Source organism: Pseudomonas sp. EL_65y_Pfl2_R95 (assembly GCF_963971045.1).
In the GTDB taxonomy this organism is placed as follows: domain Bacteria; phylum Pseudomonadota; class Gammaproteobacteria; order Pseudomonadales; family Pseudomonadaceae; genus Aquipseudomonas.
In genome coordinates, this window is record NZ_CAXAOV010000005.1 from 403701 (window position 1) to 461371 (window position 57671).

Consider the following 57671-nt stretch of genomic DNA (forward strand, 5'->3'; position numbering starts at 1 on the left):
GCACGCTTCAAGCTAGCCCACAGCGGCTTTACCTTGAATGTTGACCTGCAGCTACCCGGAAAAGGCGTGAGCGGTTTGTTTGGCCATTCAGGGTCTGGAAAAACCAGTTGCCTGCGCTGCTTCGCTGGGCTGGAGAAGCCTGAAGAGGGTTACCTCAAGGTCAATGGTGAAGTCTGGCAGGACAGCCACAATGGCATCTTTATCGCCCCGCATAAGCGTGCCATTGGCTATGTGTTTCAAGAGGCCAATTTGTTCCCGCATCTGAGTGTGCTCGACAATCTGCAATATGGCTTGAAGCGCATTACGCGCTCACTACGTCGAGTGCCGTTGCCGCAAGCTGTCGAGCTGCTCGGTATCGATCACTTGCTGCAGCGCATGCCCGACAAGCTTTCAGGTGGCGAGCGCCAACGCGTGGCAATCGCCCGTGCGCTGTTATGTAGCCCTGAACTGCTGCTGATGGATGAACCCTTGGCCGCCCTTGATCCCAAACGCAAATCTGAAGTGCTGCCGTATTTGGAGCGCTTGCATGCAGAACTGCAAATTCCGATTATCTACGTCAGCCATAGTGCAGATGAAATTGGCCGCCTGGCCGATCACTTGGTTGTGCTCGAAGAAGGCCAGGTGCAAGCCACTGGCCCCTTGAAGCAAACACTGATCCGTGACGATTTGCCCTTTATTTTTGAAGCTGACGCCGAGGCGGTGGTTGACGGTCACGTCAGTGATTACGACGATGAATACAAGCTGCTGAGCATTCGCTTGAGTGGCTGCGATAGCGCGCTTAAGCTTCCCCATTCTGTGCTTGGCGTTGGCCAACCCGTGCGGGTCAAGATCAAGGCGCGAGATGTCAGTATCAACCTGCACAAAGCGCATGACAGCAGCATTCTCAACCTGATCCCAGCACAGATCGTCAGCACCATTGCGGTGGCGGATCAAGCCCAGGTGCTGGTGCATGCCGTCGTGGGCGATGAGCAAATCGTCGCGCGGATTACCCGCTATTCATTCGACACCCTGAAGCTATTGCCGCAACAGCAGGTTTGGCTGCAAATTAAATCAGTTTCGCTGCTCAGCACCGGGTAAATGACCAGCGAACGCGCACAGGAAACACCGCCATAGCGCCGGGATATCACCCAGCATCAGAGAACGGTTTGCAATTGACCAACAAGCAGGAATCACTTCGGATACAGCTTGTTTTATTCCTGTGCCTGTAGCACCTTTGCCTACTTACATCGTTTATCTGTGAACCACGTCTCTTTGGCAGGCATTTTCGGTCAACGCCCTGCCTCTATAATTACCTATCAATTGCCATACACAACACATTACAGAGAATACGCAGGGCCTCGTCGCCCGCGTAGCTAAAGGGCACAGCGTATGGCTGTAAAATGGGGATTACGGGGAAAGTCTGCGCTCGCGGTATTGCTTGCGTGTGCAATCGCATTAGTGCCAGCCGTGCTGTTCGGCTGGCGTGCACTTGGCGACATTCGCGGCCATTTCGGCGAAGCCTACGCGCGTAATTTCACCCTCCTCCATCGCCAGCAGATAGCCGCCCCCCTGAGCCGTGAGCTGGCATTGTCAAAGCGCCTGGCTAACTCCCTCGGCACGCGTCAGTGGCTGCAAGATGAAAGCAGCTCGCTGCACAGAACCCGTTTTTTTGATGAGGCGGAAGGGTTTCGTAGCGACTTTCTGGATAAGTCCTACTTCATCATCGCCGATTCATCACTGCATCTTTATCGCAATGATGAAGGCAGCCCCGTCAGTCAGATTCGTCGTTACACCCTCAGCGAAAGTGATCCCAAAGATGCATGGTACTTTGCCCTGCGCGATGACCCCACCGACTACAGCTTAAGTATCGAAGTCGACGAACAAAACAATGCCAGCAAGATCCGCTTCAATGTCCGGGTGCGCAATGCGCAAAATAAGCTTCTCGGCGTCACCGGCAGCGAACTGAGCCTTAAACCCTTTATTGATGAGTTGTTCGCCAGAGCAGAGCCGGGCGTCACGCCGATGTTGTTTAATCACGACGGCATTATTCAGGCACAACCCACGCAAGGTCATGCCATAAACGGCACCGATATATTCGAATACCTGAGCAACCGCGACGACCGGCAATTACTAAGACAAATCATGCTGCAGGCGCAAACCGAGCCAAACCGGGTTAAAACCATGGATGCCATGGTTAACGGCAAGCCACGGTTGTTGGCCCTAGCCTACATCGAGCCGTTGAAGTGGTATGTGATGACTTCGGTTGATCTGCAGGCTGCCAATGTGGTCGATAGCCGCTGGCTGTCGCTGTTGCTGATCAGCTTTGTTGCGCTGCTTGGCGTACTGTTGCTGGGCTTTGCCTATGCCGTTGAAAGCCTGGTGGTAAGGCCAATCAAAGGGCTACGGCGCTCCGCTTTGGCAATTGCTGCTGGCCACTATGAGGAGCCGCTACCCGAGGCGCGTAATGATGAAATTGGCGAGCTGACACAGGCTTTTTCGAGCATGGCCGATCAAGTTCGTCAACATACCCGTCAGTTGGAAGGCAAAGTACAAGAGCGCACCCAAGCACTTGAGCAGGCAAACCGCGAGATGATCGCAGCGCACAAGAAAATTGATGATTCCATCGACTATGCCAGCCTGATTCAGCGAGCAATCCTGCCTGACCGGCAACTCAGCGCAACACTCGGCCAGCAGCAATTTGTACTCTGGCAGCCACGCGATACAGTCGGTGGCGACTTTTATGTCTACCGCGAACATCCTGAAGGTTATTTGCTCGGCGTCTTCGACTGCGCGGGTCACGGGGTGCCGGGCGCATTGATGACCATGCTCGCCCGTGCCGCTATCGACCATGCCATTGGGGTTGCCGGCGCAGATGATCCCGCCGCTATTCTGCGCGAAACCGACCTCGCGCTGCGCGGCATGCTCGGTGACGCGCAGCTCTCGCGGGCACTGGCCACCAACACCGACGCAGGTTTGGTCTGGGTTTGCCCAGGCCACAACAAGCTTCTTTTCGCTGGCGCCAAAATTGGCCTATTTGCAACGGATGGCGAAGCTATACAAGAGTTGCACGGCGGTCGCAGAGCCCTGGGTGACAAGCGTAAAGGCGAATACCAGAACGTCGAGCTGACATTAATGCCCGACTGGACCTACTACATGTGCACCGACGGATTTCTCGACCAAGCGGGCGGCGACCATGGATTCGGCTTTGGCAATAAGCGTTTCACAGCTATGCTGCAAAAGCATGCGAAATTGCCATTAGCTGAGCAGGCCGAGCTTTTTGCGGCAAAACTGGCGGAGTATCAAGGCGAGTTTCCACAACGGGATGACATCACCGTGCTGTCCTTTCGCGTCGATCGGACCCGCCAAACGCAAAATTGAAATACCGGGTAGAAAGGGGTGGGTCAATAAGCGCCCCTTGTGTTCACAAGAACAGACAATAACAAGGGCGCTTATGGAATCGTTAGACCTACTTGCAATGCGGGAAATCTACAATCGCCAGCGGGTGATGCTGTGCTTCAATGGCCCGATATCACGCAGCCTGATCGAAGAAATTGGCAACGCGCTGCGTAACTATATGCAAGCAGAGCAAGCCAAGCCTTCGGCGGCGATGGATGTATTTGCGGTTTACATCGAGATGACGCAAAACATCAGGCATTATGCAACCCAGAAGGGCTTTAGTGACCAGGACGCCTCTGCTACCGTAGCCATTTCGCGCGACGAAGACGGCCGCTATGTAGTATCGGCAGGCAATCTGGTGGCCTTGGAAGATGGTCGAGAGTTAGTCGACTTTGTCGCCCGGTTATCTACGCTAGACAAAGCTCAGCTCAAAGTCGCCTATAAAGAACAACTACGCAAACCGCGTGAAGAAGGTGCCAGCAGTGGCGCTGGCCTTGGGCTGCTGGATATTGCCCGTAAATCTAGCGCACCAATGCGTACCAGCTTGCGAGAGCAAGAAGATGGTAGAGCCTTTTTCAGCCTGAGTGCGGTCATTTAAATAAGGACATTGAGAGTACAACCATGAGCGAACTTAATATCGCTAGCACGCAATCTACACCCGCTATCCAAGGTGATTGGCAAGCGGGCGTGCTGGCAATGCAAGGCGATTCCTATCCTGAGAACTCGTTTGAGCTTTACGATCAAGTCATTCAATGGGTTGAGCGTTTTCTTGAAAAAGAACCGCGCCCACTGGCGCTGCAACTCAAGCTCTTGTACCTCAATACCAGCTCGATAAAAGCCATGATGGACATCTTCGACCTGCTTGAAGATGCGCATAATCAAGGCCGGGAAGTCAGTGTTACCTGGCTTTACGACAGCCGCAACGAGCGGGTTGCAGAACTCGCTGAAGAGTTTCGGGAAGACTGCACATTTGCGTTCACTATCAGCACTTTCGATGAGTAAGATATGAACCGCGAGCGCGACCTGGACACACTGATAGAAGGCTTGCTGGCTGACCCGGCGTATACCGATCATCCACTCAGAGAAGCCCTGCAGCGTCTGCATCAGCAAAATATTGAACACCTAGGTCGCATCGAACGCATTGCGCGAATCTCTGATGGCTATCAATCCCTCGCCCGCGAGCAAAATCTTTCGCTGTCCGAGCGCTATCACAAGCAACTGCGCAAGCTCGAAAAAGTCGCACGCATTTCTGACCGCTATCAACAGATGATGCGTGACCTGAACCTCGCCCTTAAAGAAGCCTCCAACCGCGACCCTCTGACCTCCCTCGCCAACCGGCGGATGTTAATTGAGCGGCTCAAAGAAGAAGTTTCGCGGGCCACCCGCCAAAACAAGACATTTGTCTTGGCAATGGTGGACGTTGACCACTTCAAACAGATCAATGACACCTGGGGACATGACATCGGTGACCGCATGCTCGAAGAGATCGCCCGGGTATTGCAGGCCGAAGTTCGCAGCTACGACCTTTGCGGTCGCTGGGGCGGCGAGGAATTTCTGATTTTACTGCCTGACACCGACCTGAGCGCAGCAGAGCAAGTCATCGAGCGCGTGCGCATCGGTCTACGCTCATTAGCCGTTCGAGTCAGCACTGAATTGCTGAGTGTGTCTGCCAGCTTCGGTGTCGCAGAGCACCGAACAGATGAAAGCTACTCACAAACCCTTAATCGAGCGGATGCAGCACTGCTACAGGCCAAGCGCGATGGCCGCGACCGCTGCATATACGCCACGGACGAGCCAATCAGCAACGCCGAGCCTAAGGCTCTGCCGTAACAGCTCGCGCTGAAGCTGTTAACTACAATGGCTGAAGGATTGACGCCAAATTATCGATGAAATCACTCTTTCGGTTAATTTCATAACGCCATCAGAAAAGTAATCTATACATAGCGTATTGCTACGCAAAGTCTTATCCGCATTGCTCACAACAATAATAAGGAGCACCCCGGAATGCGTTCTAAATCTATGATTAATAATGCGTTTATTTTTCTGATTGGGCTTATGGCGAGCCTTCCTGCCACCACTTTTGCCACGGCGCTCAGCCCGGCAGAACAAGCCCAGGTGTTTGCCTGCCGGGCAACCAGCAGCCTGCTGCTGTTACGCGGCGAAGGCTTCCAGAAAGCCCATCAACAGCGATTGGAAAGTGACCTACAGGCTCTAAATGGCGCAATTCAGGCAATTCCCCAGCCCAGTGAAGGCCTCATCGGCACACGCACTGAACTTGTTACCCAGTTGCGCAACGGTGTTTCGTATGGCCCCAGCGAAGACAACGTGCCATGGCGTTACCCTCAGGAACTGAGCAAAGCGTTGCGCGAATTTCTGCATGAGGCACGGCAAATGCCTCAAGGCAGTGACAATGAACTGCCTGCCGAGGTCGAATACCTGGCAGTGCAGTACCTGAGCCGCTCATACATGGGCACCTTCGAAATTGCCCGCGAGCAGCCCGACACCTACCTTGGCCAAGATGAACGTATCCTGCTGCCAAATATTGATCAGCAGCTTAAAGCGCTAGACTCAGCCGATGACCCAAGCCTGGACAAACTCAGGTCACGCTGGGAATACCTGAAAAGCGCACTCGCCGACATGAATAGCAAGAGCAACACCCTGCAGAGCGTTTCGGGCAGACCCTTCGCACCGATCACCGTCGATAGGCACTCACGCACCCTGACGCAAAACTGGATGGACCGCCAATTGGACAGCACGGCAGTTGCCGTGCAGCAGTAGAGTTAGGCTGTGGCAACGCGAAGCCGTCCAGCCAGACACAGCCAATAACCCGAATATCCATGCCGTATAAGGTGGGTAATAAAAGCGTTAGCCACCGCGTGCTGGGTCAAAAGCACTTAAATCGGTTGATGGCCGCCGCGGTGCCTTACCGGCCCTGCGCGTTCAACGACTTGCTGTTCGACTTCAGTGCGCATGCCGAGCAAGAACGCCGCTTCGGCCACTACAAACAGCGGCCCAATGGCCAAGCCCATGACATCGTCAACGAATGCCGGCTTGCGCCCTTCGAAATAATGCCCGATGAACTGAATCAACCAACCCAGCACGAACAGGCCGACTCCTGAACTCAACCAGAGCGCGGTAGTTTGCTGCGCCAACACCGCGCCAGCCCAGACGCACAGCAGCAAGCCGATGCTCATGGCGAGACCAAAGCGCAGGTCGAGGCGTAAATAAAACAGCGCGGCAACCAGGCTCACCAGAGCGGCACCGGACCACCACAGACCGAGCCATTCGACACCCGGCCGCGACAGCAACACCGCCACGGCCAGCACGATCATAGGGATACCCACAAAGTGGCTGACTATATTGCGCTGATCACGGTGGTAAGCCGCATATTGCGCCAGATGATCGACCAGGGTTTTCATTATTATTCTCCACTGAAAATGCAGTTTCAGCGCAGATCATAACCGCTTAGCGCAGCTTCTCAAGTAGTTGGTAGTACCACATGCCGACGGCCAGCATCGGGTTACCCAATACGTCGCCCAGCGGCACTTTAATGTGTGAACAGCCGGCAAAGGTGTCGAACTTCTCTAAACTGCCGGTCAGCGCATTGGCCATGACCTCGCCCATGATGTGGGTCGTGGCAATGCCGTGCCCAGAGTAACCCTGGCAATACCAAACATTGTCTGAAAGTTTACCCAGCTGTGGGATGCGGTTAATGACGATGCCCATGGCACAGCTCCACTGGAAGTCGATATCAACGCCTTTCAATTTCGGGAATGTACGCTCAACGCCTGGCCGTAGTTCTGCTGCAATATCGCGCGAATCGCGGCCTGAGTAATTGGCGCCGCCACCAAACAGCAGGCGCTTATCGGCTGTAAGTCGGAAGTAATCCAGCACGAAACGGCAGTCGTATACAGCGAGGTCCTGCGGATTGATCTGTTCAGCCAACTCGCCGAGCGGCTCTGTGGTGACAATCCCGCCCATGGCCGGAAAAATCATGCCCTTGAGCTTTTTCGGTTCCAGCTTGTGATACACATCGCCCGCCAGCAACACCTGTTTGGCGTCGATACGACCCTGCGCGGTTACCACCGCAGGTTTATCGCCGTGGATGATTTCCAGCACTTCTGAGTGCTCAAAAATAAGAGCGCCCAGGCTTTCAGCTGCCTTGGCCTCGCCAATACACAGGTTCAACGGATGCAGGTGCATGTTGCGCAGGTTCTTGATCGCGCCATGGTACAAGTCGCTGTCGAGGTGACTGCGCATGCCATTGCGATCCAACAGCGTCAGCTCGTCGCCCATGCCGCGCTGCACGGCCTCGTCATAATCTCGCTTCAAGTCATCCATGTGGCTCGGCTTGTAGGCCGCATGCAGGTGACCATGCTTGAGATCACATTCAATCGCATACTTGTCGACACGCTGCTTGATGATCTCGTGACCGCGCCAGCGCAGGCCCCAGATGAAATCATCCACCTCAGCGCCGAGCTTGTTGCGCATTTGTTTGCGCATGGCGCCATCGCCAGACAGGCTGCCGGTGACTTGACCGCCATTGCGGCCCGTTGCGCCCCAACCAATCTTCTTGGCCTCGACAATCGCGACCTTAAGCCCGCGCTCAGCCAGTTCAACCGCGCTGGCGACACCGGTAAAGCCGCCGCCGATAATCACCACATCAACGCTTACATGACCTTGCAGCGTCGGATAATGGGTTTCTTGATTAAGGGTGGCCGAGTAATACGATTTGCAGCGCTCAGCTGCCGGTGTCACAACATCTACTTGAGCATTCATACAAAATCCTTACTAAAGCTGTCAGGTGCCGCTCAGGCTGGCGTGCGACTGCGCGCAGTGGCCGGAAAATCAGGCGTTGCTGAGATACCAACGCCAATCCTGCTCACCCACTTCAGCCATAAACTGCCGGTATTCTTCGCGCTTGACTGCGAGGTACACATCGAGAAATTCGCCGCTCAACGCCTCTCGTGCCCAGCTTGAGTTTTCCAGCGCCCGCAGCGAGGTAAGCCAGTCGGTAGGCAACAGTTCGGTGGCCTGCGCATAACCATTGCCGGTAACCGGCGCCCCCGGATCAAGCTCTTGACGAATGCCGTGGTGAATCGCCGCGAGAATTGCAGCGGCAGCCAGGTACGGATTGGCATCAGCACCGCAGATACGGTGCTCAACATGCCGAGTGTTGGCTGGGCCGCCCGGTACGCGCATGCTCACGGTGCGGTTATCCACACCCCAGGTTGGCGCTAAAGGCGCATAGCTATTGGCTTGGAAGCGACGGTAGGAATTCGCGTTGGGACAAAACAACAGCAGCGAGTCGAGTAAACCATGGAGCATGCCCGCCACCGACATGGACAACAGTGGCGTACCTGCCGGGTTTTCGCTGGCATAGAGGTTATTGCCTTGTGCATCGGCCAGGCTGACATGCATGTGCATGCCGGTGCCAGCCAAATGGTCGTAAGGCTTGGCCATAAAACAAGCTTGCATACCATGCTTGTGAGCGACGCCTTTGACAATGCGTTTATAGCGAACCGCCTGGTCCATGGCCTCCAGTGCATCGCCATGTTCAAGGGTGATTTCAACTTGCCCCGGTGCATATTCGGAGATCGCCGTGCGTGCCGGAATACCTTGGGTTTTGCAGGCGCTGTAGAGGTCTGCCAGAAACGGCTCAATCTGCTCCAACTCGCGTAAGCCATAGACCTGTGTGCTGCGCGGGCGGCTGCCGTCAGCGTCCAGCGCGGGCTGCGGGCGGCCTTGGGCATCGCGCTTCTGATCGAGCAAATAAAATTCCAGCTCACAGGCCATGACCGGGTAATAGCCGTCTGCCTTGAGGCGCTCAATTACCTGCACCAGCAAATGCCGTGGGTCGGCCACGGTGGCGGGCAGGCCTTCAGTCGGGTGCATGCTGACCTGTACGGCAGCCGTGGGAATCTGCCGCCAAGGCATGCGCGTCAAACTGCCGGACAGCGGATAAGCGCGGCAATCGATATCACCCACTTCCCAGACCAAGCCTGAGTCCTCAACGTCATCACCATTCATGGTCAGGCCAAGAATGGTGCTCGGCAGCGGCCGTCCGCTGTTGTAGACAGCGAGCAATTCATCACGGTGCAGCAGTTTGCCGCGCGGCACACCATTGGCGTCGAGAATGAAGAGCTCGAACATCTCGATATCTGGGTTTTCCGCTAGGAATTTTTCAGCTTCTTGCACGGGAGCGAATTGCATGGGATCTCGATAGCGCAGCAGTGCGCATAAGTCGGTTGCCAATGGGCAAGCGGGATAAGCAATCAGGCAGCAGCACAGGGGTACCACTGAGAAGGAACAACCGGCGGGTGCACGGAATGCGCACAGCGGTTAGCAGATCGCGGAAAAAGTCCGGTCTGGAGGGCGCGCATGTCGGCAATGCCAAAGCGCCCAGAAGGCTAGGATTTTTGGGAAGAGAGGGTTGACCCGGTTTGCAGCAAAGCTCAGCCGCTCCCGTGATAACGGAATAAATACAGGCTGGCTGGGAAGAAGTGCTGGCAAACTCATAGAGCTGAAGACTGGCACAGGGCACAATGTTTGTTAAAGCATATTTTTTACATGTTCAGATTATTTTCGACTAAACAATCAATTCGCAACTGACCGCCGCGACATCTGCGCTTCTCAGGGGTGTAAAGCCCAGCGACCAGTGAGAAGTCGGTTCAGGCGTTTTTGATGCGCCACGCCGGAACAGACAAGCTTCGCGTTGTCTCACCCGACAAATCGATGACGACGAATAAAACTCTGGTCGAGATAATCTTTCCAGCGACCGTAAATCTGTCCGCTCGCACTAAGCCCGCGCCACGCTAACAGCGCGCCACCATCGCCCGTGGCCAACAGCGCCAGGCTGTGCTTTTGCGGACGGTAGTTTTTAAGTGGCTGATCCTTCAGGGCAGCCATTAGGTTATTGGCCAGTACAGGAGCCTGACGCACTGAATAAACACCGCTTTTAAGGGCGCCGGGCAGGCTTGCGCAATCACCCGCAGCAAAGATCTGTCGATGTGAGTCGCTCTGCAAGGTCGGCATTATCTGCACAAAGCCACGCGCATCACAGCGCAGGCCGCTTTGCCCGAGCCAGGGCAACGCCTGCGCCCCCGTTGCCAGCAATACCCGCTCGCCGCGCCAGACCAGATCGTCTTCACTAAAAAGCTGATCGCCCTCAATGCGGCTCACTGGACTGTACTCGCGCAGCCGCACTCGTCGTTGACGCAGCGCGCCTATCGCTCGTAAATGCAACCCCGGATTATGCCCAGCGAGCAACTTACCCGCACAAAACAGTGACAACTGCGGCACTTTTTCCGCCAGCGCCAATGCCAGCTCAACGCCGGCGGCACCACCCCCGATAATGGCCAAGGGTTTAGGCGCCTGCTGCCATGTCTGCCAATGCGTCAGGAACTGCGCAAAGGGCTTAACCGCCAAGCAGTGCATGGCATCGCCTTGTTGCGGCAATGGACTCACCTGACCGCCGACGTTAAGCGACAACCACTTTGCGTTTAACTGACGACCGTCGCGCAGCTGTACTTGGCGTTGTTCTGCCGAAATTGAAATAACCTCGTCGATGATCAAGTCGACCTTGGCGGCGCGGCACATCGGTTGCAGTTCGACGGAGCAATCTTCAGCCGAAAAGCGACCGGCGAGCAACCCCGGAAGCATGCCCGAATACCATGCATGGTGATCAGCACTGACCAAGGCGATCCGCCCCGGCGGACGCTCAAGCATGGCCCAGCGCCGTAACACGCCAAGGTGTGCATGACCGGCACCGACCAGAATCAAATCGTAGTCATTCATAACGTTTTGCGCTCATCCTTGAGAGTTTCCCGGTATTGGCTAGGGCTCTGCCCAGTCCAGCGTTTGAAGGCTCGACTAAAACTACTGACATCTGAAAAACCGAGCAAATAGGCCATTTCACTGATGGTGCACCTGGCCTCACGCATGTATTGCAGCGCCAGGGCTTGGCGCGTTTCAGCCAGCACCCTTTCATAACTTGTGCCTTCCTCAGCCAAGTGCCGCTGCAAGCTGCGCAGACTCAGGTGCAAGGCCTGTGCGATGCGTTCTGCAGAAGGCTCGCCATCGGGTAATTGGGTTTGCAGACGGGCGCGTACTTTGCGCAGCCAACTCGGGGCCTGCAATTGCTCAAGGTTGAGTTTGAGCACCGCCTCGTTATGCTCAGCCAGTTCAGGATTACCATCGTCCAACTGCTGTTCAAACACTGGCTTGGCAAAGCGCAGCAAGTTCTCGGGCGCCGAAAAAACCAACGGTGCGCGAAAGACTGCATGCCAGGGCTGTGGGTCTGCCGGTTCCGGGCGCTGCAAGTAAACCGCCATGGGCGCAAAGTCGCGACCCAGTCGATTTCGGCAACTGCGCACGTAGATTGCCGCAAATGCATCCAGCGCCTCGGGGGCAGGCAGCAACTTGCCGGGAGAATTGCGAAAGCGAAACTCATAGCAGTCCGCACATTCGCGCAATTCAAGCTCCATGGCATCGCTGACCACTTGGTGATAACGGACTGTGCGCTCAAATACCTCACGCAGGCTGCAACTGGCAGCTAGGGCATAACCCAGCGCATGAAAGGTCGTCGGACTGACAAACTGGGAGGTCTTGAGGCCCAACGCCGGGTCCCCACTGGCCGCAACTGCCAACTGCCAAAGCCGGGTGGTGACCGACAACGGGCAACGCCCATTGGGATCGTCCAATGCGCCTGGCTCGAGTCCGGCCTGCGCGCACAGCTGCTCGCCATCAAGGCCAAGTGCATCAAGCTGCTTACGCAGTGCGCGGGTCCAGCTGGCTAGGGTAGTTGCTTCATTGGTCATGCAGGTTGGCGTATCCAGTCAACAGGTTGGCGTACTCGGTTGGGCGTACAGACAATAAATGGCGCAAGGTTGAAACCATCAAAAATGCTGCCGGCAAATAACGCTGAATTCACCATAAGTCATTTTGCCGCTGATGAATAAGAGGATGGGGTGATGTCGAACGATTCTGCAAGTGCTGCACCGCTAAATGATCACCAGCGATCAGCGTATATTCGCCAAAAAGTGATGGCCCATGGCACTGAACTGCGCCAGCGTTTTCCGATCTTGCTGCACCAGGATGCTTTAGGCGCAGGGATTCTGACCTTCGCCCTGCTCGGAATGTTCGGCTCAGCTGCCCTGTATATGAACGGCTATATGGCCTGGTGGCTGTGTGTGTTACTGAATGCATTTTTTGCATCCTTGACCCATGAACTCGAACACGACCTGATTCACTCGATGTATTTTCGCAAACAACGCATTCCCCACAATCTGATGCTGGCATTGGTTTGGCTGGCGCGGCCAAGCACGATTAATCCTTGGGTTCGACGGCACTTGCACTTGAATCATCACAAGGTGTCCGGCACCGAGCAGGATCTGGAAGAGCGCGCCATCACCAACGGTGAACCTTGGGGCCTTGCACGCTTGCTGATGGTGGGCGATAACGTCATGTCGACCTTGATTCGGGTACTGCGCGCGCCGACAGCCAAAGTGCGCTGGCACATGATCAAGCGCTCATTGATGGTTTATGCACCCTTGGCATTGCTCAACTGGAGCGCGTGGTACCTGTTCCTTGGCTTCCATGGAATCGACTTGTTCAGCAGCGCTTTGGGCATGCCGGTCGACTGGTCAGCCAGTACCCTGCAGTTTATGCACGGGGTAGACATCGCCGTGGTGGTGTTGGTCGGGCCTAATGTATTGCGCACCTTCTGCCTGCACTTTGTCAGCTCTAACATGCATTACTACGGTGACGTTGAGCCGGGTAACGTGATCCAGCAAACCCAAGTCCTCAACCCGTGGTGGCTATGGCCGCTGCAAGCGTTCTGCTTCAACTTCGGCAGCAGCCATGCGATTCACCACTTCGTGGTCAAGGAGCCGTTTTATATCCGCCAACTGAGCGTGCCGTTCGCCCACAAGGTGATGCGTGAAGCGGGTGTACGCTTCAATGACTTCGGCACCTTTACCCGGGCCAATCGCTGGCAGCGCACAGAACAGACGCAAGGCAACGAACAGGCGCAGACGGCTTGATCCATCTCGACATGGCGGGCCATACCCGCTGTGTCTTAGTTCGACTCAAGGGTTAAGGTCGGCGAAGCAAAATAACTGTCCGCCGACTCACCGGTGTTATCGCTATCCGCAGCAAACACCACGCCGATAATACGTTGCGGGGCGCTGCCGAAGGCGGCAATTGCATCCGCGCGAAGATCGCGCTTCTCGTCCAGCCACTTAGCCAGTGGCGCCTCTGGACCGCGCAGTACCTTCATCTCAACTTGATCGGTATAGGCGCTGCGCGCGTGAGTGCCGGGCGCGGCCTTGTTGTCCCACACATAACTTAAGGTCGCTGCAGGCAGGTCAGGGTCATAAAAAGTGCGCGCCAAGCGGATTTTCTGCCGGGTCAGAAAAGGTAAGTCATCCAATGGATAGTCCAGCAGCACATAGACTCGTGCGGCGTAATCATCGCCATCACGGGTGGAGAATGCCGCCTCGTTCAAGCGTTTTTCGGTGCGCCACTGCCAGCGCAATACCCAGGGTTTGTCACCGGCAAGATCAAGCGGATGCAACAGGCCACCGGCCGCCGCGTCAGCCTTGATATGCAACACCTGACGACCGTCCTGGGTTTCCAGCGTGCGGATCGAGGGTTTGAGTTTAGGGATGTCAGCTAAACGCCAAGGCGCTGACCACTCGCCCGCCGGCGGGCCGGCTGTCCATGCTTGCAACGCAGTATCGGTCTGGCTTTGCGCGGCACAGGCTAGACTTGCCTGCGCCAATGCACAGGCAATCAATAAAGCGCTTGAGCGGCGTTTCATCCGCGCCGCCAGTCATGAAATTTCTCGACCCAGCGCAACAAGCCTTGCGGCGCATGCGCACGCTTCCACTCTCCAGCGGCATACTTGTTCGCCTCCGCCATTGTTGGGTAGCTGTGGGTGGTGCCGAGAATTTTGTTCAGCCCCAAGTTGTGCTTCATCGCCAGTACATATTCGGCAAGCAACTCACCGGCATGTTCGCCGACGATGCTCACACCTAGAATGCGGTCTTTGCCGGGTACCGTGAGGACTTTGACAAAGCCGTGGGCCGCTTCATCGGCAATCGCCCGGTCCAGATCGTCGATCTGGTAACGGGTGACTTCATACTCAACCTCCTGAGCCTTCGCCTCAGTCTCAGACAACCCAACCCGGGCGACCTCAGGCGAGGTAAAGGTGCAATACGGAATCACCCGATAATCCACCTTGAAGCGCTTAAAGCCGCTAAACAGCGAATTGACCGCCGCATACCAAGCCTGATGCGCCGCCACATGGGTGAACTGATAAGGCCCGGTTACATCGCCCACCGCGTAAATATTCGGGAAGCGCGTGGCGAGGTATTCATCGGTTTCCAGCGTGCCGTTTTTACGCACCGTCAGATCAAGCTCTTCAGCGCCGTAACCGCTGACATTCGCCACCCGACCCAACGCCATCAGCAGGCAATCGAAGGCGATGGTGACTTCCTCACCGGTGTCCATACGCCGAGCGACCATACGCTGCTCGCCGTCGACCATTTCGAAACGCTCGGCTTTATGCAACAAGCGCACATCAACGCCATCATTGCTCAAGCTATTGAAGACCTGCTCGCTGGCATCGGCATCTTCACGGGGCAACAAACGGTCAGCCAGTTCAACCTGAATCACTTGGCTGCCCAAGCGCTGAAATGCCTGCGCCAGCTCACAACCAATGGGCCCGCCACCCAACACCAGTATCCAACGGGGTTGCTGACGCAAGTTCCAAATGGTGTCGGAGGTGTACATCTGCACCTGATCAATGCCCGGGATATTGGGCACCAGGGGCCGTGCGCCCGCGGCAATAATCATGCTGCGCGCGCTTAATGTCTGACCATTGACCTCGACGGTCCATGGCGATGTGATTTTCGCCTCACCGGTGATTACCTCGACCCCCAAACCGGTGTAGCGCTCAACTGAATCGTGCGGTTCGATATCACTGATAACCCGCTGTATACGCTCCATCACCGCTGGAAAATCAATTTCAGCATGGGCTGCGCGGAAACCCAGTGCATCGGCTTTTTTCAGTTCACTGACAAACTTCGCCGAGCGCAATAAGGCCTTCGACGGCACGCAGCCGGTATTAAGGCAATCACCGCCCATCTTGTGCTTTTCAATCAAGCTGACCTTGGCCTTAACTGCGGCCGCAATGTAAGCACTGACCAAACCGCCAGACCCGGCACCAACCACCACCAAGTTGCGGTCAAACGAATCCGGGCGAATCCAGTTTTTGTAAATACGTCGGGCCTGAATCAGCCCCAGCAACTTGCGGGCAATGATCGGGAAGATACCCAGCAGCACAAATGCCCCAATCAGCCCCGGCGAGAGGATGCCGCGCAGTGACTCAAGCTGGCCCAGTTCACGGCCGGCATTCACATACACCAGCGTGCCCGGCAACATGCCTAGCTGACTGACCCACCAAAAGGTGCGCACGGGCAGGCGCGTCAGGCCCATTGCCAGGTTGATCAGGAAGAACGGGAATAACGGCACCAGTCGCAAGGCGAACAAGTAAAACGCGCCTTCTCGCTCAACCCCTTGATCAATACTCGCCAAGCGTTTGCCAAAGCGCTTTTGCACCCAGTCACGCAGCAGGAAACGGCTGCTGAGCATGGCCAGCGTGGCACCCATGGCGGAGGCGAAGGACACCAGCAAAAAGCCTTCGCCCAAGCCGAATAGCGCCCCCCCAAGCAAGGTCATCAGCGCGGCGCCGGGGAGCGACAATGCGGTCACGGCGACATAAATAAGAAAGAAAACCCCAGCCGCCAACAACGGCTGCGCAGAAACTTGGGCATTAAGTGATGCTTGCTGCGCCTTGAGCGCATCCAGACTCAGGTATTGGCCCAAGTCGAAGACAAAGAAGCTACCGAGTAGCGCAAGGATCACGCCCATCAACAGGATTTTGCGGGTATTCATTATGTAAGCGCCTCCATAGCGCATAGGCTCTGACACAAGCTGAAGCCCGTCAGGAGAGCGCTGGACACCGGTAGCAGTGCCTGCCCTAAGATACGTGAGCGATACGACAGGGCCGCCGGACTAGCGGGTGGCCACTGACGATCGAAGTCATTGAGAAATTGTGCATGGTCGTAATTCAGCGCCAGGGCTTCGATATACAAACCGTTGCGCTCGGCGCGATAAAGCGCTGCCGCATGGGGCGTGGTAGCGATACGCGTGATCACACCATAACGACCGCCACTAAAGTTCGGCATGCCCGCCGCGCCGTTATTGATCACAGCGCCGTGCTGCAAATTCAGTGCAACGGCCGTGCAACTGTGACTGGTGGCCAATACTTCGCAGTGATTGTGCAGCAGCCATTGATCCAACACTTGCTGTCGCGCAGGCTCGCTTAATGCTTCACGCGAGCATTGCCACCCCGCCAGCGACTGCTCATCGCCATGACTGATCGCCACGCGCCGCCCGCCTACCTCAACCACAGCAGTCGCTGGCCGCGCCGCCAATTGCTCAGCCATGCCGGGTAAGGCTTGCACGGTTTGATTCAACTGGTACTGCATGGCGTTCGAACGTTCAACCAGGCTGTCATCAACCGACATCGGGTAAGCACAACCGCACCCAGCACCGCTATCAAGGGTGCGCCCGAGTTCGGTTTCGACATTCCCGCGCAGCAAGGTGTAAGCACTCAGACCTTGCTCAACTTGCAAAAAAAGCTGCGGGTCGCAATCAAACCAATGGGCGTCACCGTTGCAGATGACCCGCACACCCGGCTCGGATTCAACCCGACGCTGCAGCGCTGCCAGGGCCTGACGATTGCCGTATAAACCACCGACCACATACAAGGTCTCGCAGCCGAACAGCGGTTGCGCAGTAAACGCCTCGGCCGGTAAACGGTAATCCAATGGGCAATCGCGACCTGCGCGCATCAAGCTTCGCCGCGCGCCGGGTAGTTATTGTTGATCACGTACTCCACCGCACCCAACAACTCATCAAAATGCGGGCGCGCAAACGGCATGGTATTAACCGAGGACATATACAAGCTGCCATCTGGACGAACCAAGAACACCCCAGGTTCGGCAAATATCGCTGGCTCTTGTGAATCAGGCCGGCCAGCGGAAACGAATAAACCCCATTCGCGCGCCGCTTCGATCGAGACACCGTAGCCCAGCGGCACATTGGCGATTGTCCAGCTGGCCTGGGTCTTCTGTGCGCGCTCCTGGCTGTCGCTCGACAGGGCAATCACCTCAACACCCAGCGCGGCAAAACGCTCGACCAGGCCATTGAGCTCTTGCAACGATTTACGACACAGCGGGCAATGCATACCGCGATAAAACACCAGCAGGGTGAAGTTCTTGGGCGCATTGGCATTCAAGGTCCACTGGCCTTCAGGCATCAGAGGGACAGACAGTGCAGGCACCGCTTGGCGTGGGATCAACTGGCTCACATTTGCTTCCTTACAGAAGAGGATGAAGGATCGGCAGGACCGCAGATAAAGCCGGGCAATACATAGCCCAGCGTGCAGAGAATCAGCCCATATAAATTGGTGCCCAGCAGCAACGCATAACTGCCGTCGCCGATCGCCCAGCTTTGCGGTATCCAATCAAGACTCAAGGCGAGACCTAACAACAATCCGCACCAGAAGCTCAGATGAAAACCCAGACGTGTCGGCCGGAAGATACCGTGGAGAATAAACACCGGCGCCAGACCAATCACCATGGTGCCGCTGATGGTGGTGGCCTTGAGAATGTCTGTGCCCGCCAGCATTGGCAGGTTACCAAGCAGGGCGAACACCACCATCACGGCCATGCCCACGCCAATCGCTTTCTGGCCTAAATCACGCCCGGCCAGGTGCGGCAGTTCGCGCCCGGCCAGTTTGGCCAGACTGGAAAAGGTTGAATCCAGTGTTGAACCCGCAGCTGAAACCATCACCACGGTCATGACCATCAACGCTGCAACGCCCATCGACTTGGCCAAATCGGCCGGTACATTGCTTGATGCCGCCATCCCCGTGAGTTGTGCGTGAACGCCAATCAGGCTGAAAGCGAGAATCGCGACAAAGCCCAATACGCCAGCGATTACAAACGAGCGGCGCATGGTTTTTTCTTCGCTGATAAAACCGCGATCGGTCAGTACCGGGTCATGAAAGCCGTAGCTGAAGGCTTGCAGGCCAGCCACCAGCAGTAAATCCACCCCGCCACTAAAGGCCCAATGACTGGTACTGGCGAGCTGCGCAGCAGAGTGCTGCGGCAATACCAAACCCAGCACCCACACCAAGGCCACCACAAAGATGGCGGCTTGTGCTGCATCGGTCAGAATCGAGCTGCGCAGCCCGCCGCGTAGGCTGTAAGCCAGAGTGACTGCAGTAAACAGCAAGGCAGCGGTGATAAATCCGGCGCTGCCGGAATCACCGTAATAACCGCCAACCACTGCGGTATTACTCCAGACCTCGTTGAACAACCGGATTAAAATCGCCGCCGTAAATGCCAGCGCAGCACCACGACCGTAATGGCTGCTGAGAAAGCTGACCAAACCCGTTGCTGCGAATTTGCGCCGCAGCCGATAGATCACAAAGCCGGTCAATGGAATCGCCAGCCAGTAGGTGGCGTAGGCCAAGCCGCCAATCAGGCCATAGCTGGCACCCAGATTCGCGGCATTGGTCACCGATTTGGCAAAGATCCAGCTGATAAATATGCTGGACGTCAGTAGCCAGGGAGCAGCACTGCGGCCTTGATTATCTTCACCGTGAAAAAAGCCACCGATGGTCACGGCGCGTGGCGAGAGCATCACCATCAGCACGCCGTACAGCACCAGAAACCCCCAAAAAAACAGCCCAAGAGCAGTGTTGGGTTGCATAGGTTATTCCTTAGGAATTGAGCGCGCCGCCGCAACTGGACCCTTGTCCAGCCGTGCACGCAAAGCAATGGTCACGGGTTACGATGCTGTTGCCAGCCAGCGTCGCGTTTAGCAGATCGCTCAAGTGCGGCCGCTGACGGCTGATGACCTGACCTCGCAGCTCCAGGGGCAAATCAAGCATCTGATTGAAGTCACAGTCATACAAATAGCCCTGCCAGTCGACACTAACCAGCGAACGGCACATCAAGCCTTCCACGTTTTCCGCGCGGTAACTGTCACGCAGCAGCTGCATATAATTGTTGAATTGGCCTTTACTCACCAAGGTGCTGCCAAAGCGGGCAATCGGCTGGTTGGTGATGGTCAGCAAGTGATTGAAGACAATCCCGAAGTCCTCAATCAAGTGACGCTTATAGTCCGCCTCAAGAGCTTGTTGGGGTGGCGGTAAACTTGCGCCTTGCGGGTTGAACACCAGGTTCAGGATCAAGCCGCTGCCTTCCTTGCCGTAACCCAGCGCATTGAGCTTTTGCAGACCGATGATGCTGGCATCGAATACCCCATCGCCACGCTGCTTATCCACATTGTCACGGGAATAACAGGGCATCGATGCGCTGATTTCAACCTGCTGTTCAGCCAGAAACTGGGCGAGATCCTCGTAACCCGGCTCGCTCAAAATTGTCAGGTTGCAGCGATCAATAACCCGTAAACCTTCACGCCGCGCGTGCCGTACGATTTCACGAAAGCGCGGGTGCATTTCCGGCGCGCCACCGGTCAGATCAAGCGTGTGCACCGGGTGTGCGTCAATCACCTGATGTAACAGCGCAAGGCTTTCGTCGGTCATCGACTCAGTGCGCGTCGGCCCCGCATTGACGTGGCAATGCAGGCAACGCTGGTTGCACAAATAGGTGAGATTGACCTGCAACGCCTCAAGCGCCCCGCGGGTTAGTGCGGGAAAGGCCAAGCGGTCGAGGAGCGGTAACATCGCGTGCACAGGGGGCTCCAATGAAAAGTATGGGATATAGAGCTGTTTGCCGAGCCTTTGTTACAGCCAACACAGGCTTTTAACTTACTGTATTGTTATACAAAGCTTGTACAAAGTCCGCACTGGTTAATCAAGCTACCTTAGGAGACGCCCATGCTGCGCATTGTCCTGTTCTTCCTCGCCGGTTTTCTTGCTGTGCCTTTTTTCCACCAACCCATTCTTGGGTTGCTGCACGCCACCGGCGTGGTGCCGTTTGCGCCGTTTAACATGGCCGCAACCTTACCTCTGGGCGTTCCGGCGTTAGTTTCGGCCTCTTTCTGGGGCGGGATCTGGGCGATCATAATGCTCAGCGTATTGCGCTGGGACGCACGCCAGCCCCAGCCATGGATCAAGGGCCTGCTATTTGGTGGCATTGCTTTAACGTTAGTCGCTCTGCTGGTGGTTTTCCCACTTAAGGGAATGGGCTTCAATATGGCGCAGTTGCCGGGGCGCTTTATCATCGGCTTCTTGGTCAATGCCGCATGGGGCGTGGGCACGCTGGTCTTTGCGAAAACCTTTATCAGCCGCTGAGACCTCATACGCTGAGCAATGGTGGATGAAAAAGGCGTCATCCACCCTACCGCTTGGGCGTTGATGGTGGTTTTCCGTAGGGTGTGACAACGCGAAGCTTGTCCACCATGGGGTAACGGATAGTCGAATGTGTCTGTGAAAATGGTGGATAAAAAAGCGTCATCCACCCTTGGCTGGGGCGTTGATGCTGGTTTTCCGTAGGGTGTGACAACGCGCAGCTTGTCCACCATGGGGTAACGGATAATCGAATGTGTCTGTGAAAATGGTGGATGGGAATGCATCATCCGCCGCATAGCTGGACAAAAAAAACCCGCCGAAGCGGGTCTTTTTTAGGGCGAAGGCTTATGCCAGCTCGTCAAAACACTCAGCGATAATCGCCAGGCCTTTATCCAGCAGCTCATCCTCTGCAGTCAAGGGCACCAGCACGCGCAACACGTTGCCGTAAGTACCGCACGACAGCAGGATCAAACCTTTGTCGCGGGCTTTGGCAACCACTTGGCCAACCAGAGCGGCGGCGGGCTTATGGTGATCGCCCTCTTCGAACAGCTCAACCGCGATCATCGAACCCAGAGCACGCACATCACCGACGGTTTTATGCTTGGCCTGAATGGCTTTGAGGCCAGTCACCAGGCGCTCGCCAACGGCTTTGCTGCGGTCCAGCAGGTTCTCTTCTTCAAACACTTCCATAACTGCCAAAGCAGCTGCGCAAGCAATCGGGCTACCGGCATAGGTGCCGCCCAGACCGCCCGGAGCGATAGCGTCCATGTATTCGGCTTTGCCGCACACGCCCGCCAATGGGAAACCGCCAGCAATCGACTTGGCGAAAGTGGTCAGGTCAGGGGCAACGCCCATTTGCTCCATGGCGAAGAACGTACCAGTGCGGCCAGCGCCGGTTTGCACTTCATCAGCGATCAACAGAATGCCATGCTGGTCGCACAACGCACGCAGACGCTTCATAAAGTCTTTCGGCGCCACATAGAAACCACCCTCGCCTTGCACCGGCTCGATGATGATCGCGGCAATGTCTGCTGGCTCAGCGTCGTTCTTGAAGATGCGTTCAATGCTGGCAATCGCATCATCAGTGCTCACTCCATGCATTTCACACGGGTATTGCGCACGGAAAACACCGCCCGGCATCAGGCCCATGCCAGCCGAGTAAGGTGCGACCTTGCCAGTCAATCCCAACGTCATCATGGTACGGCCGTGGTAGCCGCCCGTGAAGGCGATAACACCTGCACGACCGGTTGCAGCACGGGCGATTTTTACCGCGTTTTCTACCGCTTCAGAACCGGTGGTAACCAGCAGAGTTTTCTTGTCGAAATCACCTGGCACCTTGGCGTTAATCTTTTCGCACACTTCAACATACGGCTCGTAAGCCAATACCTGGAAGCAGGTGTGCGAAAGCTTGGTCAGTTGCTCTTGCACAGCGGCGACGATTTTCGGATGCAAATGGCCGGTGTTCAACACCGCAATACCGCCAGCGAAGTCGATGAACTCGCGTCCTTCAACATCCGTCACCGTCGCGTTTTCAGCTTTTTCAGCGAAAATCGGATGGATCTGGCCAACACCACGTGGAACAGCGGCGGTACGGCGTTGCATCAATGATTCGTTTGTCTTGCTCATGTCTTCCTCATTCGCCGCTCATCGCGCGGCGTGGTTCAAGGACTGCGCAACCGGTGGCAAACGCAACAGCATACGATGATCGACTGCTGCGCCCTCCCCGGTTACAGGGTGGTTAAATATGTAAACAGTGAATGGCTGAACGATCCGGCTGACTCTTGCCAGTTAATCCTTCAGCCACCACCCGCGCTATCAAGCAGCGCGTCAGAGGGTTAAACGCTCAGGCACAGGTATTTGATTTCCAGATAGTCTTCAATACCGTACTTGGAGCCTTCACGTCCCAGACCAGAAGCCTTGATGCCGCCGAAAGGCGCCACTTCATTCGAGATCAAACCGGTGTTAACGCCAACCATGCCGTATTCCAGCGCTTCAGCAACGCGGAACACGCGGCTCATATCGCGGGCATAGAAGTAGGACGCCAAACCAAACTCAGTGTCGTTGGACATGGCGATCACTTCAGCTTCATCTTTAAAGCGGAACAGCGGCGCCAGCGGGCCAAAGGTCTCCTCTTTAGCGACAGCAGCGTTGAGCGGCACATCAACCAGAATGGTCGGCTCAAAGAAAGTGCCGCCTTTGCTGTGCGGTTTACCGCCAGTCAGCACCTTGGCGCCTTTGCTGACCGCATCTTCGATGTGCTCTTTGACCTTGGCCACGGCTTTATCGTCGATCAACGGGCCAGTGGTCGTGCCTTCAGTCAGGCCGTCACCAATATTCAGCTTGGCAACTGCAGCCTTGAGCTTGTCAGCGAAGGCGTCGTAAACACTGTCTTGCACATATAAACGGTTGGCGCAGACACAGGTCTGGCCGTTATTGCGGTACTTGGAAACGATCGCGCCCTCAACTGCAGCATCGAGGTCGGCGTCATCAAATACGATAAACGGCGCGTTGCCACCCAGTTCCAGCGAAACCTTTTTGATGTCTTTCGCGCACTCAGCCATCAGCTGACGACCGATTTCAGTCGAGCCAGTGAACGACAGCTTGCGCACGATTGGGTTGCTGGTCAGCTCGCCGCCGATATCGCCAGCGCTGCCGGTAACAACGCTTAGCACGCCTTTTGGAATACCCGCACGCTCAGCTAATTCCACCAGCGCCAATGCCGAAAACGGCGTTTGCGAAGCCGGTTTGATCACCATGGTGCAGCCTGCAGCCAGCGCTGGGCCCGCTTTACGGGTAATCATCGCTGCCGGGAAGTTCCACGGGGTAATAGCCGCAGTCACACCAATAGGCTGTTTGATTACGATCAGGCGCTTGTCCGGCTGATGGCCAGGAATTACGTCGCCATAAACACGCTTGGCTTCCTCAGCGAACCATTCAATAAAGGAGGCTGCATAGGCAATCTCACCTTTGGCTTCGGCCAGTGGCTTGCCCTGCTCTAGCGTCATCAAGCGACCCAGGTCGTCTTGGTTCTCAATCAACAGCTCAAACCAACGACGAAGCTTGTTAGCCCGTTCTTTGGCGGTGAGTGCGCGCCAAGCTGGCAATGCTTTCTCGGCAGCTTCAATCGCTCGGCGGGTTTCGGTTGCGCCCATTTTTGGCACAGTGCCCAAGGTCTCGCCGGTCGCAGGGTTAGTCACCTTAATGGTCTGGCCGCTATCCGCGTCCAACCAAGCACCATCGATATAAGCCTGCTGACGAAATAGCTTAGAGTCTTGCAATTGCATGGCAGTCTCCTTCATACCGGCGCGAAACCGGAGGGTTGTTATGGGAGCCGGGGCGTGTGCCCAAAACGGTCGAATGGCCGCGGTGATAAAGCATGGCCCCGGCATCTAATAGGTTTCGAACGACGTGATGCTGTCGAGTTCCGGTTAGATTCAGGGCCTGCGTTTGAAATCTCAAACGAATCCTAGGGTTGTGAGGGGTAAAGGGCAATAGTCTGTTCGAAAAAATTAACGATTTAGGCAAAAAATTATCCCTTAATCGATAAACTACTACTCAGCGCTCAGAATTTGTGCAGAATCACGAACAAACCAAGGCAATGGACGACCGCGAGCTAGATGCGTATGATTGCGCCCGCAACGCACCAGTAGCTCAGCTGGATAGAGTACTGCCCTCCGAAGGCAGGGGTCGTGGGTTCGAATCCCGCCTGGTGCGCCAAATATCGACGAAAAGCCCCGCACTGAATCGTCAGGCGGGGCTTTTTTGTGATTGGCGTAAGCATCGCTGAATCTGCGGCCCTGGCCATCTGATGTAAATAGATCTGCCCCTTTACTCTCTATGCCGCCTTATAACCCGCGATGGATCTGCGTCGTCATCTCGTCAATGACGATGGAATTAATGCTCCTCAATAGGCGCACCTCGCCCCCCAGCGTGGCCCCAAGCTCCGGCCGATCATGCAGCAGCTCTTCATTCTGATGAATCACTTCATCCAATAGCTTCGGCGCTTCTATCCGGACGCTGTCTACAAGCTTGCGGATGTTGTCCCGTGCGGTTGCAGCCTTGATTCCCATGGTTTGGCCAGCGCAAACGAGTAGCTGCGCAGTTATCTCTTGAAGCCGGTAAGTACCATTAATTGGCCAAGCCATCTCAGCTTGCTGTGGCCACCGATCTCGGTCATACGCCTGTGTCCCATATACGGCAGTGCACAGCAAATCGTAAAAGGGCGACAGATGCACGCTCTTGGCAGACATCAAGAAACTGAGGTTTTTCAGGTGCGCATCCTCATTGCCGACCAAGACGTTGAAGATCAGCCACTGGAAAAGGTGAAACCTAGCCAGCGCTGCTGGACGGCACTGTTTTGCCAGGCCTGCAATGCGCTCCATGCTGCCAGCGCTGTATTTGAACTCTCTGGACAGCCCATTCAATTGGCATGCGTCAATACAGTGAATTCGCTCCCAGCCATCCTCTCGTTGGACGCGGTCAAACCGCTCAATCAGGTAAACCGGCTCCGGTACATACAAGCGGTGCACCCTTGGTACAGGCAATCCAACCCGTTGAGCCAACTTCATCACGAACCATTCGTTGATGACGGTATGCGGCCATGCATCGCCAGGGTGGTCAGGCTTAAGTATGTGGGTCGATGGCTCGCTGCCTTTAGGTTCAAGCAACTGGTCATCTTTGAAGATGATCGCCACCTTGTGTTGAGCCCCCGCTAGGGACATTTTCTTTGCCGCTTGCTCGGCCAGGGGGATCTTCGGCATCACCAAAATGCGCCTAGAGAGTTCGGCATTGGGCAGCAATTGTGTGCTCCCGGGCTCAGGTGCTTCACCTGGTGGCAGTAAGATGAGCGAGCCCGCTGATTCGGCGCCGAAATGTTCCAGCAAGGCGAAAGCATCCTCGATCGCCGCACCCGCAACGTTGGCAATCAGTTGCCGCTGGGTCTCTTCGGGCAGCAGATTGTCGAAGTACCACTGCACCGGGCGAGTAGTAGCGCCATCGACGTGCTCCGCGGCCTGCAACGGCAGCAGCGGGCACAATGGATGCGCTACAGGATCGACCAACCACTGTTCGCTGTAACAGAAGGCCCATAGGCCGTTGCGCTCGCGCAGGACGCCTACTCGGGTCTGGTTGATCCAGACATTGAGCGACCGTTCCATTATTTCACCTTGCTCGAGGCTGAAGATGTCTCGGAGGCGGCCGCCTTGTTTTGTTTGGCCAGCCTCTTATCCACCGCATCCATGAGCAATTTTCCGGTGTCATCGGCGAAAGGTTCGGGCACCTCAATCGTTACGGTCAGACCGAGTTCCTGCAATACCTGAAACAGCTTCCCCCACTGCACCGTTTCCCCGCCGCGCTCGACCTTTCCCAGAAAGTTCTCGGACACGCCAATGATGCCAGCCGCATCGTCTTGGCGCATTTGCATAGCCTTGCGGCTCGCTCGTATGACCGCCCCAACTTGCTCAGGGGATTCGATATCTATTTTCATTTGAAAACCTCTGACCACGCAGGCTGCTCACGTCATATTGCAAGGAAAGCAAAAATCCACATGATTGTGCGGATTTTATACATCAAGACGATGACTTTCAATAATTCCTCACGAACGTAAGGATTTAGTAGATATACAAGGCCTGATGCTGATAATCCGCACGAACGTAGGTTTTTAGAAAGGAATGATAGACGCCTGCGAAAAAACCTCATGACTGCGCGGACAAAACCACCGGCCTACATCACTGGAAGCATTGGTACGTGAGCTTGCGCCCCGGCTTCGATTTGTCCTTCCCAATCTCAGTTTTCTTGCGCCGAAGCCTCAATCTCGCGACTTTAAAGGTTGAAACATTTTGTAACCTAGCTATTATATAAAAGGTAGCTAGCTAACGATTAGCACATCTGTCCGACATTTGTTGCGCTGCATAGTGGCCGTCAGAGCCAACTCTATTAAACCGTACCTCTCCCATCGCTCGAATTTACCGTTGGTAACGAGCGCCAAAATGCTAACTGCCTGGCGCGCAAAACACGCTAGGCAGAGTGCTAAGCGCATACCCCTGAGGCGTATACCCCGCCAGGAGTCCCGCATGACTGAAAAACCCAAAGGCCTGACACGCCGCCAGTTGCTGGTTTCATCAGTAACCACCTTGGCCGCAGGCGCCGCCGCGACCGCACAAGCCGCTACTCTGACCGGAACACCCAAATGGTTACCCTTCGACCACAACGGACCGATGCACTACGACACGCCCGGCTGGCAGTTTTTTACCGCTGAAGAGGCCCAGGAGATCGAGGCGATTGTCGAGCAATTGATCCCGGCTGATGACCTCAGCGTCAGCGGCAAAGAGGCGGGCTGCGCGGTGTTTATTGACCGCCAACTGGCCGGTGAATACGGCGATTTTTCCCGTTTATATATGCAAGGCCCCTTCACCCCCGGCACGGAACCGCAAGCTGACCAGTCGCCCTTGGTGCCTCGAGAGCGTTATCGCTTAGGCATCGCCGGGCTGAGTAAGTACTGCCAGGCGCAGTTCCAAAAACCCTTCAGCGCACTGCCAGCAGAGCAGCGTGACAAGATGCTGACCGATCTGGAACACGGCACGGTTGAGCTTGAAGGTATCGATGCCAAATTGTTCTTCCAGCAGGTGTTGGATAACACCATGGAAGGCTTCTTCGCGGACCCCATCTACGGCGGCAATCGCGACATGGTCTCGTGGAAAATGATCGGGTTTCCCGGCGCCCGTTATGACTACCGCGACTACATCGCGATGCATAACCAGAAGCTGAACCTCACGCCGATTTCGATCATCGGTAGCTCCGCATGGAACAGGAAGGGTTAAACAACATGGCTAAAAAATTACCTGCCACCGATGTCGTGGTGGTTGGCCTGGGTTGGGCCGGCTCGATCATCGCCAACCAATTGGCTGAAACCGGTCTCAATGTTATTGGCTTCGAACGTGGCCCTTGGCGCGACACCGCCAGCGACTTTAACTTGGCCTCAGCGACTGACGAATTGCGTTACAGCCGCCGCCAGGAACTGATGCTTCGCACCAAACAAAACACCTGTACGATGCGCAACAGTTCAGCAGAAACCGCTCTGCCGATGCGCACATGGGGCTCGTTCCACCCGGGTAACGGTGTCGGCGGCGCAGGCAATCACTGGGCCGGGATTACCTTTCGCTTCCAACCCAGCGAATTCCGCCTGCACAGTCATTTAACTGAGCGCTATGGCAAAGAACTTCCCGAGGAGTTGACCCTGCAGGATTGGGGCACCACCTGGGAAGAGATGGAGCCCCACTACGATTCGTTCGAGCGCTTGGCTGGCGTTTCCGGTAAGGCCGGCAACATCAAAGGCACCATCGTCGAGGGCGGAAACCCATTTGAAGGCGCCCGTGCCAACGAATACCCCAACCCGCCAACCGAACAAACCTTCGCTCCCACCCTGTTCGCAGACGCGGCGCGCAACCTCGGCTACAAGCCATTCCCGGTGCCGTCCTCGCTGGCATCACAGGCCTATACCAACCAGCTTGGCGTCACCATGGGGCCTTGTACCTTCTGTGGTTTCTGCACCAACTACGGCTGCGGTAACTACTCCAAAGCCAGCGCCATTGTCAGCGTGATGCCGGCTTTGATGCGCAAGCCCAACTTCACCGCCAAGACCAACTCCGAAGTGCTTAAAGTCAATATGGACAGCACCGGCAAGCGCGCAACCGGGATCACCTATGTCGACGCCAACGGTGTTGAGTGGGAGCAACCGGCGGAAATCGTTGTAGTGGCCGCGTTTATCTTCGAAAACGTGCGCCTGATGTTGCTCTCCGGTGTGGGTGAACCCTACAACCCGATCAGCAATACCGGCACCACGGGCCGCAACTATGCGTACCAGACCGCCAACAGCGTAAAGATGTATTTCGATGACAAGAACTTCAACCCATTCATTGGTGGCGGTGCTATTGGCATGGGCATCGATGAGTTCAACAACGACAATTTCGACCACTCCGGCTTGGGCTTTGTCGGCGGCGGCAGCACCCGCGTAACGCCGGTAGGCGCCGCACCGATCGACTCACGTCCGGTGCCACCGGGCACGCCTAGGTGGGGCTCGAAATGGAAAAAGGCCACGGTCGACAACTATCTCAGCACCATGTCTATCGGCTGTGAAGCCACCAGTTACTCGAAGCGCACCAACTACTTGTCGCTCGACCCTAACTACAACGACCCCCATGGTCGACCACTGCTTCGTATTACGTTCGATTTTCCGGAAAACGACCTGAGAATGGCGCAGTACTGCACCAACAAAGTCGCCGAAATTGCGAAATCAATGAACCCACGAGAGATCGTTGCAGCGCCCCGTAAAGGGCCGTGGGGCAATCTCACTTACCAGTCATCGCATATCGTTGGTGGTTTCATCATGGGTGCAGACCCGAAGAACAGCTCGGTCAACAAGCATCTGCAAGTGTGGGGCGTACCGAACTTGTTCGTAGTCGGCTCATCCGCGTTCCCGCAGAACCCCGGCTATAACCCCACCGGCACCGTGGGTGCCTTGGCCTTCAAGGCGGCGGATGCGATTCGCCGACTGTATCTACAGCGTCCGGGGGAGATGATCAGCGTATGAAAATATCTCTCTCGCTGTGCTTCGGTCTAATTGGTCTGAGCCTCAATGCAGCGCATGCAGCAAGCGGCGCTGACTCTTACAACATGGTGGAAAAAGGCCGCTATCTGGCCACAGTCGGCGACTGCGCCGCCTGCCACACGGTAGCGGGCAAACAGCCGTTTGCCGGTGGCGTGCCGATCGAAACCCCGTTCGGCACATTGCTGGGTGCCAACATCACCCCGGACCCAGAAACAGGCATTGGCCGCTGGAATTTCGAAGACTTCCAGAACACCATGTCCGCAGGCCATGCACGTGGCGGCAAACGGCTTTACGGTGCAATGCCATTTACCGCTTACACCAAGGTCAGCCAGGCCGACAACCAAGCGATCTGGGCGTATTTACAGACGTTGCAGCCGGTTAATCACCCGGTCGAGAGCAACCAGTTGCCCTTCCCGTTCAATGTGCGCACCAGCTTGATTGGCTGGAACCTGCTGAATTTCACGCAGGGTGAGTTTAAAGCGCACCCGAACAAGTCTGAGCAATGGAACCGTGGCGCTTATATTGTTGAAGGGCTGGGGCACTGCGGCACGTGCCACACGCCGAAGAACCTGATTGGCGGTGACAAAAACGATGAGTTTCTCGCCGGCGCCAATCTGCAAGGCTGGGTTGCGCCAGATATAACCGCCAATGCCCATACCGGTATTGGCAAGTGGACCAATGAGGAACTCATTCAATACTTGAAAACCGGGGCCAATCGTTTCGATATCGCCTCAGGACCGATGGCTGAAGAGATTGAAAAATCCTCCCAGCACTGGAGCGATGAAGACCTGATGGCGGTTGCCGTGTACCTCAAGGGCGAAGAACAGCCCACGAGTTCTGCCAAGCCGTTAGCGGCAGACTCGGCCGCAATGGTAGCCGGCAAGGCGGTGTATGCGGATCGCTGTGCGGCATGCCACATTGGCTCAGGGGAAGGCATCACTCACCTGTTCCCAAAACTCGCCGGTGCACCACTGGTTAACAGCAGCGATGCCACGTCGTTGATCCATGTGGTGTTGGCCGGTAACCGTGCAGGCGCAACCGATGCCACGCCGACAGCGCCGGCAATGCCATCGTTCGCCTGGAATCTAAGCGATGAAAATATCGCTGACGTACTGACCTACATCCGCAATACCTGGGGCAACGCAGCACCTGCGGTATCGAGCTCTGACGTGAAAAGCTTACGCGCGGATTTGGCCGAGTAAGTGCGTTGAGCCTTGGCCTCGCAATGGGGCCATGGCTCAAACCAGATGACAAATCCCGGGCAAGTGGCTATAAAGCTCAGGTTTTCGCGCCCAAGGAAGTGGCGCAGTTGCCATGTACAAGGAGCTTTTTATGGCCAATCCCACCCTCTTCCATGCCAAGTGGAACCTTAGCCGGCTGCTACTGTGCAACTTTATCGCACTGGGGCTTCTGGGAATCTGGATGTGGCCGACCGGCCATGCTCTGTTCAACCAGTTTGATACTTGGTTCTTTCATCTGCTCAATCGTCCGCTGGAGCAAAGTGTGCTCTGGCTGGATATCTGGACGGTTGCCAGTCTGCGACCTTTCGATGCAGTGGTCGGTTTAATCCTGTTGGCGCTACTGATCAAAGGTGACTGGGTGTTCAAGGCTGTGCAGGTGCGAGCGGCAATATTCGGCTTTGTTTCAATTCTGATTCTGCTGTTGATTATCCGCACGCTGTTTTCCAAATGGCTTGACCACTCCAACTTGCAACATGACAGCCCATCCATGGTGCTCGATGGTGCGGTGCGTTTAAGCGACATTTTCCCTACGCTGGAAAAAAGCTGGGAACTAAAGGACCGCTCCAGCCAGAGCTTTCCCGGCGACCACGCTTCAGTGCTGCTTATTTGGGCCATGTTTATGTCGGCATTTAGCAGCACGCTGCTTCAGCGTGTGCTTATTTGGGGGCTGGCACTGCTGTGCATGTTACCGCGCTTGGTCGCGGGCGCCCATTGGGGACAGGACGACTACATCGGCGGCATGATGATCGCGTTGCTCGCCCTGGGCTGGGGTTATTACACACCCTATGCTGCTGTGGCTTGCAATTTGTGGCTGAAAGCGACCGCGCCGGTTTTCGGCCTGCTCGGTAGAGTACCGGTGATCAACCGAATGAGTTTGATTGAACCGGACACCAGGTGAGCACTCCTTACCCAACCTGACTGATCCCTAAAGTGGTTTCGCTTCAGTCAGCCGCTTTTGCGTTGGCCAGTTAACAGCGCACCTTTTGCATGGGGCAGGCACGCTACCTCTGGCAGTTCAGTTATTGGAATCTGCCCGAGAGCTTGGGCTCGAGCAGCCTGTGCCCACTCGCAACTTATCCCACGCCTCCGCGAAGTCGCCCCGTGTCCAGTGATTTAAAGTCTGAACACTCGCCCGCATCTGGGCTCCTATATAAATGTGCAGCCCATTTGGCTCGCTGATTATCCCGACGATGCAGGTGAAACCCTCGAGCCCGGCATCCATTGATGGGGCGCACTGCAGCTGGCGCCATGTGCCTGCACGGGTGTTAAGCCTATGGTCAACAAGCTTGCAGCTCACCGAGTTGACCTGCATGAACCCCAGCTAGGACAGAAAAAAACGCGGCGCACAAAGGGCTCTATCAAGCCTGAACTGACGAACCGCGTAGGCAAAGCCACAGCGTGATTTAAAACCTAAATACCGATGAGGACCGAAGCGATGACTGATCCGACTGAAAAACGACCCTCAGGCAGCCCCGGCCAACTGTTCACAGAATTGACGACACCCTCACGGCGCAACTTTCTGCGCACTATCGGCATTTCAGGTATGGCTGCGGCGACAGCCCCGATGTGGGCTCAAGCTGCGCAGCTTGAGGCACCCATCGATGACAGCCAGAAGCCGCTGGGTAAAGGCGAGCAGCGCATCAGTCTGAATGTGAATGGTCAGAAACATACGCTTAACGTGCCGGGCAATGCGGTATTGCTTGACGTGCTGCGCGACCGCTTACAACTGACTGGCACCAAAAAAGGCTGTGACCACGGCCAATGCGGAGCCTGCACCTTGCACGTCAACGGTCAGCCGGTGAACAGTTGCTTGTCCCTGGCAGCCATGCATACCGACGATGAAATCACCACCATCGAGGGGCTTGAGCAAAACGGCCAATTGCACCCTGTTCAACAAGCCTTTTGGGACCACGACGCCTTTCAATGTGGGTACTGCACCTCGGGGCAAATGATGACCGCGGCGGCAATCATTAAAGACCCCAACATCGGCACCGATGATGCCAGCGTACGTGAAGCCATGAGTGGCAATATTTGCCGCTGTGGCGCTTATAAAAACATTCTGGCAGCTGTTCAGGATGCCCGTGAAAAAACCCAAGGAGCCCGCTAATGAGAACCTTGGAATACACCCGTGCAACCAGCGTCGAGCAGGCAATTACCAGCCACTCGAAGAAGCCAGCCGCCGCCTTCCTTGCAGGAGGCACCACGCTACTGGACTTGGTCAAGCTAGACGTTATGCAGCCCGACCAAATGGTGGACGTACACAGTCTGGCGCTTGACCAGATCGAGACGTTGAGTGATGGCCGGACTCGAATTGGCGCCATGGTCACCAATACCCAATTGGCCAATGATCCGCGCATCAAGAACGACTACGCGTTGTTATCTGAGGCGCTGCTTTCCGGGGCAACCACCCAATTGCGCAACAAGGCGACGACCGCCGGCAATGTGATGCAGCGAGTGCGCTGCAACTATTTTCGTGATGGCGTTTCTGCCTGCAATAAACGCGACCCCGGTTCAGGTTGCGCAGCCATTGAAGGTCATAACCGCAGCGTGCACGCGGTCTTGGGCACCAGCGATCAATGCATTGCCAGTCACCCTTCAGATATGTGCGTGGCCATGGCAGCCATTGGCGCTCGCGTCGAAGTGCAAGGGCCCTCCGGCAAGCGTGAGATCGACTTCTTGGACTTCCACCTGCTACCGGGAAACACTCCGTGGAAAGAACACGCGCTCGAGCCTGACGAATTAATCACTCATGTCACCTTGGACGCACCGCTGGCGAATAATAAATCAGCCTATTTGAAGCTGCGTGATCGCGCCTCTTATCAGTTCGCCTTGGCATCCAGTGCGGTCATCCTGGTGATGGATGGCGAAACTATCCGTGAGGCGCGTATCGCCATGGGCGGGCTCGGCACCAAACCTTGGCGTGCCCTTGAAGCTGAACGCGCATTAAGCGGCGCCAAGGCCACTCCGGAGAACTTCACCAAAGCCGCCGCAATGGCCCTGCAGGGCGCGATGCCTTACTCGCATAACGCCTACAAGATCCCTCTCGGACAACAGGCCATAGTGCGCAACCTCTCCACGCTTGGTAAAGGAGCTTTGGCATGAGCGACTCAATCATAGGCACCGCGCCACGGCGCGTTGACGGTCGCTTAAAAGTGACCGGGGCGGCCATGTATTCCGCCGACCAACACCCGCAAGACATGGTCTTCGCTTACGGCGTCTACAGCACCTTGGCGAGCGGCTCGATCGAAGCGTTGGATATAGCAGCGGCAAAAAGCGCTGTGGGCGTGATCGACATTCTCCACCATGGCAACTTTCCGCAACTGTTCCACGTGCCGCCAGAGCAATTCTCCGTTGAAAAAATACTGACATCCTCACGCATTGACGAAAATCGTTTGCCGTTCGAGGACCAGATCATTCGGTATGCTGGGCAGTTCGTTGCGCTGGTTATTGCAGACACCTTCGAACACGCTCGCGAGGCGGCTTATAAGGTGAAGGTCAGTTACACCGGTGGCGCCACCATGGCCAATCTGAAGCAAGGCTTGGCACAAGGCAAACCCGCCGACACGGGCCAAGGCCATAAACGTGGCGATCCGGCAGGGGCTTTCGAGCAGGGCGTACAGAAACTGGACGCGACTTACACCACGCCTGTTGAAACCCACAACCCGATGGAAATGCACGCCACAGTCGCGCTGTGGGAAAGCGACAAACTGGTGGTATATGAAGCCACACAGTCCGTGGTTGTACACCGCAATACCCTTGCTCAGATTTTTGGCTTGCCCACCGAACGTGTCGAAGTCAGGGCGCCGTTCATTGGCTCCGGCTTTGGCGGCAAGCTATGGGTGTGGCCCCACTCCGTGGCTGCCTGCGCCGCTGCCAAGGTGGTGGGCCGCCCCGTACAGCTGGTTGTGCCTCGAGCGCAAATGTTCACCACCGTCGGCCATCGCCCGGAAACCCAGCAGCGTATGCGCCTGGCGGCCGATGCCAAAGGCAAGCTGGTGTCACTGCGGCACGAATCACTGAACACCAGAGGGACCGGCGATGAGTACGTGGAAAACTGCGCCGGAATGAGCGCAAGTCTTTACTCATGTGCCAATGTCGAAACCAACCACGCCACCGTCAAGGTCAACCGGGGGGCGCCGACGTCGATGCGCGCACCTGGCGCGGCACCGGGCTTGTTTGCTTTGGAGTCGGCAATTGATGAATTAGCTGAAAAATGCCAGATGGACCCACTCGCCTTTCGCCAACTCAATTGGGCCGAGCAAAACGAGGAAGAAAAACTGCCATGGTCGAGCAACCACCTCCGCGATGCGCTGAGCCAGGGCGCAGAGCGTTTTGGCTGGGCCAAGCGTACGCCTGAAATCGGCAGCATGCGTGAAGGCCATGAAGTTATCGGCTACGGCATGGCTCAGTGCAACTGGGATGCGCTACGCACTCCGTCTAAGGCACGCGTTTCGCTGAAAGCCGATGGCAGCGCTGAAGCGTTTTGTGGCGCACAAGACATAGGTACAGGCACGTACACGGTGATAGCCCAATGCGTGAGCGAACTCACCGGCTTGCCGATAGAAAAAATCGCTGTAAATTTAGGCGATTCGTCGTTCCCGCCCGGCCCAGTTTCGGGCGGTTCCTGGGTGACTGCCAGCGTATTACCCGCAGTGGCCGAGGCCACCCGTGCAGCGCTGAAGCAGCTCAAAGGCTTTGCCGCATCTGAGGAAGGTGGGCTTGCCGATGCCAAACCCGATGAGATCAGGGTCAGTAACGGCAAGCTTGAAGGTGGTGACAAAAGCATTGCATTTGCCGATGTACTCAAGGGCTTGAAACTTGCCAGCGCCGACGGCGAAGGCCACACCGGCATGGCAGATTCCGAAAAGCATGCGTTCAGCTCGTTCGGCGCGCACTTCGTCGAAGTACGCTGGGACCCGGGTATCTCAAGACTGCGGGTGTCACGGGTGGTCAGCGCCATTGACGTAGGCAAGGTGATCAACGCCAAGACCGCCAGCAATCAGGTTGAGGGCGCTATTGTCATGGGCATCGGCATGGCCCTGTTTGAAGCGACAGATTTCGACGAGCGCGATGCCATGCCAGTGAACAATAATTACGCCGAATATATGGTGCCGGTGCATGCCGACCAGCCAGATATCGATGTGATTTTGCTCGATTATCCCGACTACAACCTCAATGAGTTTGGTGCTCGCGGCATTGGTGAGATCGGCATAACCGGGCTAGCTGCAGCAGTGGCTAACGCCGTCTATCACGCCACCGGAAAACGAGTACGCGACCTACCCATCAGCCTTGATAAGTTGATGAGTGATGAAAAGCAGAAGGGCATTGTCACTTCCTGATGCCGAAAGCCACAGCGAAGATGCCTTAATGGGGCATCTTCGTTTTGTGGATAAAATAGCGTGTATCGAACGTCTAGTTGGTACGGTTAGTTTGCTGAAACCGCGCTCTGGCTGAGAAACCATAAGACTGTCCGACACAACTTCTCGCTCATAAACTCAACACAGCCTGCACCACGCATTCGGCCATCGCGCGGCGGGTTTGTAGCGTGGCGCTGCCACTGTGCGGCTGCAATACAACATTGCGCAGTGAAAAAAGCGCTTCAGGCACCTTAGGCTCATGCTCGAAGACATCCAATGCAGCACCCGCCAATCGCCCGTCCACCAAGCGCGCCACCAACTGAGTCTCATTGATAACATTGCCGCGAGCCACGTTGACAATGACCCCCAGCGGCCCGAGTGCATCCAATACCGGCTCATCAACAAGGTGCTGTGAGGCTGGCCCGCCGGCGGCAGCGACAATAAGGATATCGCTGGACTGCGCCAACGCCACCAAGTCGTCATGGTAGGTGTAGGGGCAATCGGTGACTGGCCGTCGGTTGTGATAAGCCAGGGTCACACCAAAGGGTTGCAAACGCTCAGCGATAGCGCTGCCGATTTTGCCCAAACCGAGAATGCCGACCCGCTGTCCCCGCAAACTTGTGCCCAGGGGCGAAAAGCCGCCCTTAAGCCAGAGGCCGTCTCGGACAAAACGATCCGCTTCGCACACCTGACGCAACAGAGCCAATAACAGCGCCACAGCCTGATCCGCCACCGCATCGGTGAGAATGTTATCAGTGGTGGCAATGCGAATGCCTCTGGCACTGGCGTGCGCTTTATCGATTTTGTCGACGCCAACGCCGTTGACCGCAATCAACTTCAAATCAGGCAGCCCGGCCATTAATTGCCGATCTACCCCCTCTCCACCGTTGGTGACCAGCACGGTAAAGCGCTGTGGATTATCGGTTAGCAATGCCTGTTGCTCAGCCCGGCTATGGGCTCTCACCAGATTAAAGTGGGTAGCCAGTCGTTCTTCATACTCCGCTAACAGCGGCACAAGCATCAGTAAATCAGCCTTCATTGCAGCTCCTTATCGGTACAGCCAGTGAGATGACGCGCCCTGGGTCCACGCTATAGCCTGTGCAGGGCGCGGTGCCCGTACTATTTAGCGACCGGCCTCGCGCATTATTCTGGTTAGCGGCGATGTTCAGCGCACGGCTATGCTTGCGCCTGCTGCCTCCAGCTCGGCGCTAGTTGCTGGCGTGCGAGCCGCTCGCCCCTGCATTACTGCCGGGATAGTCAGGATCAGCAAACCACTGGCGAACAGGCAAAAGCCCAGCACGTAGGTGCCATTGTTGATATTGCCCGTCATGTTTTCGGCGACCGCAGTGATCATTGAACCCGTGAAGCCGGACAAGTTGCCAATCGCATTGATCATGCCGATGCCTGCCGCTGCAGCGACCCCGGACAGCACGGTGCCCGGCAGGGTCCAGAAGATGGGCATCAAGCTAAGAATGCCGGAGGCTGCCACGGTCAGAAACAAGATCGAAAGCACCAGATTGTCGGCAAAATATGCGCTGAGTATCAGACCGCAGCCACCGATGAACGCCGGTATCGCCGCATGCAGACGCCGTTCGCCAGTGCGATTGGAGTGACGGGCATTGAGAAACATCGCGACAACAGCCACGCCATAGGGGATAGCGGTCAACAGGCCGATTTCGAGGCTACTGGTAACACCCGTGCTCTTGATAATAGAAGGCATCCAGAACGCCAAACCGTAGAAGCCGGTGTTGAAGGTCAGCAGGATCAGCACCAGCAGCCACACGCGCTTGTTGAAGAACACCTCACTCAAACGGGTTGCCTTGCCGTGACTCTCCTGCTGCAGATTTGCCTTGAGGAGCTTTTTCTCTTCGCTCGTAAGCCAAGCGGCCTTGTCGATGTTGTCACACAGGCAAGTGAACACCACCACCGTCATGATCACCGAAGGAATGCCTTCAATCAGCAGCATCCACTGCCAACCAGCCATTCCATGCCAGCCATCGAAGCGGGTCATCAACCACCCGGAAAGTACGCCACCAAGCGTCAAACTGATCGGCATGGCAATCAGGAAGCCAGACATGACTTGGCTTTGTCGGTGGGTCGGAAACCAGAAGTTAAGGTACAGAATCACGCCTGGGAAGAACCCTGCTTCACAGATGCCGAGTAGAAAGCGCAACGTATAAAACATCGTGCTTGATTCAACATGGAAGAGGTTGGCCAAGGGTACGGTGAAGGCCACTGCCATTGAGATAACGGCCCATGTCAGCATGATTCGGGCAATCCAGAAACGAGCACCGTAGCGGTGCAACAGTAGATTGCTAGGCACCTCGAAGAGGAAGTAACCCCAGAAGAACATACTGGCGCCGAGGGCGTAAACGGTATTACTGAATTGCAGGTCAGAGAGCATGTCCAGCTTGGCAAAGCCTATATTGACTCGATCAAGATAGGCCGCCATGTAGCACAGGAGCAGGATTGGCAAGATACGCAGGATGACCTTTCGGTAAGTGCGATCTTCAAAGCCCTTATCGCGGGAGAGAGAAGCAGGTGGCTCAATTTGGGCGTGCATCAATATGACCTCTTGGCGGGCTGACTTGCCTGATTATTTTTATCGATCGAGCACCGGGCAACTCGCTCCCGGTGGGTCAGCGATTAAGCAATAGATTCGCGGTTTGGTCGGCCATATATACGGCGTAATGGGCCGAGCGGATTGGCATTCTGCAGCGCCAGTGGCAGCTGGGAATCGAGGAAATTCTGGTAACACACCGGACGCAGAAAGAGGTCAATGAAGTTGTGACCCGCATACACAGACATGAACGCTCCAGAAATACGTGAATAATCCGGGCGTCAATTTATGCAGTGAACCGATTCATTCCCAATGGCATTTGCCAATCAATCGATAACGAAGCGTTATCATTCAGACCCTCCGCGCTCCCGCGCCCGCGGCGAATTAGCCAAGAGGATTTCGGCAAATTCCAGAGCCGCTCCGCTAAGGGCTTCACCCTTGCGAGTCAGGATGCCGTAATCCTGAGGGGCCAAGTACAAGGGCGTGTTAAGTGCACGTAGCGCCCCGCTTTTGAGGTGTGGCTCAACCATGGCCTGAGGCAACATGCCAATCATCGGCCCTCCCAGCAGGACTTTCAGAAACGTCTGCATGGAAATGGTATCGATAGTGTTGCGTGGGACTGCCACGCCTGCCTCGGCGAATGCCAACTCCATACGCCCGCGAATGGGCGAGCCTTTGGGGTAGAGGATCCATTGCCACTCAAGCAACTGCTCTAAAGTCACCGACCCGATCTCGGCCAGTGGATGCGAATGGTTAACCACAAAACAGAAAGGCTCAGGCGCTAGGGGTAGAAAATCGAAGCGCTGACACTGGGTAACATCAGTGAATCGCGCCACAGCAAGGTGCAGGATTTTCTCATCAAGCATGGCCATCAGGTGGTCGCTGGTCTGCTCCACCACTTCAATGGCCAACAACGGCCAGCGTTGCTTAATCTCGACAATGGCATCTGGCAAAGCGACTGCGGTCGCGGCAAAGATCCCGCCGACCTTCAAGTGCCCATGCCCGCCCTCTCGCAGACTGGAAATCTGGTCGACGAAATTTCGTGCATCATTCAAAACCATCTGCGCGTACCGCACCACCTGCTTGCCCAAATCCGTAGGCGGCATGTTCCGCGGCTGACGCTCGAACACCGCAAACCCGAGCAAATGCTCTATCTCTTTGAGCATCTTACTTAACGCGGGCTGACTCAGATTCATCTGCTGTGCGGCAAGGTGCATGTTACCTGTGCGAGCAAGCGTATCGACCAAGATCAAATGCCGAAACTTGAGCCAATTGCAAAAGTGAGAAAACGAGAGGTCTGACATGAGGTCGCCTGGTTGCAATAACTAACTGTTATTGATTGGTGAGAATACGCCATTGGAGTTTATCGCCACAATTACCTAGCGTGCATGTTTTATGGACCAGAGATTACCTGCGATGCCACTTACTTTGACTCCCGAAAACACGCTGCCCGCTGATGGCTTGGTGGGAACGCTGATTGGCCGCGCCTGGATCCCAGGCAATATCGCAGGCCCGTCGCCGATCGTTTTGCGCGCCGATGGCGTGTTCGACTTATCGGCCAGCTTTGCAACCCTCAGTGAACTGCTTGAGCAAGACAACCCCCTAGAGGCCGTGCGCAGCACCCCTGGCGTTTTAGTCGCCAGCGTTGAAGCCCTGCTCGCCAATACCGGCGCGAACTCCGATGTTGAAAAGCCTTACTTGCTAGCGCCGTTGGACTTGCAAGTGATCAAGGCTGCCGGCGTGACTTTCGCCGCGAGCATGATTGAGCGCGTCATCGAAGAGCAGGCCGGTGGTAACGCTGCAAAAGCCGAACAAGTACGCGCCACCGTTCGCTCAGTAATCGGCGATAACCTGCGAGCAGTAAAGCCCGGCTCAGAGCAGGCCATGGCACTCAAGGCACTCTTAATTGAGCAAGGCATGTGGTCGCAGTACCTCGAGGTAGGCATTGGTCCGGATGCCGAGGTTTTCACCAAAGCTCCTGTACTGTCGTCGATGGGCAGCGGCAACCTGATCGGTGTGCATCCGGGCTCGCAGTGGAACAACCCCGAACCCGAAATCGTCTTGGCTGTCGACAGTCGCGGTCGGATCCATGGGGCGACCTTGGGCAACGATGTAAACCTGCGAGACTTCGAAGGGCGCAGCGCTCTTCTGCTAAGTAAAGCCAAGGACAACAATGCGTCCTGCGCTATTGGCCCGTTCATTCGCCTGTTCGACCAGAGTTTCAATCTTGACGCCGTGCGCCAGTGCGTAGTCGACCTGAAGGTCCAAGGTGAAGACGGCTTCGTACTGGCTGGCACCAGTTCGATGGATCAGATCAGCCGCGATCCAGAGGACATTGTTGGGCAGACGCTTAACAGCAACCATCAATACCCTGATGGCTTCATGTTATTTCTCGGCACGCTGTTTGCGCCCACCGAGGACCGTGACAATGCAGGCGCCGGTTTTACCCACAAACCTGGCGATCAAGTGAGTATCAGCAGCCCTCTTCTTGGCACGCTGCACAACCAAGTCACCGGCAGCGACAAGGCCGCACCTTGGACATTTGGCGTTAGCGCCCTGATGCGCAATCTATCAGACCGAGGTCTGCTCAGCCGCTGATGGCCTCATAACCAGACGCTTCATAACAATAAAAGCGAGGTTTGACATGCAAACCGCATCCACTACTGCCGCCGCGGCTGACCCGCGTCAACTGCGCCGGGCAATCTTCACCGGTGCAATCGGCAGCGCTCTGGAATACTACGATTTCGCGATCTACGGCTTGGCCTCGGCCTTGGTATTTGGTCATATATTCTTTCCATCCTTGGGCACCACTGGCGGCCTGCTAGCCAGTTTCGCGACCTATGGTGCAGGCTTTCTGGCACGGCCCTTTGGTGGGCTGTTCTTCGGCTCGCTGGGGGACCGTAAAGGACGCAAACTGGTGTTGCTGTTGACCGTTGCCCTGATGGGCACAGCGACCACATTGATTGGGCTTCTACCGACCGGCCCAGTCGGTGCGGTGTTACTCGTGCTGTTGCGCCTGCTGCAAGGCTTCGGCGCAGGGGCTGAGCAAACGGGGGCCGCGACTTTGATGGCTGAACTCGCCCCACGCAACCAACGGGGATTCTATGCGGCGCTACCCTTTATCGGGGTGTTCAGCGGCCTCGCCTTGGCGACTATTACGTTCAGGGTGCTTGACGCATCACTGAGCCGAGAAGAGTTGCTCGACTGGGGCTGGCGCCTGCCATTTCTTGCCAGCGTGGTGTTGATCGCAATGGCGGTATGGATTCGCCTCAAGCTCAAAGAAAGCCCGGTGTTCAAACAACTCAGCCAGAGTCAGCAAGTCATCGATTCACCGATGCGCGCCGTATTGAAAAACGCCCGCCGACCCTTAGCCGCGACAACGCTGATGCGCATGGCCGAAACCGGTTGCTCGACACTCTACGCCACGGTTTCAATCGCCTTTCTTACCAGCTTCGCCAGTCGTCACTTGGCTAACAATGGTGCTAATCTGGTCGATATCGGTACCAATGCCGTGCTCGCCGCGAGCGTCTTGAGCGTCTTCACCACGCCGTTGTTCGGCGCCTTGTCTGATCGGTTTGGACGCTTGGCGGTATACCGCGGCGGTGCGATGTTCTGCGCATTCTGGGCTTTCCCGTCTTGGTGGATGATCGACAGTGGTGAGCCGCTGCTGGTGACTATCGCCGTGGTCGGCGGTTTTGCAATCGGCGCCAACAGCATGCTTGGCGCTCAGTGCGCGCACTTCACCGAATTGTTTGGCAACCGTTATCGCTACTCAGGAGTTGCACTCGCCCGGGAAGTCGGCGCCATGCTCTCCGGAGGCCTGGCGCCGATCCTCGGAATCCTGCTGGTTGGCTTGGCCGGAGGCGCCTACTGGGTATTGGCGTTGTACACCTTGGCCCTGGCCTGCCTGACCTTAATCGGCACCCTGCTGTCTACTGAAACCCGTGGCCGCGACCTGACTGACCTGAACGATGCAGTCGGCAGTGGCGCCACACCAGAACTCGCCAACGCTCCTGCGTTGCAACGCTGATGGCTTAGCCATCAACCACAAGAGAATAATCATGAGCCAGAATCCAAAACGCCCGCTGCGCAGCCAGCAGTGGTTCGATGATCCAGACCATGCTGACATGACCGCGATCTATGTCGAGCGCTACATGAATTACGGCCTGACCCGGGGCGAATTGCAATCGGGGCGCCCCATCATTGGTATCGCGCAAACCGGCAGCGACCTGACGCCCTGCAACCGCCATCATCTGGAGCTCGCTCAACGGGTAAAAGCCGGTATCCGTGACGCAGGGGGGATTCCAATGGAATTCCCGGTCCACCCAATCGCCGAACAAACCCGCCGCCCCACTGCCGCGCTTGATCGAAATCTCGCCTATTTGGGGCTGGTGGAAATCCTCCATGGTTATCCACTGGATGGCGTGGTGCTGACCACAGGTTGCGACAAAACTACTCCGGCCTGCCTGATGGCTGCGGCCACGACCGACCTGCCGTCCATTGTCCTTTCAGGCGGCCCGATGCTTGATGGACACCACAAGGGCCATTTGATTGGCTCCGGCACCGTGCTGTGGCATGCCCGGAATCTGTTGGCTGCAGGCGAGATCGATTACGAAGGCTTTATGGAAATGACCACGGCGGCGTCGCCTTCTGTGGGGCACTGCAATACCATGGGCACAGCGCTATCGATGAACGCCCTGGCCGAAGCTTTAGGTATGTCCTTGCCCGGCTGCGCCAGTATTCCCGCGCCCTACCGAGAGCGCGGGCAGATGGCTTATGCCACCGGCAAGCGCATCTGCGAGTTGGTCTTGGATGATGTACGCCCTTCGCACATCATGACCCGTGACAGCTTCGAAAACGCCATCGCAGTAGCCTCGGCGCTGGGTGCATCAAGCAACTGCCCGCCTCACCTGATCGCCATTGCCCGGCACATGGGCATTGAGTTGTCGCTGGACGACTGGCAGCGTGTCGGCGAAAACGTGCCCCTGCTGGTCAACTGCATGCCCGCTGGCAAGTACCTCGGCGAGGGCTTCCACCGTGCTGGTGGCGTACCCGCAGTGATGCACGAACTCCTGAAAGCCGGACGCCTGCATGAACACTGCGCCACCGTCAGTGGAAAAACCATCGGCGAAGTGGTGAGTAACACCTTGAGCAGTAACGACGAAGTCATCCTGCCGTTTGCAGCGCCACTCAAGCATGGGGCAGGCTTTATCGTCCTCAGCGGTAACTTCTTCGACAGTGCAATCATGAAAATGTCGGTGGTCGGCGAGGCCTTTCGCAAGACCTACCTGTCCGAGCCTGGCGCTGAGAACAGCTTCGAAGCCCGGGCCATTGTTTTCGAAGGGCCGGAGGACTATCACGCACGAATCGACGACCCAGAATTGAATATCGACGAGCAATGCATTCTGGTCATCCGGGGCGCGGGCACTGTCGGCTACCCCGGCAGCGCTGAAGTAGTCAACATGGCCCCGCCAGCGGCGCTGATCAAACGCGGTATCGATTCGCTGCCATGCCTAGGTGACGGCCGGCAGAGCGGAACCTCGGCCAGCCCGTCAATCCTCAACATGTCACCAGAGGCTGCCATTGGCGGCGGCTTGGCGCTGCTGCAAACCAACGACCGCCTTCGCGTCGACCTGAACTCCCGCCGCGTTGACCTGTTAATTGATGAAGCTGAAATGGAGACACGTCGCGCCGCTTGGGTGCCGAACATGCCTGCATCGCAAACGCCGTGGCAGGAACTCTATCGCCAACTGGTCGGGCAACTCTCTACGGGCGGCTGCCTCGAGCCCGCCACCCTGCACATGAAAATCATCGCCCGTGAAGGCGGCGTGCCAAGACATTCGCATTGATGCTCAAGCTCATATAGCAGATACAACCAAAGGCTCAGGTGAAACCCTGGGCCTTTTGTATTATCGGTGCAAATTACTTGCATCCTGAGTAAATCCAACCAGTCAGTCATGGCTGACCAAAAGTACGTTGCCTGCGTGACCCGTCTAGGCCTAAGCCTAACCTGCGTAAATGTATTGGGGCTTAGCCTTTGCCCTGGCACTAATAGGTGCCCACCAACCTTTATGTCCTGTGCATTTATTTAATTAGACGAATGTCTCTTTAAAGGTACACTTGTGGCATACGAAATTAGACGTGCTCTTACAGCCAACCGCATTGATATCTATCAGTGCTGGCTAGATACCCTGCGGGACCGCAGGGCCAAACTGAAAATAATGACCCGCGTGGACCGCGCCGGGCAGGGAAACTTTGGCGTGCATCACTCAGTTGGAGAGGGTGTCTACGAATTGGTCATAGATTATGGCCCCGGCTACCGGGTGTACTACGCAATGGCAAGCAGAGAAATAGTTCTCCTACTGGGAGGAGGCACAAAAAAACTGCAACAGAATGATGTCGATCAAGCCAAAGCGATCTGGCAGATGGTTAAAGAGGGGAACAGCAATGGTTAGCACAATTTCGCATGATAACGCCGTGATCGAAATGCTCAGCAAAGACCAGGGATTCGCGCTTGAGTATCTTGCCTCTGCATTCGAAGAGATCGATGAAGTGGGTGGAGAAGCGGTTTTTCTACAAGCAGTTCGACGCGTTATTGAAGCAAGAGGGGGAATGTCTGCAGTGGCTAATGCTACCGGCCTAGCTAGACCCAACCTCTACCGTACGCTTTCTGCACAGGGTGATCCAAAGCTATCGACCCTGCTAAAAATTTTATCTGCTTTAGGTATTGGTCTGTCTAAGGTTGCGACTCACAAACAGTGCGATTCAGAGCCCGCCGCGCAGAGCTGATTATTAAGCAGCCGTTGCAGACTAAAGGTTTATAACAGCTGCTGATCGCTTTGGTTACTTTGCTCACCCCGACTCCCTGCCGATAATCATTGCCGCTAGTGGCTGCGCCTGTAAGGGCAAAATACCCTAGGTCTATACCTGCCTAATGGCTTCGTGATAAACGATGATCTTTTGAGTGTGTCACATGGGAAAATTACCCAACGTTATAGTTAAAGTTGTTGATGCTTGGATGTCACTTTCAATTTCACCGTCAGCAGACTTTAAAAACAACTCACCTCAATGACTAATCATCCACGGCCGGCCAGCGGGTTTGCTTTTCAGGGCGTGGGGGTTGGCTTTGGTTGGGGCCAGTGGTTTGTTGGGGGTGCAGCAGCCGCAGCCTTTCGGGTGTTTGCGATTTTGTTTGTATTCATCAAGAGTTTGCGGGGCGTTGGCGCTGCGCTCGTTGGCCGCGATGGCGCGACGCTGGGTGCCCGGCATTGTCGCCAGACTCGGTGCGCTCAGAATCACGCGCTTACTCAAGGTGCCGCAATACGGGCAATCGCAGGGTTGATCGCGATCAGCCATGGGGCGCAGCAGGGTGAAGTCACCGCAACTGGCGCAGTCATATTCATAGATCGGCATGCCCGGCTCCTGAAATACTAGTGTTCACCACCCTGACAAGCCTGGCCGCCGTCCAAAGCGCCAAACTTGCCAGGGGGAGAACTCGGTTGCCGGGGTAAACCACCGGCGTGTTGATCGATAAATCGGTTGGGTTTAAAGGTCCGGCGCAATCGGCAGATCAATGCTGCCGTCGAGGAACTTGGTCGGACCGTTGGCGTTCGGGTTGATGTCGAAATCGAAAATTTCGGTCGGCAGCCACAACGTGGCGCAGGCATTGGGTACGTCGACAATCCCGCTGATATGCCCCTGTACCGGCGCCGAGCCGAGCAATGCATAACCTTGCGCTGGCGAATAACCAAACTTGGTCAGGTAGTTAATCGCATTCAAGCAAGCCTGCTTGTAGGCAATGTTAACGTCGAGGTAGTGCTGCTTGCCTTCCTCATCAACCGAGATGCCTTCAAAGATCAGGTAGTTGTTGTAGTTGGGCACGATCGGGCTTGGCTTGAAGACTGGGTTTTTGATGCCGTACTTCTCCATGCCGCCTTTGATCAGCTCGACCTTCATGTGAATCCAACCGGCCATCTCGATGGCGCCGCAGAAGGTGATTTCGCCATCGCCTTGGCTAAAGTGTAAATCGCCGACAGACAGACCCGCACCGTCTACATAAACCGGGAAGAACACCTTGGAACCACGGGACAAGTCCTTGATGTCGCAGTTACCGCCGTGTTCACGCGGCGGCACGGTGCGCGCGCCAGTCAGCGCAGCCAAGTCGCGCGCTTCACCCTTCATTTTGCCCATGTGCGCAGTTGGCGCCATCGGCGGGTTGGCCAGTGCCGGAACGCGATGCGGATCGGTGTCGATCAGTTCCTGCTCGCGCTTGTTCCAGTCGGCCAGCATTTTGTGATCAGGCAAACAGCCGATTAAGCCCGGGTGAATCAGACCGGCAAAGTTCACACCCGGAATGTGCCGCGAGCTGGTGAACATGCCTTTGAAGTCCCAAATGGCTTTTTGCGCCATTGGAAAATGATCGGTTAAAAAACCACCACCGTTCTGTTTGGAGAAGAAGCCATTGAAGCCCCACATAGATTCGGCTTTGGCGCCAATGTCGAGCAGATCAACCACCAACAAATCACCGGGCTCAGCGCCATGGACACCCACCGGGCCAGACAAGTAGTGCACGGTAGACAAGTCCACATCCCGTACGTCGCTGGCGTCGTCATTGTTCTTGATCGCGCCAGCCGTCCAGTCATAGGTTTCCAAGATGAAATCTTCGCCCGGCTTCACCCAACACGCCATCGGAATATCTGGATGCCAGCGGTTATGGATCTGCTCATTCTCGGTGGCTGGCTGATTAAGGTCGACCTTGATTAGCGTTTCGGTCATGACAAGACTCCTGGGACCATTGATAGGACATTGCGCGGCAACGCCGGGTATGGAGCTAGTCTTAAACGTGGACGAAAAACACGAAATACGCTGAATGACGTATGGGCAAAAGCCGCTACTTACGAGGCTTTCAGCACGAAGCGCACAAGCAAAAAAAGCCAGCACAAAAACCTGTGCCAGCTCGGCTATCGACGATGTTGAACAACCGCTTAGGCGTGAGGCTACACCGACAAGTAACGACTAATGGTGGCCTCATCGACCTTGTCGCGGGTTTCCTCGATGACAAACTTGCCCTTCTCTATCACTAGAAAACGATCCGCCACTTCCATGGTGAACGACAGCACTTGCTCGGACACCACAATGGTTAGATCACGCAGATTGCGAATCTCTTTGAGCTTGTGGGCAATGTCTTTGATGATCGAAGGCTGGATGCCCTCAGTTGGCTCATCCAGCAATAAAACCTTGGGGTTGGTCGCTAGGGCACGAGCAATCGCAAGCTGCTGCTGTTGGCCACCGGAAAGGTTACCGCCCTTGCGTGAACGCATCTCGTGCAGCACTGGAAACAAGGCGTAAAGATCATCCGGCACTTTGCCTTTGGCTGAAGCTGGCAGGCCGGTCTGAATATTCTCCAGGACGCTCATGTGCGAAAAAATCATCCGCCCCTGCGGCACATAAGCGATGCCATGCTCCACCCGTTGATGGGTTTCCAGCTTGGATACATCCTGACCGTCGATGGTTATCTGCCCGCCCCACTGCGGAAGCACCCCCATCAGGCTTTTAAACAGCGTGGTTTTGCCCATACCGTTGCGACCCATGACCGCAACGATCTCCTTCTTGGCCACGTCCAAATTAAGTTCGTGAAGGATTTGGCTCTGGCCGTAACCGGACACCAGATTGCTTATTTTAAACATGGCTATCCCCTGTAATGGTTCGCAGGATCACCCCAGGCAAATCCTGCAAACGCACGGTCTTTCTGTTCGATAAATAGGGCTCTTGGCACAGGGCAATCAATGCCCTAAGTACACCTCAATCACTTTGGGATTGCTCTGCACCGTTTCCATGCTGCCCTCGGCCAGTACCTTGCCTTGGTGCAATACGGTCACCCTGTGAGCGATGCTTTTAACGAACTCCATATCGTGCTCAATAACCAACACTGAACGACCCTGGCTGATACGATTTAGCAGCTGCGCGGTCTGCGCCCGCTCGCTAACACTCATGCCTGCAACGGGCTCATCAAGCATCAGCAGCGCTGGGTCTTGCATCAGCAGCATGCCGATCTCCAGCCACTGCTTTTGTCCGTGGGACAGCAAGTCAGCTTGCTTATCGAGGAAATCACTGAGAAAAATCTCGCTGGCGACCTCCTCAACCCGAGCGATGACCTCTGGAGTGCGTTTAAAAAATAGTGCGCTGAATACTTTGCGGCCTTTGGGATAAGACATTTCCAGGTTTTCGAACACCGTCAGGTTCTCGTAGATCGACGGGTTCTGAAACTTGCGCCCTACTCCAGCACGAACGATGTCGAACTCGCGCATTTTGGTCAGCTCACGCCCATCGAACTCGATGCTGCCAGCGGTTGATTTGGTCTTGCCACAGATCAAGTCCAGCACCGTGGTTTTCCCGGCACCGTTGGGCCCGATCACCACATGCACTTCATTGCGATCGACGTACAGGTTCAAATCGTTGACCGCCTTGAAGCCATCGAACGATACCGTCAACCCTTCAATGGCCAATACGGGTTTGGCTGCTTGGAATCCTGCTGGGCTATTCATGGCGTGGTCTCCAGTTCACGGGGGGCTTGCGCGGCGAGGGGCTTGCTTGCCGTAGCGCGGGCCTTGGGTACCGGCTGACCGAATAGCTTGTTGCCAAGCGAAGTGCGTGAAATCCATTTACGCCCGTGGCTCTCCCACAACCCGGCAATACCATTGGGGAAATACATGACGACGACGATAAACAAGCCGCCCATCAAGTACAGCCACAGTTCGGGGAAGCTTTCGGAAAAATAGGTTTTGCCGAAGCTCACCAACAGGGTTCCGTATACCGCGCCAAGCAGCGACATACGCCCACCCACGGCGGCAAAAATGACCATCTCAATTGACGGCACAATGCCGACGAAACTGGGCGACATAAAGCCAACCTGCAAGGCGAACATCGCCCCACCAATAGCCGAGAAAGCGGCCGCCACGCAGAATACGAAGATCTTAAAGCTGGCGACGTCATAGCCGGAGAAACGCACGCGCTCTTCTTTGTCGCGCATGGCCATCAACAGTCGACCCAGTTTCGAGGTAAGGATAAAGCGACCCAGCAATACACAGCCCAGCAGCAACAATGCATTAACGAAGTAAAGGATGATCTTCGAACTATCTGGGCGGATATCCCAACCCATGAGCGTCTTCAAATCGGTGATGCCGTTGACCCCACCCGTGAGACCCTGTTGACCAATAATCAGGATGGTCAGAATCGCGGCAATTGCTTGGGTGACAATAGAGAAATACACATCGCCAACCCGACGTTTGAACATGGCGATGCCAATAATCAAAGCCAACAGGGTGGGAACTGCAATTACCGCCAAAACGGTGAAACTGAAGCTATGGAACGGCTGCCACATCGCGGGTAATTCGGTGATCTGGTTCCAATCCATAAAGTCCGGAATGCCGGGAGTGGACTGGATCTTGGTGCTTTCTGGGTCGGATGCTTCTAGCTTAAGAAACATCGCCATGCAGTAACCCCCAAGGCCGAAGAAGATGCCTTGGCCGAGACTTAGAATACCGCCGTAGCCCCAGCACAGCACCAGCCCCACGGCAACAAATGCGTAAGTCAGATACTTGCCGACCATGCTCAGACGGAAGGTATCGAGCATCAGCGGGAACACCACCAGGATCAACACAGCCAACACCAACAAGCCAATGGCCCCCTGCTTGCCACCGAGCAGACTTTCATATGCGTTTTTCATGGACGGCTCCTACGGCTCTGCATCACGCTTGCAGCCACCCAGAGGGCTACTGCAAACTCCTGCGCCAGCGCACTGGCGCCTTTCAAAAGAGACATCTGCATTACTTGCGCACCTTTATCGAAAACAGGCCTTGAGGGCGCAACATCAGGATCAAGATCACTGCGGATAAGGTCAGTACTTTGGCCATTGAGCCAGAGAGGAAAAATTCCATGATCGACTGCGCTTGAGCGATAGTGAATGCCGAGGCAATGGTGCCCACCAAGCTGGCTGCGCCGCCGAAGACCACCGTAAGAAAGGTGTCGACGATGTACAGCGAACCGGCGGTTGGGCCCGTTGAACCGATAGTGGTAAAGGCCGCGCCCGCGACACCCGCAACACCGCAACCCAGGGCGAAGGTCATGCGATCAACTTTCTTGGTGTTAATCCCTACCGCGCGGCTCATCACCCGATTCTGCATCGTCGCGCGAACATGCAAACCCCAGCGCGAGCGGTACAACATGATGAAAATGGTGGCGGTCAGCAGGGCTGTCAGCCCCATCACAAACAAACCGTTTTTAGGAATATCAATGGCCGCTGAAGGCGCCCAAGACCCCATGATCCATTCCGGCATTTCTGCGCCGACCTCCCGTGCACCGAAGATCGAGCGGAACGCCTGTTGCATTACCAGAGACAAACCCCAAGTGGCCAACAGCGTGTCCAGCGGCCGGTGATAGAGCTTGCTGATCATCAACCACTCGACCAGCCAGCCAAGGGCCCCGGCAATCAAGAATGAGGCGACAATGGCGAAGAAAAAGTAGTACGGCTGCATCGCCGGGAAGTACTGCAAGGTGACGGATGAGATTACGTAAGTGGTGTATGCCCCGACGGTCAGGAACTCGCCGTGAGCCATGTTGATCACGCCCATCTGGCCAAAAATAATCGCCAGACCCAAGGCCATGAGCAGCAATACGCAGAATACCGACAGGCCGTTAAAGCCTTGCATAACGGCAATCGCGCCGAATTCGGAGAGTGATACGTCCATTTGGAAGGCTCCCGCTGGTGGAAAATTAAACAGGGAGATAAGCGTTCGCCCGACAATCATTGCGGGCGACCTTAGAGGCGATGACGCATGCGGTCATCGCTTCGTTTGTTGGCGTTGCTTACTGGTAGCCTTTAGGGAATGGGTTCGGCTCGATCAGCTCGGATTCGTGAACCACTTTGAAAGTACCGTCACCCTGGATCTCGGCAATTCGCGCCTTGCTCCACAAGTGGTGGTTTTCGTGGACTTTGACGTAACCTTCTGGCGCGGTGGTCAGTTCGATGCCAGGGGAGGCTGCAACCACTTTGTCGACGTCGAAGCTACCGGCTTTCTCTACCGCCGCTTTCCACAACCATGGGCCGAGGTAGCCAGCTTGGGTCACGTCACCTATGACCGAGTCTTTGCCGTACTTGGCTTTGAATTCCTCAACAAATTTCTTGTTGTTCGGGTTATCCAAGGTCTGGAAGTACTTCATAGAGGAGTAGAAACCCTTCATGTTCTCGCCACCGATGCCGAGCATTTCATCTTCGGTAACCGAGATAGTCAGTAGGGTTTGCTTGTCGGAGGTAATACCGGCGGCTTTCAACTGCTTGTAAAAGGCTACGTTGGAGCCGCCCACAACTGCGGCGAAAACCACATCCGGTTTTTTCAGTTTGATTTTGTTAGTCAGCGAACCGAACTGGGTATTACCCAGCGGGTAATATTCTTCGCCCACCACCTTGCCACCCAGCACGTTCTCGATGTGTTTACGGGCAATTTTCATCGAGGTACGCGGCCAGATGTAGTCAGAGCCGAGCAGGTAGAAGGTTTTGGCGCCTTTTTCTTTGGCGATCCAGTCGAGGCTCGCAAGGATCTGCTGAGTCGCTTCCTGACCGGTGTAAATCACGTTCTTCGACTGCTCCAGGCCTTCATAAAAAGTCGGGTAGTAAAGCAGACCGTTGTCTTTCTCAAAGATCGGCAATACCGCTTTACGCGAGGCGGAGGTCCAGCAACCAAATACCGCGGCAACCTTGTCGCTTTCTAGAAGTTTCTTGGCTTTCTCGGCAAAGGTTGGCCAGTCAGAAGCGCCGTCTTCTTGGATGATTTTGATTTGCCGACCCAAGATACCGCCCGAGGCGTTGATCTGATCAATCGCCAAACGCTCGGCCTGTATCGAACCGGTCTCAGAAATCGCCATGGTGCCAGTGGCGGAGTGCAACTGGCCAACTGTCACAGTGGTATCAGTCACGGCCAAACCGGTGGTGTTGGCGTCATCGGCCAAAGCGGTTTGGCTGAACATACTGGCTGCCAGCAATGAAAGCGCCGCGGCCCCCAGAGTCAGGCGCCGGGGAAGAAGTTTTTTCGCACCCGTCAGTCTTGAATCCATGGTCTTGCTCCTATTGTGGTGTTGCCGCACCGGCTCGCCTTGCGGGTGCCGTGTCGGGTTGCAGCAAGAATGCGGCTGTCGGCAGTCATGGCGGTATACGCAGGTTGACGTAACGGCATACGTCGTCTGACGTACAGGCAAATGCCCTGCACTGGTGCAAGATCACGCCTGAACAGCAGCCAGATTAAAGCTCGCGCGCGTGAGCGGGCCCTTGAGCGCTGAGGCATGCTTGTTGCAAGCAGCGACCTGGCCCCTATGGCTAATGTGCCGATCGCTCAATCGCTGTACAGACACTCAAGGAAACCGCGTCGTGCAACCAACCGGCACCCAGCGTATCGTCAAGATTCGCCGCGACTACAACAGCTGGGTCGCCGACGAAACCATGGAGGACTACGCGCTTCGTTTTACCCCGAAGTCATTCCGTAAATGGTCGGAGCTGCGCATTGCCAATACGGCGCTGAGCGCGGTTTCATTTCTCGCCCTTGAAGCTATTGGCGGCGCGCTGGCGATAAGCTACGGCTTCACCAACACGCTATGGGCCGTGCTGGCAGTGGCGCTGGTGATTTTTATGACCGGGCTGCCCATCAGCTACTACGCTGCTCGCTACGGCGTAGATATGGATCTGCTGACCCGAGGCGCGGGCTTCGGCTACATCGGCTCGACCATCACCTCGCTGATCTACGCCAGCTTTACCTTTCTGTTTTTCGCTCTGGAAGCCGCGATCATGGCGCTGGCATTGGAGCTGTATTTCAAGATCCCGCTAGCCGTGGCCTATGTCATCTGTTCGATTATCGTTATTCCTTTGGTGGCATATGGAGTTACCTTAATCAACCGCTTGCAGATGTGGTCTCAGCCGCTTTGGCTGTTCTTGCTGCTGCTGCCCTACCTGTTTGTGATGTGGAAAAACCCAACCGCCTTTAGCGACCTCACCAGTTTCGGCGGCCGCGTAGGTGAAGGCGGCACCTTTAACCTGCTGTATTTCGGCGCAGCCTGCACCGTGACACTGGCGTTGGTGACGCAAATTGGCGAGCAGGTCGATTACCTGCGTTTTCTTCCTGAGCAGACCCAAGCCAACCGCAAACGGTGGTGGGCAGCCTTGATCATGGCCGGGCCGGGCTGGATTATTCCCGGTGCCTTGAAGATGCTCGCCGGTGCGTTTCTGGCGTTTCTCGCCCTGCAACATGAAATCCCCATTGAGCGCGCCGCCGAACCGACGCAGATGTACCTCGTCGCGTTTAATTACGTGTTCAGTTCACCCGAGTGGGCACTTGGGGCAATGGTGTTGTTTGTCATCATCTCGCAGATCAAAATCAACATGACCAACGCCTATGCCGGCTCGCTGGCGTGGTCGAACTTCTTCGCCCGCGTGACGCATAGTCATCCCGGTCGAGTGGTCTGGCTGGTGTTCAATGTCGCCATTGCGCTGATGTTGATGGAGCTGGGCGTATTCGACGCCATCCAGCAGGTCTTGGGCCTCTACGCCAATATCGCTATCGCCTGGATCGGCGCACTGGTGGCAGACCTGGTGATTAACAAGCCGCTGGGCATGTCACCCAAAGGCATCGAATTTAAGCGCGCCCACCTCTACGACATCAACCCGGTTGGCGTCGGCTCCATGTTGATCGCATCTTTGTTATCCGGGCTGGCCTACGCGGGCTTGTTTGGCGCCATGGCTCAAGCGGCTTCTCCGATAGTTGCGCTCGGCAGTGCCTGTATTTTTGCGCCATTGATTGCATGGTTGACCCAAGGCCGGTACTACATTGCGCGCACCAGTGAGCCGCAACTGCTCTACCCTTCAGGGCCGCAGGCCACCTTAGAATGCGGCCTGTGCAGCAATGCCTTCGAAGTGCCCGACATGGCGTTCTGCCCGGCTTACAGCACACCCATTTGTTCACTGTGCTGTTCGCTTGATGCGCGCTGCGGTGATGCCTGTAAACCGCATGCCCGTCTGAGTGAACAGATAGACGACTTCGCGCGCTGGCTGTTGCCCAAAGGCTCAATTCCACGGCTACACAGTCGCCTGGCTCAGTATCTGGGGCTATTGACGGTGTTGGTGCTGGTGTTAAGCGGCGCGCTGGCGTTGATCTACGGGCAGATTTCCCATGGATTACTGCCGCATTCGCCGGAGATGCTTGCAACGCTGTATCAGTCGTTCCTCAAGGCCTTGCTAACCCTCTCGCTGTTTGCTGCGATTCTGGCTTGGTGGGTGGTGCTGACCCGCGAAAGCCGCCACGTTGCGCAGAAAGAATCAGACCGACAAACCGTATTGCTGATGCAGGAAATCGAGGCGCATCGGCGTACCGACGAAGAACTGCAAAAAGCCAAGGAAGCCAGTGAAGCCGCTAACGCCGCCAAGAGCCGCTATGTCACGGGGCTGTCCCATGAACTGCGCACACCACTTAACAGCATTCTCGGTTACACCCAGATTCTGCAGCGCGATGGCGCCATGCCCAGCCAACACAAAGACGCCCTTGGCACGATTTTCCGCAGTGGTTCGCACCTGCTTTCGTTGATAGACGGCTTGCTTGATGTGGCCAAGATTGAAGCTGGCAAGCTCAATCTTGAGTTCTCAGAAATTCCATTTCCAGAGTTTATTCACCAGCTTGATCGTATGTTTACTCCGCAAGCCGAGGAGAAAGGCCTGCGCTTTCGCTTGGAAACCACGGGCCGCATGCCGGCCGTTGTACGCGGCGATGAAAAGCGTGTGCGCCAGATTCTGATCAATTTGCTGGGCAACGCTGTGCGGTTCACTGACAGCGGCGAAGTTTGCCTGCGTGTGAGTTACCTGCGCGAAACGGCAAACTTCGAGATTATCGACACCGGTATAGGCATCGATCCGGAACATATCGAACGAATCTTCCAGCCCTTCGAGCGTGGCGATTTAATGCGCCAAGACAACGGCGTCGGACTTGGTTTAACAATCACCCGCATGCTCACCTCGCTAATGGGCGGCGAGTTGTCGGTGCGCAGCGTGCTCGATCAAGGCACCAGCTTTCAGGTGCGCCTGTTTCTCTCTGAGGTTCGCGTACCGCAAGCGGTGGTGCATGTCGAGCACGACATCATCGGTTATCAAGGCCCACGGCGGTTGATTTTGGTGGTCGATGATCACCTCGAACATCGACGCGTGCTCGCCGGTATGCTCGAACCACTGGGGTTCAATATCGCCCAAGCGGCCAGTGGACATGAAGCCATTCGCCAAGTTGCTCTGCTGCACCCGGACCTGATTTTCATGGACCTGTCGATGCCGCAAATGGACGGTTGGGAAACCAGCCGCCTGATCCGCCGCAACGCGCTGTCGCAAGTGCCCATTATTGTGCTCTCCGCTAACGCCTTTGCTGATGATCGCGAACGCAGCGCGGCCAGCGTGTGCAATGACTATTTGGCCAAACCGGTGCACACGCCGCAGTTACTTGATCGCATCCAGAAGCAGTTAGACCTGCAGTGGCTACACCGCCCCACCACTCAATTCGAAACCCACACGTCACCGCTTTGTTTGCCGGCAGCCAGTGACTTGGAAGCGCTGCATGAACTGGCCGCACTCGGTTATATCCGGGGTCTGCAGGACAAACTTGATGACATCGACAGGCAATCTGCGGACTTCATAGGCTTCACCGCCCCCTTACGCCTGCTGGTGAAAAACTTCCGACTCGACGAACTCACCCGCCAACTCAAGAAGGCCGACCATGAACGCGCTGACATCACCCCATGAACATGCGGCCGCCACCCGCGGCGTCATTCTGATTGTTGACGACACACCAGATAACCTGGCGCTGCTTTCTGATGCCCTAGATGATGCGGGTTATATGGTGCTGGTCGCGCTCGACGGCCTCAGCGCACTGTCGCGTATTCAGCGCCGCCGCCCAGACTTGATTTTGCTTGATGCCATGATGCCGGGCCTCGATGGATTCGAAACCTGCCGGCGGATCAAAGCCGAAGCACAGACAGCGGATATTCCCGTACTGTTTATGACGGCACTGACCGATAGCGAACACGTGATTGAAGGCTTCGCAGCAGGCGGTATCGATTACGTCACCAAGCCCATTCACCCCGAACAAGTGATCGCCCGCGTGGCCTCTCACCTGCGCACCGCGCAAATACTCAAATCCGCCCGCGAAGCCGCTGCGCCCAGAGACATCAGCCTGAGCAACGAAACGGCTTATGAAACATTGTCTGCACGATTTTCCCTGACCGAGCGTGAAGTCGAAGTGCTCAGCTGGGTCGCCTGCGGCAAGACTAATCGTGATATCGGGGACATCCTTGGCCTGTCACCACGCACAGTGAACAAACACTTGGAGCACGTTTACGTGAAGCTCGGCGTAGAAACTCGCACGGCTGCAGCCGCCGTGGCAATTTCTGCTAATGTGGGGCGATGATCAGGTGATGGCGCAGCAGGGCCTTGCGCCATCATCGTTTGCAGCATGCCCGCCTTCAATTAATCAAGTAATCCGCCTGCCGCGCATCCAGTGCAGATTTGGCCTGAGTCAGACAGCGTTGCAGCGCCAGCAATTAACAGGCAATTATGGGTCGCTTGTTAATTGACAGAGCAGCGTGCCCTGATGTGTTCACGGGTTCTAACTTCACAAGCCATATAAGCCCACCAGCAATTCACCGCAAATAGTCGTGCAACGAAATCATGCTGATTTGCTGATCGAAGGATGCTAGCGTAAAACAATAGCTAGCTATTGAATCGACGGCGAAAGAAACCACCCATGGATAAATGTATTGCTGATGGGCTACCTGGCCGCCAACGCTTGGGTGCAATTTTAGCCATCGGTCTTGGCATAACGATGGCCGTGCTCGACGGTGCGATTGCCAATGTTGCCTTGCCCACGATTGCCCAAGACCTGAACGCAAGCCCGGCTGAATCCATTTGGGTGGTCAACAGTTACCAGATCGCCATTATCATTTCGTTGCTGACCCTGTCATTTATTGGCGACTTGATTGGTTACCGACGTGTTTACCAATGTGGTCTTGCGTTGTTCTGCTTAACGTCGGTGTTTTGCGCCTTATCAACATCGCTGGATATGCT

The 57671-nt window shown here is 55.9% G+C and carries 48 protein-coding genes, 1 tRNA gene and 1 pseudogene (2 of these 50 cut by a window edge); 24 read left to right on the forward strand and 26 right to left on the reverse strand.

Going from position 1 to position 57671, the window contains the following annotated elements; genetic code table 11:
- The 6 genes from modC to AACY09_RS17605 all read left to right on the forward strand — a co-directional run.
- Positions 1–1077, forward strand: partial view of a molybdenum ABC transporter ATP-binding protein gene (gene modC / locus AACY09_RS17580; RefSeq protein WP_445323866.1) — the 3' portion only. 57 nt of this gene lie to the left of the window's left edge; 1077 of the gene's 1134 nt are visible here — the last part of the coding sequence; its start codon lies beyond the left edge, outside the window; the stop codon is at positions 1075–1077.
- A gap of 291 nt (positions 1078–1368) precedes the next feature.
- Positions 1369–3357 (forward strand): biofilm regulation protein phosphatase SiaA, encoded by a 1989-nt coding sequence (gene siaA / locus AACY09_RS17585; RefSeq protein WP_339489843.1) that lies wholly within the window; start codon positions 1369–1371, stop codon positions 3355–3357.
- Positions 3358–3430: 73 nt separating this feature from the next.
- Entirely contained in the window at positions 3431–3973 is a 543-nt protein-coding gene (gene siaB, locus AACY09_RS17590) for a biofilm regulation protein kinase SiaB (RefSeq protein ID WP_339489845.1), read from the forward strand.
- 23 nt (positions 3974–3996) lie between these two features.
- On the forward strand, positions 3997–4377 hold the full coding sequence (siaC, locus tag AACY09_RS17595; RefSeq protein ID WP_339489847.1) for a biofilm regulation phosphoprotein SiaC: 381 nt from the start codon (positions 3997–3999) through the stop codon (positions 4375–4377).
- Positions 4378–4380: 3 nt separating this feature from the next.
- Positions 4381–5205, forward strand: a complete 825-nt coding sequence (siaD, locus tag AACY09_RS17600) for a biofilm regulation diguanylate cyclase SiaD (RefSeq protein WP_339489849.1) — start codon at positions 4381–4383, stop codon at positions 5203–5205.
- Positions 5206–5379: 174 nt separating this feature from the next.
- Positions 5380–6153: a hypothetical protein gene (locus tag AACY09_RS17605; protein ID WP_339489850.1), complete on the forward strand. Its 774-nt coding sequence runs from the start codon at positions 5380–5382 to the stop codon at positions 6151–6153.
- Between the two features lie 116 nt (positions 6154–6269).
- Here the strand turns inward: AACY09_RS17605 and AACY09_RS17610 are convergent, their stop codons facing one another.
- The 5 genes from AACY09_RS17610 to AACY09_RS17630 form a co-directional block, all read right to left on the reverse strand.
- The gene (locus tag AACY09_RS17610) at positions 6270–6794 is read right to left on the reverse strand and encodes an Mpo1 family 2-hydroxy fatty acid dioxygenase (RefSeq protein WP_339489851.1); all 525 of its coding nucleotides are present in this window, start codon (positions 6792–6794) and stop codon (positions 6270–6272) included.
- 46 nt (positions 6795–6840) lie between these two features.
- Positions 6841–8154 carry an NAD(P)/FAD-dependent oxidoreductase gene (locus AACY09_RS17615; protein ID WP_339489852.1) on the reverse strand — a complete coding sequence of 438 codons (1314 nt, stop codon included), beginning with the start codon at positions 8152–8154 and terminating at the stop codon, positions 6841–6843.
- A gap of 69 nt (positions 8155–8223) precedes the next feature.
- Positions 8224–9588 (reverse strand): glutamine synthetase family protein, encoded by a 1365-nt coding sequence (locus tag AACY09_RS17620; protein ID WP_339489853.1) that lies wholly within the window; start codon positions 9586–9588, stop codon positions 8224–8226.
- Between the two features lie 507 nt (positions 9589–10095).
- A complete protein-coding gene (locus AACY09_RS17625) occupies positions 10096–11172 on the reverse strand; it encodes an FAD-dependent oxidoreductase (RefSeq protein ID WP_339489854.1) in 1077 nt (358 codons plus the stop codon).
- A complete protein-coding gene (locus AACY09_RS17630) occupies positions 11169–12194 on the reverse strand; it encodes an AraC family transcriptional regulator (RefSeq protein ID WP_339489855.1) in 1026 nt (341 codons plus the stop codon). Before AACY09_RS17630 ends, AACY09_RS17625 begins: the two co-directional genes overlap by 4 nt.
- A gap of 153 nt (positions 12195–12347) precedes the next feature.
- On the opposite strand from AACY09_RS17630, the gene AACY09_RS17635 reads away from it, so the two are divergent.
- Positions 12348–13418, forward strand: a complete 1071-nt coding sequence (locus AACY09_RS17635; RefSeq protein WP_339489856.1) for a fatty acid desaturase — start codon at positions 12348–12350, stop codon at positions 13416–13418.
- Positions 13419–13453: 35 nt separating this feature from the next.
- On the opposite strand, the gene AACY09_RS17640 is transcribed toward AACY09_RS17635, so the two are convergent.
- From AACY09_RS17640 to arsS, 6 genes are read right to left on the reverse strand one after another with little or no spacing between them, the layout of a single operon-like run.
- Positions 13454–14197, reverse strand: a complete 744-nt coding sequence (locus tag AACY09_RS17640) for a DUF3047 domain-containing protein (RefSeq protein ID WP_339489858.1) — start codon at positions 14195–14197, stop codon at positions 13454–13456.
- Complete coding sequence (locus AACY09_RS17645; protein ID WP_339489860.1) at positions 14194–16335, reverse strand: FAD-dependent oxidoreductase; 2142 nt, start codon at positions 16333–16335, stop codon at positions 14194–14196. Before AACY09_RS17645 ends, AACY09_RS17640 begins: the two co-directional genes overlap by 4 nt.
- The gene (locus AACY09_RS17650) at positions 16335–17297 is read right to left on the reverse strand and encodes a hypothetical protein (RefSeq protein WP_339489862.1); all 963 of its coding nucleotides are present in this window, start codon (positions 17295–17297) and stop codon (positions 16335–16337) included. The genes AACY09_RS17645 and AACY09_RS17650 overlap by 1 nt, the downstream gene beginning before the upstream one ends.
- Complete coding sequence (locus tag AACY09_RS17655) at positions 17297–17815, reverse strand: redoxin domain-containing protein (protein ID WP_339489864.1); 519 nt, start codon at positions 17813–17815, stop codon at positions 17297–17299. The genes AACY09_RS17650 and AACY09_RS17655 overlap by 1 nt, the downstream gene beginning before the upstream one ends.
- A complete protein-coding gene (locus AACY09_RS17660; RefSeq protein WP_339489865.1) occupies positions 17812–19224 on the reverse strand; it encodes a sodium:solute symporter in 1413 nt (470 codons plus the stop codon). Before AACY09_RS17660 ends, AACY09_RS17655 begins: the two co-directional genes overlap by 4 nt.
- Before the next feature lie 10 nt (positions 19225–19234).
- On the reverse strand, positions 19235–20203 hold the full coding sequence (gene arsS, locus AACY09_RS17665) for an arsenosugar biosynthesis radical SAM (seleno)protein ArsS (protein WP_339489982.1): 969 nt from the start codon (positions 20201–20203) through the stop codon (positions 19235–19237).
- A 153-nt stretch (positions 20204–20356) separates the two neighbouring features.
- On the opposite strand from arsS, the gene AACY09_RS17670 reads away from it, so the two are divergent.
- Positions 20357–20773: a hypothetical protein gene (locus tag AACY09_RS17670; RefSeq protein WP_339489867.1), complete on the forward strand. Its 417-nt coding sequence runs from the start codon at positions 20357–20359 to the stop codon at positions 20771–20773.
- Between the two features lie 342 nt (positions 20774–21115).
- On the opposite strand, the gene gabT is transcribed toward AACY09_RS17670, so the two are convergent.
- Together gabT and gabD are read right to left on the reverse strand one after the other, a co-directional pair.
- Positions 21116–22396, reverse strand: coding sequence for a 4-aminobutyrate--2-oxoglutarate transaminase (gene gabT / locus AACY09_RS17675; protein WP_339489869.1), 1281 nt, complete (start codon positions 22394–22396; stop codon positions 21116–21118).
- A gap of 209 nt (positions 22397–22605) precedes the next feature.
- Positions 22606–24054, reverse strand: a complete 1449-nt coding sequence (gene gabD / locus AACY09_RS17680) for an NADP-dependent succinate-semialdehyde dehydrogenase (protein ID WP_339489870.1) — start codon at positions 24052–24054, stop codon at positions 22606–22608.
- A gap of 356 nt (positions 24055–24410) precedes the next feature.
- On the opposite strand from gabD, the gene AACY09_RS17685 reads away from it, so the two are divergent.
- Positions 24411–24487 (forward strand) — tRNA-Arg (locus AACY09_RS17685).
- A 128-nt stretch (positions 24488–24615) separates the two neighbouring features.
- Here the strand turns inward: AACY09_RS17685 and AACY09_RS17690 are convergent.
- The gene (locus AACY09_RS17690; protein ID WP_339489872.1) at positions 24616–25926 is read right to left on the reverse strand and encodes a HipA domain-containing protein; all 1311 of its coding nucleotides are present in this window, start codon (positions 25924–25926) and stop codon (positions 24616–24618) included.
- Positions 25926–26255, reverse strand: a complete 330-nt coding sequence (locus AACY09_RS17695; protein ID WP_339489873.1) for a transcriptional regulator — start codon at positions 26253–26255, stop codon at positions 25926–25928. The genes AACY09_RS17690 and AACY09_RS17695 overlap by 1 nt, the downstream gene beginning before the upstream one ends.
- Before the next feature lie 586 nt (positions 26256–26841).
- Between AACY09_RS17695 and AACY09_RS17700 the strand changes: the two genes are divergently transcribed.
- The 7 genes from AACY09_RS17700 (at position 26842) to AACY09_RS17730 (ending at position 35955) form a co-directional block, all read left to right on the forward strand.
- Entirely contained in the window at positions 26842–27588 is a 747-nt protein-coding gene (locus AACY09_RS17700) for a gluconate 2-dehydrogenase subunit 3 family protein (RefSeq protein ID WP_339489875.1), read from the forward strand.
- A gap of 5 nt (positions 27589–27593) precedes the next feature.
- Complete coding sequence (locus AACY09_RS17705; protein WP_339489877.1) at positions 27594–29357, forward strand: GMC family oxidoreductase; 1764 nt, start codon at positions 27594–27596, stop codon at positions 29355–29357.
- Positions 29354–30577, forward strand: a complete 1224-nt coding sequence (locus AACY09_RS17710) for a cytochrome c (RefSeq protein ID WP_339489879.1) — start codon at positions 29354–29356, stop codon at positions 30575–30577. Before AACY09_RS17705 ends, AACY09_RS17710 begins: the two co-directional genes overlap by 4 nt.
- Positions 30578–30707: 130 nt before the next feature.
- Positions 30708–31514, forward strand: a complete 807-nt coding sequence (locus tag AACY09_RS17715) for a phosphatase PAP2 family protein (RefSeq protein WP_339489882.1) — start codon at positions 30708–30710, stop codon at positions 31512–31514.
- Between the two features lie 537 nt (positions 31515–32051).
- The gene (locus AACY09_RS17720; protein WP_339489886.1) at positions 32052–32723 is read left to right on the forward strand and encodes a (2Fe-2S)-binding protein; all 672 of its coding nucleotides are present in this window, start codon (positions 32052–32054) and stop codon (positions 32721–32723) included.
- Entirely contained in the window at positions 32723–33718 is a 996-nt protein-coding gene (locus tag AACY09_RS17725) for an FAD binding domain-containing protein (RefSeq protein WP_339489888.1), read from the forward strand. The genes AACY09_RS17720 and AACY09_RS17725 overlap by 1 nt, the downstream gene beginning before the upstream one ends.
- A complete protein-coding gene (locus AACY09_RS17730) occupies positions 33715–35955 on the forward strand; it encodes a xanthine dehydrogenase family protein molybdopterin-binding subunit (protein ID WP_339489890.1) in 2241 nt (746 codons plus the stop codon). Before AACY09_RS17725 ends, AACY09_RS17730 begins: the two co-directional genes overlap by 4 nt.
- A 148-nt stretch (positions 35956–36103) precedes the next feature.
- Here the strand turns inward: AACY09_RS17730 and AACY09_RS17735 are convergent, their stop codons facing one another.
- From AACY09_RS17735 to AACY09_RS17750, 4 genes and pseudogenes are all read right to left on the reverse strand, one after another.
- Entirely contained in the window at positions 36104–37012 is a 909-nt protein-coding gene (locus AACY09_RS17735) for a 2-hydroxyacid dehydrogenase (protein ID WP_339489892.1), read from the reverse strand.
- 126 nt (positions 37013–37138) lie between these two features.
- Entirely contained in the window at positions 37139–38536 is a 1398-nt protein-coding gene (locus AACY09_RS17740; protein WP_339489894.1) for an MFS transporter, read from the reverse strand.
- A gap of 83 nt (positions 38537–38619) precedes the next feature.
- Positions 38620–38754, reverse strand: a pseudogene (locus AACY09_RS17745) (hypothetical protein); the annotation flags it as partial.
- Positions 38755–38880: 126 nt separating this feature from the next.
- A complete protein-coding gene (locus AACY09_RS17750) occupies positions 38881–39837 on the reverse strand; it encodes a LysR family transcriptional regulator (RefSeq protein ID WP_339489896.1) in 957 nt (318 codons plus the stop codon).
- A gap of 112 nt (positions 39838–39949) precedes the next feature.
- Between AACY09_RS17750 and AACY09_RS17755 the strand changes: the two genes are divergently transcribed.
- The 5 genes from AACY09_RS17755 to AACY09_RS17775 all read left to right on the forward strand — a co-directional run bounded on the left by AACY09_RS17755 (position 39950) and on the right by AACY09_RS17775 (position 45322).
- The gene (locus AACY09_RS17755) at positions 39950–41131 is read left to right on the forward strand and encodes a fumarylacetoacetate hydrolase family protein (RefSeq protein ID WP_339489899.1); all 1182 of its coding nucleotides are present in this window, start codon (positions 39950–39952) and stop codon (positions 41129–41131) included.
- A gap of 46 nt (positions 41132–41177) precedes the next feature.
- Positions 41178–42563, forward strand: a complete 1386-nt coding sequence (locus tag AACY09_RS17760; RefSeq protein WP_339489901.1) for an MFS transporter — start codon at positions 41178–41180, stop codon at positions 42561–42563.
- A gap of 31 nt (positions 42564–42594) precedes the next feature.
- Positions 42595–44382 (forward strand): IlvD/Edd family dehydratase, encoded by a 1788-nt coding sequence (locus tag AACY09_RS17765; protein WP_339489902.1) that lies wholly within the window; start codon positions 42595–42597, stop codon positions 44380–44382.
- Positions 44383–44655: 273 nt separating this feature from the next.
- Positions 44656–44988: a type II toxin-antitoxin system RelE/ParE family toxin gene (locus AACY09_RS17770; protein WP_339489903.1), complete on the forward strand. Its 333-nt coding sequence runs from the start codon at positions 44656–44658 to the stop codon at positions 44986–44988.
- Entirely contained in the window at positions 44981–45322 is a 342-nt protein-coding gene (locus AACY09_RS17775; protein WP_339489904.1) for an addiction module antidote protein, read from the forward strand. The genes AACY09_RS17770 and AACY09_RS17775 overlap by 8 nt, the downstream gene beginning before the upstream one ends.
- Positions 45323–45598: 276 nt before the next feature.
- Here AACY09_RS17775 and AACY09_RS17780 read toward each other — a convergent pair whose 3' ends face one another.
- The 7 genes from AACY09_RS17780 to urtA all read right to left on the reverse strand — a co-directional run bounded on the left by AACY09_RS17780 (position 45599) and on the right by urtA (position 52642).
- Positions 45599–45946 (reverse strand): FmdB family zinc ribbon protein, encoded by a 348-nt coding sequence (locus AACY09_RS17780; RefSeq protein WP_339489905.1) that lies wholly within the window; start codon positions 45944–45946, stop codon positions 45599–45601.
- A gap of 132 nt (positions 45947–46078) precedes the next feature.
- Positions 46079–47308 carry a formamidase gene (gene fmdA, locus AACY09_RS17785; protein WP_339489906.1) on the reverse strand — a complete coding sequence of 410 codons (1230 nt, stop codon included), beginning with the start codon at positions 47306–47308 and terminating at the stop codon, positions 46079–46081.
- 221 nt (positions 47309–47529) lie between these two features.
- A complete protein-coding gene (gene urtE / locus AACY09_RS17790) occupies positions 47530–48219 on the reverse strand; it encodes an urea ABC transporter ATP-binding subunit UrtE (protein ID WP_339489908.1) in 690 nt (229 codons plus the stop codon).
- A gap of 96 nt (positions 48220–48315) precedes the next feature.
- A complete protein-coding gene (gene urtD, locus AACY09_RS17795) occupies positions 48316–49077 on the reverse strand; it encodes an urea ABC transporter ATP-binding protein UrtD (protein WP_339489909.1) in 762 nt (253 codons plus the stop codon).
- On the reverse strand, positions 49074–50258 hold the full coding sequence (gene urtC / locus AACY09_RS17800) for an urea ABC transporter permease subunit UrtC (protein ID WP_339489910.1): 1185 nt from the start codon (positions 50256–50258) through the stop codon (positions 49074–49076). Before urtC ends, urtD begins: the two co-directional genes overlap by 4 nt.
- A 100-nt stretch (positions 50259–50358) precedes the next feature.
- Positions 50359–51279 carry an urea ABC transporter permease subunit UrtB gene (urtB, locus tag AACY09_RS17805; RefSeq protein WP_339489911.1) on the reverse strand — a complete coding sequence of 307 codons (921 nt, stop codon included), beginning with the start codon at positions 51277–51279 and terminating at the stop codon, positions 50359–50361.
- Between the two features lie 118 nt (positions 51280–51397).
- A complete protein-coding gene (urtA, locus tag AACY09_RS17810) occupies positions 51398–52642 on the reverse strand; it encodes an urea ABC transporter substrate-binding protein (RefSeq protein ID WP_339489912.1) in 1245 nt (414 codons plus the stop codon).
- Between the two features lie 262 nt (positions 52643–52904).
- Between urtA and AACY09_RS17815 the strand changes: the two genes are divergently transcribed.
- From AACY09_RS17815 to AACY09_RS17825, 3 genes are all read left to right on the forward strand, one after another.
- Positions 52905–56351, forward strand: a complete 3447-nt coding sequence (locus tag AACY09_RS17815) for an ATP-binding protein (protein WP_445323877.1) — start codon at positions 52905–52907, stop codon at positions 56349–56351.
- Positions 56326–57015 (forward strand): response regulator, encoded by a 690-nt coding sequence (locus AACY09_RS17820; protein WP_339489914.1) that lies wholly within the window; start codon positions 56326–56328, stop codon positions 57013–57015. Before AACY09_RS17815 ends, AACY09_RS17820 begins: the two co-directional genes overlap by 26 nt.
- Before the next feature lie 336 nt (positions 57016–57351).
- On the forward strand, positions 57352–57671 hold the start of the coding sequence (locus tag AACY09_RS17825) for an MFS transporter (RefSeq protein WP_339489915.1). The gene runs 1051 nt beyond the window's last position; 320 of the gene's 1371 nt are visible here — the first part of the coding sequence; its start codon is at positions 57352–57354; the stop codon falls past the right edge of the window.

Coding starts and splice junctions, on each gene's coding strand:
- siaA (WP_339489843.1), top strand. CDS start 1,369: ATGGCTGTAAAATGGGGATTACGGGGAAAGTCTGCGCTCGCGGTATTG.
- siaB (WP_339489845.1), top strand. CDS start 3,431: ATGGAATCGTTAGACCTACTTGCAATGCGGGAAATCTACAATCGCCAG.
- siaC (WP_339489847.1), top strand. CDS start 3,997: ATGAGCGAACTTAATATCGCTAGCACGCAATCTACACCCGCTATCCAA.
- siaD (WP_339489849.1), top strand. CDS start 4,381: ATGAACCGCGAGCGCGACCTGGACACACTGATAGAAGGCTTGCTGGCT.
- AACY09_RS17605 (WP_339489850.1), top strand. CDS start 5,380: ATGCGTTCTAAATCTATGATTAATAATGCGTTTATTTTTCTGATTGGG.
- AACY09_RS17610 (WP_339489851.1), bottom strand. CDS start 6,794: ATGAAAACCCTGGTCGATCATCTGGCGCAATATGCGGCTTACCACCGT.
- AACY09_RS17615 (WP_339489852.1), bottom strand. CDS start 8,154: ATGAATGCTCAAGTAGATGTTGTGACACCGGCAGCTGAGCGCTGCAAA.
- AACY09_RS17620 (WP_339489853.1), bottom strand. CDS start 9,588: ATGCAATTCGCTCCCGTGCAAGAAGCTGAAAAATTCCTAGCGGAAAAC.
- AACY09_RS17625 (WP_339489854.1), bottom strand. CDS start 11,172: ATGAATGACTACGATTTGATTCTGGTCGGTGCCGGTCATGCACACCTT.
- AACY09_RS17630 (WP_339489855.1), bottom strand. CDS start 12,194: ATGACCAATGAAGCAACTACCCTAGCCAGCTGGACCCGCGCACTGCGT.
- AACY09_RS17635 (WP_339489856.1), top strand. CDS start 12,348: ATGTCGAACGATTCTGCAAGTGCTGCACCGCTAAATGATCACCAGCGA.
- AACY09_RS17640 (WP_339489858.1), bottom strand. CDS start 14,197: ATGAAACGCCGCTCAAGCGCTTTATTGATTGCCTGTGCATTGGCGCAG.
- AACY09_RS17645 (WP_339489860.1), bottom strand. CDS start 16,335: ATGAATACCCGCAAAATCCTGTTGATGGGCGTGATCCTTGCGCTACTC.
- AACY09_RS17650 (WP_339489862.1), bottom strand. CDS start 17,297: ATGCGCGCAGGTCGCGATTGCCCATTGGATTACCGTTTACCGGCCGAG.
- AACY09_RS17660 (WP_339489865.1), bottom strand. CDS start 19,224: ATGCAACCCAACACTGCTCTTGGGCTGTTTTTTTGGGGGTTTCTGGTG.
- arsS (WP_339489982.1), bottom strand. CDS start 20,203: ATGTTACCGCTCCTCGACCGCTTGGCCTTTCCCGCACTAACCCGCGGG.
- AACY09_RS17670 (WP_339489867.1), top strand. CDS start 20,357: ATGCTGCGCATTGTCCTGTTCTTCCTCGCCGGTTTTCTTGCTGTGCCT.
- gabT (WP_339489869.1), bottom strand. CDS start 22,396: ATGAGCAAGACAAACGAATCATTGATGCAACGCCGTACCGCCGCTGTT.
- gabD (WP_339489870.1), bottom strand. CDS start 24,054: ATGCAATTGCAAGACTCTAAGCTATTTCGTCAGCAGGCTTATATCGAT.
- AACY09_RS17690 (WP_339489872.1), bottom strand. CDS start 25,926: ATGGAACGGTCGCTCAATGTCTGGATCAACCAGACCCGAGTAGGCGTC.
- AACY09_RS17695 (WP_339489873.1), bottom strand. CDS start 26,255: ATGAAAATAGATATCGAATCCCCTGAGCAAGTTGGGGCGGTCATACGA.
- AACY09_RS17700 (WP_339489875.1), top strand. CDS start 26,842: ATGACTGAAAAACCCAAAGGCCTGACACGCCGCCAGTTGCTGGTTTCA.
- AACY09_RS17705 (WP_339489877.1), top strand. CDS start 27,594: ATGGCTAAAAAATTACCTGCCACCGATGTCGTGGTGGTTGGCCTGGGT.
- AACY09_RS17710 (WP_339489879.1), top strand. CDS start 29,354: ATGAAAATATCTCTCTCGCTGTGCTTCGGTCTAATTGGTCTGAGCCTC.
- AACY09_RS17715 (WP_339489882.1), top strand. CDS start 30,708: ATGGCCAATCCCACCCTCTTCCATGCCAAGTGGAACCTTAGCCGGCTG.
- AACY09_RS17720 (WP_339489886.1), top strand. CDS start 32,052: ATGACTGATCCGACTGAAAAACGACCCTCAGGCAGCCCCGGCCAACTG.
- AACY09_RS17725 (WP_339489888.1), top strand. CDS start 32,723: ATGAGAACCTTGGAATACACCCGTGCAACCAGCGTCGAGCAGGCAATT.
- AACY09_RS17730 (WP_339489890.1), top strand. CDS start 33,715: ATGAGCGACTCAATCATAGGCACCGCGCCACGGCGCGTTGACGGTCGC.
- AACY09_RS17735 (WP_339489892.1), bottom strand. CDS start 37,012: ATGAAGGCTGATTTACTGATGCTTGTGCCGCTGTTAGCGGAGTATGAA.
- AACY09_RS17740 (WP_339489894.1), bottom strand. CDS start 38,536: ATGCACGCCCAAATTGAGCCACCTGCTTCTCTCTCCCGCGATAAGGGC.
- AACY09_RS17750 (WP_339489896.1), bottom strand. CDS start 39,837: ATGTCAGACCTCTCGTTTTCTCACTTTTGCAATTGGCTCAAGTTTCGG.
- AACY09_RS17755 (WP_339489899.1), top strand. CDS start 39,950: ATGCCACTTACTTTGACTCCCGAAAACACGCTGCCCGCTGATGGCTTG.
- AACY09_RS17760 (WP_339489901.1), top strand. CDS start 41,178: ATGCAAACCGCATCCACTACTGCCGCCGCGGCTGACCCGCGTCAACTG.
- AACY09_RS17765 (WP_339489902.1), top strand. CDS start 42,595: ATGAGCCAGAATCCAAAACGCCCGCTGCGCAGCCAGCAGTGGTTCGAT.
- AACY09_RS17775 (WP_339489904.1), top strand. CDS start 44,981: ATGGTTAGCACAATTTCGCATGATAACGCCGTGATCGAAATGCTCAGC.
- AACY09_RS17780 (WP_339489905.1), bottom strand. CDS start 45,946: ATGCCGATCTATGAATATGACTGCGCCAGTTGCGGTGACTTCACCCTG.
- fmdA (WP_339489906.1), bottom strand. CDS start 47,308: ATGACCGAAACGCTAATCAAGGTCGACCTTAATCAGCCAGCCACCGAG.
- urtE (WP_339489908.1), bottom strand. CDS start 48,219: ATGTTTAAAATAAGCAATCTGGTGTCCGGTTACGGCCAGAGCCAAATC.
- urtD (WP_339489909.1), bottom strand. CDS start 49,077: ATGAATAGCCCAGCAGGATTCCAAGCAGCCAAACCCGTATTGGCCATT.
- urtC (WP_339489910.1), bottom strand. CDS start 50,258: ATGAAAAACGCATATGAAAGTCTGCTCGGTGGCAAGCAGGGGGCCATT.
- urtB (WP_339489911.1), bottom strand. CDS start 51,279: ATGGACGTATCACTCTCCGAATTCGGCGCGATTGCCGTTATGCAAGGC.
- urtA (WP_339489912.1), bottom strand. CDS start 52,642: ATGGATTCAAGACTGACGGGTGCGAAAAAACTTCTTCCCCGGCGCCTG.
- AACY09_RS17815 (WP_445323877.1), top strand. CDS start 52,905: ATGTGCCGATCGCTCAATCGCTGTACAGACACTCAAGGAAACCGCGTC.
- AACY09_RS17820 (WP_339489914.1), top strand. CDS start 56,326: ATGAACGCGCTGACATCACCCCATGAACATGCGGCCGCCACCCGCGGC.